General features: G+C 70.1%; 48 protein-coding genes and 2 pseudogenes (2 of these 50 running past the window's edge). 28 read left to right on the top strand and 22 right to left on the bottom strand.

Annotated elements, in window-relative coordinates:
- A protein-coding gene (locus AQJ54_RS34675) for a TauD/TfdA family dioxygenase (RefSeq protein ID WP_062244209.1) crosses the window boundary here: on the bottom strand, positions 1–599 show its 5' portion. It extends 391 nt beyond the left edge of the window; 599 of the gene's 990 nt are visible here — the first part of the coding sequence; its start codon is at positions 597–599; its stop codon lies beyond the left edge, outside the window.
- 311 nt (positions 600–910) lie between these two features.
- On the opposite strand from AQJ54_RS34675, the gene AQJ54_RS34680 reads away from it, so the two are divergent.
- The 4 genes from AQJ54_RS34680 to AQJ54_RS34695 are packed head-to-tail and all read left to right on the top strand — an operon-like array spanning position 911 to position 5,842.
- Complete coding sequence (locus tag AQJ54_RS34680) at positions 911–2,464, top strand: ABC transporter substrate-binding protein (RefSeq protein WP_062244212.1); 1,554 nt, start codon at positions 911–913, stop codon at positions 2,462–2,464.
- Positions 2,449–3,453: an ABC transporter permease gene (locus tag AQJ54_RS34685; RefSeq protein ID WP_062244215.1), complete on the top strand. Its 1,005-nt coding sequence runs from the start codon at positions 2,449–2,451 to the stop codon at positions 3,451–3,453. Before AQJ54_RS34680 ends, AQJ54_RS34685 begins: the two co-directional genes overlap by 16 nt.
- A complete protein-coding gene (locus tag AQJ54_RS34690; protein ID WP_062244218.1) occupies positions 3,450–4,310 on the top strand; it encodes an ABC transporter permease in 861 nt (286 codons plus the stop codon). Before AQJ54_RS34685 ends, AQJ54_RS34690 begins: the two co-directional genes overlap by 4 nt.
- The gene (locus AQJ54_RS34695) at positions 4,307–5,842 is read left to right on the top strand and encodes an ABC transporter ATP-binding protein (RefSeq protein WP_062244221.1); all 1,536 of its coding nucleotides are present in this window, start codon (positions 4,307–4,309) and stop codon (positions 5,840–5,842) included. The genes AQJ54_RS34690 and AQJ54_RS34695 overlap by 4 nt, the downstream gene beginning before the upstream one ends.
- A 69-nt stretch (positions 5,843–5,911) precedes the next feature.
- On the opposite strand, the gene AQJ54_RS34700 is transcribed toward AQJ54_RS34695, so the two are convergent.
- Entirely contained in the window at positions 5,912–6,643 is a 732-nt protein-coding gene (locus tag AQJ54_RS34700) for a YcnI family copper-binding membrane protein (protein ID WP_062244224.1), read from the bottom strand.
- Between the two features lie 40 nt (positions 6,644–6,683).
- Positions 6,684–7,358, bottom strand: coding sequence for a hypothetical protein (locus AQJ54_RS45295; protein WP_169808260.1), 675 nt, complete (start codon positions 7,356–7,358; stop codon positions 6,684–6,686).
- 186 nt (positions 7,359–7,544) lie between these two features.
- On the opposite strand from AQJ54_RS45295, the gene AQJ54_RS34710 reads away from it, so the two are divergent.
- Positions 7,545–8,126, top strand: a complete 582-nt coding sequence (locus tag AQJ54_RS34710) for a PadR family transcriptional regulator (RefSeq protein WP_062030959.1) — start codon at positions 7,545–7,547, stop codon at positions 8,124–8,126.
- Between the two features lie 64 nt (positions 8,127–8,190).
- Positions 8,191–9,915 (top strand): acyl-CoA dehydrogenase family protein, encoded by a 1,725-nt coding sequence (locus tag AQJ54_RS34715; protein WP_062244227.1) that lies wholly within the window; start codon positions 8,191–8,193, stop codon positions 9,913–9,915.
- A gap of 106 nt (positions 9,916–10,021) precedes the next feature.
- Here the strand turns inward: AQJ54_RS34715 and AQJ54_RS34720 are convergent, their stop codons facing one another.
- Both AQJ54_RS34720 and AQJ54_RS34725 read right to left on the bottom strand, forming a co-directional pair.
- Positions 10,022–10,993, bottom strand: a complete 972-nt coding sequence (locus AQJ54_RS34720; protein WP_062244229.1) for a sensor histidine kinase — start codon at positions 10,991–10,993, stop codon at positions 10,022–10,024.
- Entirely contained in the window at positions 10,990–11,772 is a 783-nt protein-coding gene (locus tag AQJ54_RS34725; protein ID WP_062244233.1) for an MEDS domain-containing protein, read from the bottom strand. The genes AQJ54_RS34720 and AQJ54_RS34725 overlap by 4 nt, the downstream gene beginning before the upstream one ends.
- 270 nt (positions 11,773–12,042) lie before the next feature.
- Here AQJ54_RS34725 and AQJ54_RS45830 point away from each other — a divergent pair, with 270 nt between their 5' ends.
- Positions 12,043–12,180 carry a hypothetical protein gene (locus AQJ54_RS45830; RefSeq protein ID WP_159055592.1) on the top strand — a complete coding sequence of 46 codons (138 nt, stop codon included), beginning with the start codon at positions 12,043–12,045 and terminating at the stop codon, positions 12,178–12,180.
- Positions 12,181–12,203: 23 nt separating this feature from the next.
- Here the strand turns inward: AQJ54_RS45830 and AQJ54_RS46980 are convergent.
- Positions 12,204–12,460, bottom strand: a pseudogene (locus AQJ54_RS46980) (ADP-ribosylglycohydrolase family protein); the annotation flags it as partial.
- Positions 12,461–12,665: 205 nt separating this feature from the next.
- Between AQJ54_RS46980 and AQJ54_RS34730 the strand changes: the two are divergent.
- Positions 12,666–13,979, top strand: a complete 1,314-nt coding sequence (locus AQJ54_RS34730) for an alpha/beta hydrolase (RefSeq protein WP_062244236.1) — start codon at positions 12,666–12,668, stop codon at positions 13,977–13,979.
- A 465-nt stretch (positions 13,980–14,444) separates the two neighbouring features.
- Positions 14,445–15,686 (top strand): glucuronoarabinoxylan endo-1,4-beta-xylanase XynC, encoded by a 1,242-nt coding sequence (xynC, locus tag AQJ54_RS34735; RefSeq protein ID WP_248845495.1) that lies wholly within the window; start codon positions 14,445–14,447, stop codon positions 15,684–15,686.
- Positions 15,687–15,766: 80 nt separating this feature from the next.
- Here xynC and AQJ54_RS34740 read toward each other — a convergent pair whose 3' ends face one another.
- Positions 15,767–18,034 carry a M4 family metallopeptidase gene (locus AQJ54_RS34740; protein WP_062244242.1) on the bottom strand — a complete coding sequence of 756 codons (2,268 nt, stop codon included), beginning with the start codon at positions 18,032–18,034 and terminating at the stop codon, positions 15,767–15,769.
- A gap of 471 nt (positions 18,035–18,505) precedes the next feature.
- Here AQJ54_RS34740 and AQJ54_RS34745 point away from each other — a divergent pair, with 471 nt between their 5' ends.
- Both AQJ54_RS34745 and AQJ54_RS34750 read left to right on the top strand, forming a co-directional pair.
- On the top strand, positions 18,506–20,605 hold the full coding sequence (locus tag AQJ54_RS34745) for a sensor histidine kinase (RefSeq protein ID WP_062244245.1): 2,100 nt from the start codon (positions 18,506–18,508) through the stop codon (positions 20,603–20,605).
- 118 nt (positions 20,606–20,723) lie between these two features.
- On the top strand, positions 20,724–21,263 hold the full coding sequence (locus tag AQJ54_RS34750; RefSeq protein ID WP_062244247.1) for a GNAT family N-acetyltransferase: 540 nt from the start codon (positions 20,724–20,726) through the stop codon (positions 21,261–21,263).
- 7 nt (positions 21,264–21,270) lie between these two features.
- On the opposite strand, the gene AQJ54_RS34755 is transcribed toward AQJ54_RS34750, so the two are convergent.
- Positions 21,271–21,855 carry a hypothetical protein gene (locus tag AQJ54_RS34755; RefSeq protein WP_062244250.1) on the bottom strand — a complete coding sequence of 195 codons (585 nt, stop codon included), beginning with the start codon at positions 21,853–21,855 and terminating at the stop codon, positions 21,271–21,273.
- A gap of 172 nt (positions 21,856–22,027) precedes the next feature.
- On the opposite strand from AQJ54_RS34755, the gene AQJ54_RS34760 reads away from it, so the two are divergent.
- The gene (locus AQJ54_RS34760) at positions 22,028–23,680 is read left to right on the top strand and encodes a glycosyltransferase family A protein (protein WP_062244253.1); all 1,653 of its coding nucleotides are present in this window, start codon (positions 22,028–22,030) and stop codon (positions 23,678–23,680) included.
- A 131-nt stretch (positions 23,681–23,811) separates the two neighbouring features.
- Here the strand turns inward: AQJ54_RS34760 and AQJ54_RS34765 are convergent, their stop codons facing one another.
- Positions 23,812–25,875, bottom strand: a complete 2,064-nt coding sequence (locus AQJ54_RS34765) for an alpha-L-fucosidase (protein WP_062244256.1) — start codon at positions 25,873–25,875, stop codon at positions 23,812–23,814.
- Between the two features lie 372 nt (positions 25,876–26,247).
- Positions 26,248–27,042, bottom strand: coding sequence for an alpha/beta fold hydrolase (locus AQJ54_RS34770; protein ID WP_062244260.1), 795 nt, complete (start codon positions 27,040–27,042; stop codon positions 26,248–26,250).
- A 61-nt stretch (positions 27,043–27,103) separates the two neighbouring features.
- Between AQJ54_RS34770 and AQJ54_RS34775 the strand changes: the two genes are divergently transcribed.
- Positions 27,104–27,526 (top strand): MarR family winged helix-turn-helix transcriptional regulator, encoded by a 423-nt coding sequence (locus AQJ54_RS34775; RefSeq protein WP_062244262.1) that lies wholly within the window; start codon positions 27,104–27,106, stop codon positions 27,524–27,526.
- Between the two features lie 137 nt (positions 27,527–27,663).
- Positions 27,664–27,819, top strand: coding sequence for a DUF6131 family protein (locus tag AQJ54_RS46985; RefSeq protein ID WP_165939125.1), 156 nt, complete (start codon positions 27,664–27,666; stop codon positions 27,817–27,819).
- A gap of 100 nt (positions 27,820–27,919) precedes the next feature.
- On the opposite strand, the gene AQJ54_RS34785 is transcribed toward AQJ54_RS46985, so the two are convergent.
- The 5 genes from AQJ54_RS34785 to AQJ54_RS34805 form a co-directional block, all read right to left on the bottom strand.
- Complete coding sequence (locus tag AQJ54_RS34785; protein WP_062244265.1) at positions 27,920–30,400, bottom strand: carbohydrate binding domain-containing protein; 2,481 nt, start codon at positions 30,398–30,400, stop codon at positions 27,920–27,922.
- Between the two features lie 129 nt (positions 30,401–30,529).
- Positions 30,530–31,408: a glycoside hydrolase family 43 protein gene (locus AQJ54_RS34790; protein WP_062244268.1), complete on the bottom strand. Its 879-nt coding sequence runs from the start codon at positions 31,406–31,408 to the stop codon at positions 30,530–30,532.
- Positions 31,409–31,686: 278 nt separating this feature from the next.
- The gene (locus tag AQJ54_RS34795) at positions 31,687–32,601 is read right to left on the bottom strand and encodes a carbohydrate ABC transporter permease (RefSeq protein WP_062030931.1); all 915 of its coding nucleotides are present in this window, start codon (positions 32,599–32,601) and stop codon (positions 31,687–31,689) included.
- A 15-nt stretch (positions 32,602–32,616) separates the two neighbouring features.
- Complete coding sequence (locus AQJ54_RS34800) at positions 32,617–33,489, bottom strand: carbohydrate ABC transporter permease (RefSeq protein ID WP_062244271.1); 873 nt, start codon at positions 33,487–33,489, stop codon at positions 32,617–32,619.
- 104 nt (positions 33,490–33,593) lie between these two features.
- Complete coding sequence (locus tag AQJ54_RS34805) at positions 33,594–34,862, bottom strand: ABC transporter substrate-binding protein (RefSeq protein ID WP_062244274.1); 1,269 nt, start codon at positions 34,860–34,862, stop codon at positions 33,594–33,596.
- 373 nt (positions 34,863–35,235) lie between these two features.
- On the opposite strand from AQJ54_RS34805, the gene AQJ54_RS34810 reads away from it, so the two are divergent.
- Positions 35,236–36,258 (top strand): LacI family DNA-binding transcriptional regulator, encoded by a 1,023-nt coding sequence (locus AQJ54_RS34810; protein WP_063803015.1) that lies wholly within the window; start codon positions 35,236–35,238, stop codon positions 36,256–36,258.
- Between the two features lie 124 nt (positions 36,259–36,382).
- On the opposite strand, the gene AQJ54_RS34815 is transcribed toward AQJ54_RS34810, so the two are convergent.
- Positions 36,383–36,799 (bottom strand): hypothetical protein, encoded by a 417-nt coding sequence (locus AQJ54_RS34815; RefSeq protein WP_062244284.1) that lies wholly within the window; start codon positions 36,797–36,799, stop codon positions 36,383–36,385.
- Positions 36,800–36,938: 139 nt separating this feature from the next.
- On the opposite strand from AQJ54_RS34815, the gene AQJ54_RS34820 reads away from it, so the two are divergent.
- Positions 36,939–37,424 carry a DUF2975 domain-containing protein gene (locus tag AQJ54_RS34820; protein ID WP_062244288.1) on the top strand — a complete coding sequence of 162 codons (486 nt, stop codon included), beginning with the start codon at positions 36,939–36,941 and terminating at the stop codon, positions 37,422–37,424.
- Positions 37,424–37,690 carry a helix-turn-helix domain-containing protein gene (locus AQJ54_RS34825; RefSeq protein ID WP_062030921.1) on the top strand — a complete coding sequence of 89 codons (267 nt, stop codon included), beginning with the start codon at positions 37,424–37,426 and terminating at the stop codon, positions 37,688–37,690. Before AQJ54_RS34820 ends, AQJ54_RS34825 begins: the two co-directional genes overlap by 1 nt.
- A gap of 47 nt (positions 37,691–37,737) precedes the next feature.
- Here AQJ54_RS34825 and AQJ54_RS34830 read toward each other — a convergent pair whose 3' ends face one another.
- Entirely contained in the window at positions 37,738–38,661 is a 924-nt protein-coding gene (locus tag AQJ54_RS34830) for a GNAT family N-acetyltransferase (RefSeq protein ID WP_062244434.1), read from the bottom strand.
- A gap of 418 nt (positions 38,662–39,079) precedes the next feature.
- On the opposite strand from AQJ54_RS34830, the gene AQJ54_RS34835 reads away from it, so the two are divergent.
- Positions 39,080–40,603 carry an RICIN domain-containing protein gene (locus AQJ54_RS34835; protein WP_062244290.1) on the top strand — a complete coding sequence of 508 codons (1,524 nt, stop codon included), beginning with the start codon at positions 39,080–39,082 and terminating at the stop codon, positions 40,601–40,603.
- Between the two features lie 57 nt (positions 40,604–40,660).
- On the opposite strand, the gene AQJ54_RS34840 is transcribed toward AQJ54_RS34835, so the two are convergent.
- Positions 40,661–41,176, bottom strand: coding sequence for a DinB family protein (locus tag AQJ54_RS34840; protein WP_062244293.1), 516 nt, complete (start codon positions 41,174–41,176; stop codon positions 40,661–40,663).
- Positions 41,177–41,274: 98 nt separating this feature from the next.
- Here AQJ54_RS34840 and AQJ54_RS47855 point away from each other — a divergent pair, with 98 nt between their 5' ends.
- The 4 genes and pseudogenes from AQJ54_RS47855 to AQJ54_RS34855 all read left to right on the top strand — a co-directional run.
- Positions 41,275–41,436, top strand: coding sequence for a beta-galactosidase small subunit-related protein (locus AQJ54_RS47855; protein ID WP_079070150.1), 162 nt, complete (start codon positions 41,275–41,277; stop codon positions 41,434–41,436).
- Positions 41,430–43,799 (top strand): glycoside hydrolase family 95 protein, encoded by a 2,370-nt coding sequence (locus AQJ54_RS34845; RefSeq protein WP_062244296.1) that lies wholly within the window; start codon positions 41,430–41,432, stop codon positions 43,797–43,799. Before AQJ54_RS47855 ends, AQJ54_RS34845 begins: the two co-directional genes overlap by 7 nt.
- Before the next feature lie 296 nt (positions 43,800–44,095).
- Positions 44,096–45,004 carry a CE1 family esterase gene (locus AQJ54_RS34850; RefSeq protein ID WP_107121198.1) on the top strand — a complete coding sequence of 303 codons (909 nt, stop codon included), beginning with the start codon at positions 44,096–44,098 and terminating at the stop codon, positions 45,002–45,004.
- A 56-nt stretch (positions 45,005–45,060) separates the two neighbouring features.
- Positions 45,061–46,134 (top strand): annotated as a pseudogene (locus tag AQJ54_RS34855) (arabinofuranosidase catalytic domain-containing protein); the annotation flags it as partial.
- 82 nt (positions 46,135–46,216) lie between these two features.
- Here the strand turns inward: AQJ54_RS34855 and AQJ54_RS34860 are convergent.
- Complete coding sequence (locus tag AQJ54_RS34860; protein WP_062244298.1) at positions 46,217–46,711, bottom strand: MarR family winged helix-turn-helix transcriptional regulator; 495 nt, start codon at positions 46,709–46,711, stop codon at positions 46,217–46,219.
- 129 nt (positions 46,712–46,840) lie between these two features.
- Here AQJ54_RS34860 and AQJ54_RS45835 point away from each other — a divergent pair, with 129 nt between their 5' ends.
- From AQJ54_RS45835 to AQJ54_RS34880, 5 genes are all read left to right on the top strand, one after another.
- The gene (locus AQJ54_RS45835; protein WP_159055595.1) at positions 46,841–47,107 is read left to right on the top strand and encodes a hypothetical protein; all 267 of its coding nucleotides are present in this window, start codon (positions 46,841–46,843) and stop codon (positions 47,105–47,107) included.
- 129 nt (positions 47,108–47,236) lie between these two features.
- A complete protein-coding gene (locus AQJ54_RS34865) occupies positions 47,237–48,547 on the top strand; it encodes an ABC transporter substrate-binding protein (RefSeq protein WP_062030912.1) in 1,311 nt (436 codons plus the stop codon).
- Between the two features lie 57 nt (positions 48,548–48,604).
- On the top strand, positions 48,605–49,561 hold the full coding sequence (locus AQJ54_RS34870) for a carbohydrate ABC transporter permease (protein ID WP_062030910.1): 957 nt from the start codon (positions 48,605–48,607) through the stop codon (positions 49,559–49,561).
- The gene (locus AQJ54_RS34875; protein ID WP_062244301.1) at positions 49,558–50,412 is read left to right on the top strand and encodes a carbohydrate ABC transporter permease; all 855 of its coding nucleotides are present in this window, start codon (positions 49,558–49,560) and stop codon (positions 50,410–50,412) included. The genes AQJ54_RS34870 and AQJ54_RS34875 overlap by 4 nt, the downstream gene beginning before the upstream one ends.
- An 88-nt stretch (positions 50,413–50,500) precedes the next feature.
- Positions 50,501–53,059, top strand: coding sequence for a CBM35 domain-containing protein (locus tag AQJ54_RS34880; RefSeq protein ID WP_211278616.1), 2,559 nt, complete (start codon positions 50,501–50,503; stop codon positions 53,057–53,059).
- Between the two features lie 20 nt (positions 53,060–53,079).
- On the opposite strand, the gene AQJ54_RS34885 is transcribed toward AQJ54_RS34880, so the two are convergent.
- Positions 53,080–53,559 (bottom strand): Rrf2 family transcriptional regulator, encoded by a 480-nt coding sequence (locus AQJ54_RS34885; protein WP_062244305.1) that lies wholly within the window; start codon positions 53,557–53,559, stop codon positions 53,080–53,082.
- A 93-nt stretch (positions 53,560–53,652) separates the two neighbouring features.
- On the opposite strand from AQJ54_RS34885, the gene AQJ54_RS34890 reads away from it, so the two are divergent.
- Positions 53,653–54,297: an NAD(P)-dependent oxidoreductase gene (locus AQJ54_RS34890; protein WP_062244307.1), complete on the top strand. Its 645-nt coding sequence runs from the start codon at positions 53,653–53,655 to the stop codon at positions 54,295–54,297.
- Between the two features lie 46 nt (positions 54,298–54,343).
- Here the strand turns inward: AQJ54_RS34890 and AQJ54_RS34895 are convergent, their stop codons facing one another.
- Both AQJ54_RS34895 and AQJ54_RS34900 read right to left on the bottom strand, forming a co-directional pair.
- Positions 54,344–55,621, bottom strand: a complete 1,278-nt coding sequence (locus AQJ54_RS34895; RefSeq protein WP_428843813.1) for a hypothetical protein — start codon at positions 55,619–55,621, stop codon at positions 54,344–54,346.
- A protein-coding gene (locus AQJ54_RS34900; RefSeq protein WP_248845496.1) for a bifunctional glycosyltransferase family 2/GtrA family protein crosses the window boundary here: on the bottom strand, positions 55,618–56,809 show its 3' portion. Its footprint extends 32 nt past the window's final position; only the last 1,192 of its 1,224 coding nucleotides appear in the window; its start codon lies beyond the right edge, outside the window; it ends in the stop codon at positions 55,618–55,620. The genes AQJ54_RS34895 and AQJ54_RS34900 overlap by 4 nt, the downstream gene beginning before the upstream one ends.

The following is a 56,809-nucleotide window of genomic DNA, read 5'->3' on the forward strand; positions in this document are numbered from 1 at the left end:
AGGATGGGGAGCACCGGGCGGGACAGCAGCGCGATGTCGTCCGCGTCGAGGCGGACCTTGCGGATGCTGGCCGCGGTGGTGGCCACGGCGTCGTGGTTGCGCATGCAGGCGAGCAGCAGCAGGTGGGCCCGGCCGGGGTGGAAGGCGTCCTCGGTGTGCGGGCTGAGCAGGACCGTGCTGCTCGCGCCGGTCTGTTCGTCCTCGTGGCCGGGCGAGGGCACGATGTTGTGCACGAACCGGCCTTCCTGCTGCCCTTCCCAGGCGATCGGGTGGCCCATGACGGTGGCGAGCAGCAGCAGGACCAGGTCCCAGGCCGCTGCGCGGTCGCCCGCGGTGGCCCAGCTGCCCGGTGTGGGGCCGATTCCGCCGTCGTCGACGGGCAGGCCGCGCAGGACGTACAGGCCGTCGTCGGTGTCGACCGGGCGGCATGCGTGGCGGATCGTTTCGCCCAGTCGGGTGGCGGACCTGGCGACCCGGCGGAGCAGTTCCGGCCGGGCGGCCGAACTGCCGAAGTCGGCAAGGATCTTGTGGGCGATTTCGGTCAGCTCGTCGACGGCGGGCGAGTCGAGCTGGCGGACGGGTGCGGCTCCCGTGGGCATGGCGAGACATCCCTTTCGGGGGGCGGGTGGGGGGTGGCGTTCGGGGCGTCGCCCTGTGCGCTTTCTGTGGGCCGGCTGGGCGATCGCTGCGGAAACGTAACAGGCGAAGTTAGGTTAGGCAAGCCTCACCTCTCTCGATCGCTCCCGACGGGCGATCCGTGCCTCACGTGCGCCGTTTCGCGCCCCTGTGCGCCGATGTGACGCATCGTCAGAGATGGGGGAAGTCTTCGCCGGGGACTTGCACCGGCGATCTTCTTAGGGTAGGCACACCTAAGTAATCTGCCGTGTGAGTGGGAACGAGGTCGTACGACGTGAACCTGAACAGACGACAAGTGCTGTGGGCCGGCGGCACAACAGGCGCGGCCATGCTGCTTGCCGCCTGCGGTGGTGGTGGCGAGTCCTCGGCCAAGTCGCCGGCGAAGGGGAACGAGAAGCCCCGGCCCGGCGGCACCCTCCGGGTGGGCGCCCTGGGCCGCGCCTCGGCCATCACCCGCGATCCGCACGGCACCCAGGCCAACGAGAGCGACTACCTGATCATCTCGCTGGTCCACGACACCCTCACCGTGCCCGGCACCAAGCCGAACACCCTCCCCCGCCTCGCCGCGCGATGGCAGGCCTCGGACGACCTCAAGACCTGGCGCTTCACCCTCGCGAAGGGTGCGAAGTTCCACGACGGCACACCGGTCACCGCCGCCGACGTCGTGTGGTCGCTCAAGCGGCTGCGCGCGACCCCCTCCGGTGCCTCCCGGCTGCCCGGCATCAAGGCCGAGAACATCAAGGCGGAGGGCGACGACACCGTGGTCCTGGTGTCCGACTACGCCAACGCCGAACTCCCCCTGCTCACCCGCCTGACGACGTTCGTCCTGAAGAAGGACACCAAGGACGCCGACCTCGGCAAGGCCCCCGGCACCGGCCCCTTCAAACTGGACTGGTTCCGCTCCGGCAACGCCCGCCTGGTCCGCAACGAGGACTGGTACGGCGGCGAGGTGCACCTCGACGCCATCGAGGTGAAGATCTTCGAGAGCCCGCAGGCGATGGCCAACGCCCTGCTGGCCGGGCAGATCGACGTGGCCTCCAACGTCGGCGCGGTCGCGGCCCGTACGGCCGAGGCACGGGACGACATCCAGATCGTGAGGCGCCCCAACGACATGGCGATGCCCATGGTCATGCGAACCGCCGACGGACCGTTCGCGGATGCGAAGGTACGGGAGGCTCTGCGGCTGGCCGTCGACCGCGAGGCCATGGTCAAGCAGGTGCTGTCCGGCTACGGCACCGTCGCCAACGACATCCTCGGCACCGGCGACCCCGCCTACGCCAAGGACATCCCGCAGCGGGCACGCGACCTGGTCAAGGCCAAGCAGCTGCTCAAGGACGCCGGATTCGACACCTCGAAGACCTACCGACTCCTGACCACCGAGGACATAGCGGGCCTCGCCGAATCGGCCACCCTGTTCGCCTCCCAGGTCCGCGAGGCCGGGGTCAAGGTCGAGGTGGTCAAGCAGGAGTCGGCCACCTTCTGGGACAAGACCTGGCTCAAGGGCGACCTGTACACGACCTACTGGGGCACCAACGACTCCGTGGTGTTCTTCGCCAGCAAGACCATGGTGTCCGACTCCGGCCAGAACGAGGCCGGCTGGAAGGACACCGCGTTCGACGCCACGTACAGGAAGGCCATGGGGACCAAGGACGCTGCGGCCCGCACCACGGTCCTCCAGGAGCTCCAGCGGATCGAGTTCGACCGGTCCGGCTATCTGCTGTGGGGCATGGCCGACGGCATCGACCTCGCGGGCGCGGCCGTGCGCGACCTGCCCACCCTGCCCGGTTACGGGCGTGTCCAGCTCGAGCAGGCATGGCTGGCACGCTGACCGGGGGCGAACCGGCCGCGGCCTCGGGGCCCCGGCCGGTTCCGGCTGCCGTCCGTACGGCCCTGTACGCGGCCGGTGTCGTCGCTCGCCGTCTCCTGCTGCTGGCCGTGCTGCTCGCCGCCGTCTTCGCCGCCGTGGAACTGCTGCCGGGCGACGCGGCCACGGCCACCTCCGAACGCGGCGAGACCGCGGCCGACCTCGCCGCGCGACGCCGACTGCTGGGCCTGGACCGACCGGTGGCGGAGCGGTTCTGGGACTGGATGACCGGCCTCCCCACCGGGGACCTGGGCACGTCCGCACGCGGGGAACCGGTCGCCGGCCTGCTGGCCCACCCGTTCCCCAACACCCTGCTGCTCGGCGGGCTCGCGCTGCTGGTGACCCTCGTGGTCTCGGTCGCGCTCGGCTGCTGGGCGGCGGCCAGGCCGGGCGGCGGGATCGACCGTACGGTGTCGGCGAGCGCCACCGGCATCCTCGCACTGCCCGAGTTCGTGGTCGCGGTCGCCCTCGTCCTCGTCTTCGCGCTGTGGACCGACTGGCTGCCCGCCGTCACCCTCACCGACGCCGACGGCTCCCCCGCCTCCTGGCGCATGCTCGTCCTGCCCGTCCTCGCCCTGGCCGTCCCGCAGATCGGCTGGAACACCAGGATCGTCCGGGCCGCACTCGCCGACGAGGCCAAGGCCCCGCACATCGAGACCGCCGTCCTCGACGGGCTGCCCCGGCACCGAATCCTCACCCACCACCTGCTGCCCGGTGCGCTGCCCACCGTCGCGGCCGGCATCGCCACCTCCACCGGCATGCTGCTGGGCGGCGCGGTCGTGGTGGAGACCATCTTCAACTATCCCGGCATCGGCTCGGTCCTGGCCGGAGCGGTCACCGACCGGGACAGCCCCGTGATCGCCGGGGTCGTCGCCGTCACCGGAGCCGTCATCACCGGAGTGCTGCTGCTCGCCGACCTCGTACGCGCCTGGGCCTCGGGAGGCCGGACATGACCGCTCTCACCGCACCCCCGGAAACACCCGCCCGAGCGGCCCTCGGCCCGGCCCGTCTCCGAGTCGCCCTCCGGGTCCTGCCGGCCCTGCTGCTCACCGCCCTCGCCCTGGCCGGACCCTGGCTCGCCCCGCACGCCATCGACGCCCCCGTCGTCGCGCCGTACGCGGAAGCCGGCGGTGAAGCCCCGCTCGGCGGCGACCAGTTGGGGCGGGACGTGCTCAGCCGTGTCCTCGCCGGAGGACGCGAGCTCGTCGTCACCTCGCTCCTGGTCGCCGTGCTGGTCACCGCGATCGCCGCCGTGCTCGGCGCGGTCAGCGCGCTGCGCCCGGCCCTCGGACGGATCGTCGAACGCACAGCCGACGTGCTGATGCTGCTGCCCGCCGTGCTCGGCATCCTGCTGGTCACCCTCTCCTGGCCGGACGGCGGACGACTCGCCGTCGTCACCGCGTCGGTCGTCCTGGGCGTCCCGTACGCGGTGCGCCTGGTCGCCGGGGCCGCCGCGCCCGTGGCCGCCTCCGGGTACGTGGAGGCGGCGGCAGTCGGCGGCGAACGGCTCGGGCACCTGGTGGTGCGGGAGGTGCTGCCCAACCTGCGGGCCACCCTGCTGGCCCTGTTCGGGCTGCGCTTCGTGGCCGCCGTGTACCTCGTCGCCACCGCCGGGTTCCTCCAGGTCGGGCCTCAACCACCGGCCGCCGACTGGGCGTTGATGATCCGGGAGAACTCCGCCGGCATCGTCCTCAACCCCTGGTCCGTCCTCGCCCCCAGCGTCGCCATCGGCCTGCTCGCCCTGAGCGTCAATCTGGCGGCCGCCGCGCTCGTCCCCCCGTCCGGCCGGAAGGCGGTCACCGCACTGTGAACCACATGCCCCACTGGTACTCCGAGGGCCGGACGGCGGACGGGGAGAGCACGGTCCGGGTCACCGGCCTGACCGTGACCGCACCGAACGGCCGACTCCTGCTGGACCGCGCCGGCCTCGAACTGGCCCCGGGACGCATCACCGCGGTCGTCGGCCCCTCCGGCTGCGGGAAGACCACCCTGCTGCGAGCCGTCGCGGGTGCCCTGCCGCCGGGCACCGAACGCACCGCGGGCAGCGTCACCGTCCTCGGCCAGGACCCGCTCGACCTCCCCGCACCGGCCCTGCGCACCCTGCGCCGCCACCGCCTCGCCTACGTCGGCCAGGACCCCGGCTCCGCCCTCAACCCGCGCATGAAGGTGCGGCGCCTGCTCGCCGAAGTCGCCGTGGACAAAAGTCCCGAGGCGATCCGGGCCCAGCTCGCCGAAGTCCGCCTGCCGGTCGACGACGGGTTGCCGGACCGCAGGATCGGTGGCCTCTCCGGCGGCCAGCAGCGCCGGGTCGCGCTCGCCCGCGCCCTGGCCCGCCGCCCCGCGGTCCTCCTCCTCGACGAACCCACGGCCGGACTCGACCCGGCCCTGCGCGACGAGATCGCCGCCCTCCTGCGCCACCTCGCGGAGAACCACCGGATAGCCATCGGCCTGTCGTGCCACGACCCGGAACTGGTGACCAGGCTCGCCGACGACGTCGTGGACCTGACCGGCCCGCGCCCCACGGACCGTCGGTCCCGCCCCGCACCCGCCCCGCGCGAGCAGGCACCCCACGACGAGCCGCCGGCCCTCGTCGCCTCGGGTCTGCACGCCGCGCATCTGCACCGCGGCCGCCGCGTCCCCGTGCTGCACGGCATCGATCTCTCTCTGGCCGCCGGAAACAGCCTCGGCGTCGTCGGCGCCTCCGGTTCCGGCAAGACGACCCTGCTGCGCACCCTCGTCGGCCTGCACCGCGCCACCGCGGGCACCGTCAGCCTGGACGGCACCCGCCTCGCGCCCTCGGCGCACGGCCGCTCCCGCGACCAGCGCCGCCGCCTCCAACTCGTGCCGCAGGACCCGTTGGGCACCCTGAACCCCAGCCGGCCCGTCGGAGCCGCTCTGCGCCGACCGCTCCTGCTGCACCGCCGGGCCGCCCGCGCCGAGGTCGCCGACCGCGTGCTGGAACTCCTGGACCAGGTCGGCCTGCCCGCCGCCTTCGCCGACCGCTACCCCCACGAACTGTCCGGCGGTCAGCGTCAACGCGTGGCGATCGCAAGGGCGTTGGCGGCCGACCCCGATGTGCTGTTCTGCGACGAGGTCACCTCGGCACTCGATGCGGACACCACCGTCGCCGTCATGGACCTGCTCACGGACCTGCGTGACCGGCGTGGCCTGTCCCTGGTCCTGGTCAGCCACGACCTGCGCCTGGTCGCCGACCGGACGGACACCCTCGCCGTGCTGTCCGAGGGCCGGGTCGTGGAGTCAGGCCCCACGACCCGGTTGTTCACCTCGCCGTCCCACCCCGTGACCACGGCACTGGCCACGGGGACACTGCTCGGCGGTTGACGTGACGGGCGACCGGCGTGCAGATCCCGAGCAGGACGCACCCGGTCGGCCCAAGTCGATGCGGGTGCGCTACTCGGGACGCGATCCCACGGAACGTCCGCGGAGGACCGCGAACACCGCCGCCCCCAGCCCCAGCACGCCTACGACCAGTCCGGCGACGCCGATCCCCCGGGCCGTCGAGTCGCTGCTCGACGCGGACGGGGTCCCGCTGACCGCATTCTTCGCGGTGACCGGGACGGAATCGGCCGGGTCGGCGTCCTTGGCGGTGAGCTTCAGGACCGGCGCCGGGTTCTCCGGCTCGTCGTCGCCGGCGGTGGCCTGCTCGATCCAGCGCACGGTCTTGCCGTCGGAGTAGGTCTGCAAGGTCTTGAAGGCGAGTTGCCCGGTGTCGTCGGGCAGCTGCCCGAACGCGACGTCGAAGTCCTCGAACTGCCCGGCCCCGATGCGGCCGCCGGTCCAGGTGATCTCGGAGACGGCGTCGGTGATGGTGCCGTCGTCGGTCTTGACCGGCGTCTTGAGCTTGGTGGTCGTCACCTTGGCGCTCCAGCCGTCCCGCGGGGAGACGAGCACGCCGAGGACGGGATGGTCGGTGGGCAGGTAGACCTGCACCTTCGTGGTGCTCGCGGTGTCCTCCTCGTTGGGCACACGGAAGGTCAGGACACCGTCGGTGGCGCCCTTGGCGTAGCTCTCGGGGTGGACCGTGACATGCGCGGAGGCGACGCCGGCGGCGGCCAGGACGCCTACAGCGGCGAGGGTGGTTGCGGCGCCCGCGCGGCGCAGAGTGGTGCGTGCGGTGGACATGGCTGAGTGGATCTCCGTACGTGCTGCAAGGGATGTCGGGTCAGAGGGCGTACGACATCCCCGTCGGCGGTCCCCGCCGGTGCACGGCGTGACGCAGCCGTACGGGCCGCGGCGACCATGCCTCCCCGACCGCGGGGCGTACGATCCCGGGCGGGGTCGGCCTGCCCCGCCCGTCCCTCACCAAAGACCACCAGGCGACGAGCCCGGGCACGCAGGCCACCGCCCGCCGCAGCAGGGACCACACCGCGGCCTCACCGCGTCTGAGCCACCAGGTCAGTACGACGGCCGCGGCGAGGTGGGCGGCGGTGGCGTGCGGGGTGAGCGCGTGCGCGGCGAGTGCGTGCCCGGTGAGCGTGTGCGGTGGGGCCATCCGCATGCCGGCGTGCGTGGAAGCCGTGCGCATCCCGGAGTGCGCGGCGGTCGCGGCATTCGGCCGCAGGGCGTCGAAGGCGAGATGCAAGCCTCCCTGGGCCGCCACCGTGGCGCCGCCGATGCCGAGGAACGACCGCTCCCGCCCAGCCAGCGCGCAGCCCGCGACGAACACGGGAACGCTTGCGGCGACCTGGCTCCACACCGGTGGGGCCATCCCCGTGGCCAGGGCGTGCCCGCCGGCCGCCAACAGCACGCAGAGCACGGCGAACACGGCCGCGCGGAGACTCCGCACGCCGGCGGACGCGACAGCGCGGTGGGACGACGTGTCTCCTCGCTCGCGCATGCGCATCACCACCTGCGGCCTTCCGTGTTCGACCCGGCGTCCTTGTTACGGGGCGGACGTGCGCATCGTTCAGATCCCGCCGTCCGACACGGGCCTGGGCCTCCGCGGCCGGACTCGGGGTGAGCCATGTCGCATCGGCACCGGTCGGACTTGCTATGCAACGAGTTGCATAGCACGATCGTCGGCATGGCGCTCGAACACGCGATCCTGGTGTCGCTCCTGGAGAAGCCCGGGTCCGGCTATGAGCTGGCCCGGCGTTTCGAGCGGTCCATCGGCTACTTCTGGACCGCGACCCACCAGCAGATCTATCGCGTGCTCAAGCGCATGGAGAACGACGGCTGGGTCGCCGCACGTGACGTCCCGCAGCACGGACGGCCGGACAAGAAGGAGTACTCCGTCGCCGACCTCGGCCGGGCCGCACTGTCCTCGTGGCTGCACGATCCGATCGAGCCCGACAGCGTTCGCCACGACCTGGCGGTGAAGATCCGCGGTGCCGCCTTCGACGACCCCACCGCCCTGATCCAGGAGGTGGAGCGGCACCGGCAGGCACACCGGGACCGGCTCGCGCACTACCTGGCCGGTGAGCAGCGCGACTTCCCCGCGCCCGGGACGAAACCCGCGCCGCCGGACACACCGCTCGACGCGGAGACAGAGCTCCAGCACGTCGTCCTGCGCGGTGGCATCGCCTACGAGCGGATGATGATCGGCTGGCTCGACGACGTGCTCGCCACGCTGGCCCGCTTCGGCCCGGCCGGCCGTGCTCGCTGACGCACCCCAAGTCCCCAGACCTCTCCCTTTGTCCGACGTCCCCATCTCCCTAGGAGTCCTCACCATGGCCGACCAGCTCCTCTTCAACCCCCGCACGTACGACCCCGCGCACTTCGACGCCGAGACGCGCCGCCTGCTGCGGGCCACCGTCGACTGGTTCGAGGAGCGGGGCAAGCGGCAGCTGATCGAGGACTACCGCACGCGCGCGTGGCTCGGTGACTTCCTCGGGTTCGCCGCGAAGGAGAACCTGTTCGCCACCTTCCTGACCCCCTCCTCCGCCGCCGGTGCAGGCGAGGCGGACAAGCGGTGGGACACCGCCAGGATCGCCGCGCTCAACGAGATCCTCGGCTTCTACGGCCTGGACTACTGGTACGCCTGGCAGGTCACCATCCTCGGCCTGGGCCCCGTCTGGCAGAGCGACAACGCCGCCGCCCGCGAGCGCGCCGCCCAACTCCTCGCCCAGGGTGAGGTGTTCGCGTTCGGTCTGTCGGAGAAGACGCACGGCGCCGACATCTACTCCACCGACATGCTGCTGGAGCCCGACGGTGACGGCGGCTTCCGCGCCACCGGCTCCAAGTACTACATAGGCAACGGCAATGCCGCGGGTCTCGTCTCCGTCTTCGGCCGCCGCACCGATGTGGACGGCCCGGACGGCTACGTGTTCTTCGCCGCCGACAGCCGCCACCCGGCGTACCACCTGGTCAAGAACGTCGTCGACTCGTCCAAGTTCGTGAGCGAGTTCCGCCTGGAGGACTATCCCGTACGGGCCGAGGACGTCCTGCACACCGGCCGGACCGCTTTCGACGCGGCGCTCAACACCGTCAACGTCGGCAAGTTCAACCTGTGCACGGCCTCGATCGGCATCTGCGAGCACGCGATGTACGAGGCGGTCACCCACGCCCACAACCGTGTCCTGTACGGCCGTCCCGTCACCGCATTCCCGCATGTGCGCCGCGAGTTGACCGACGCCTACGTGAGGCTCGTCGGGATGAAGCTGTTCAGCGACCGCGCCGTGGACTACTTCCGCAGCGCCGGGCCGGAGGACCGCCGCTACCTGCTCTTCAACCCGATGACGAAGATGAAGGTGACCACGGAGGGCGAGAAGGTCATCGACCTGATGTGGGACGTCATCGCCGCCAAGGGCTTCGAGAAGGACAACTACTTCGCCCAGGCGGCGGTGGAGATCCGCGGGCTGCCGAAGCTGGAGGGCACGGTCCACGTCAACCTGGCGCTGATCCTGAAGTTCATGCGCAGCCACCTGCTCGACCCGGCGTCCTACCCCGACGTGCCGACCCGTCTCGACGCGGCCGACGACTCCTTCCTGTTCCGGCAGGGGCCGGCTCGCGGTCTGGGCTCGGTGCGCTTCCACGACTGGCGTCCGGCCTTCGAGGCGTACGCGCACCTGCCGAACGTGGCCCGGCTGCGCGAACAGGCCGACGCGCTCTGCGAGTTCGTCACCACCGCGGCCCCGGACGAGGAGCAGAGCCGCGACCTCGACCTCCTCCTCGCCGTCGGTCAGCTCTTCGCGCTGGTCGTCCACGCCCAGCTCGTCCTGGAACAGGCCCGCCTCACCCGTCTCGACGAAGACGTGCTCGACGAACTCTTCGCCGTCCTCGTCAGGGACTTCTCCTCCCACGCCGTCGAACTGCACGGCAAGGACTCGGCGACCCCGCAACAGCAGGAGTGGGCGCTGGGCGCGGTCCGGCGGCCGGTCGTAGCGCCCGAACGCACCGAGCGGGTCTGGCAGCGGGTCGAGTCCCTGTCCGGCGCGTACGAGATGGCCCAGTAGGACCCCTGAGCTGTACCCCTAATCGGTCGGACGGCGGAGCCCTGTCGCTCGCCGCCGACCGATCGCCGCACGACCGCGTCGGCGAGGGCGCCGCTTCGCCGACGCCCTACACGGCCCCGTCGGGCGGGAGTTCGGTGTGGAGGCGGATCGTGGTGCCGGTCTTCGGGGTGGAGCGGATCTCGACCATGTCGCACAGTTGGTGCACGAGCCACAGTCCCCGTCCGCCCATCTGTGTGTGGGGCGGCTTGGAGCGGCCCACCAGGGGATCGCTGATGTAGCCGGCGTCCCAGAACTCGCACACCAGGCGGCGGTTCTCGGTCCAGGTGCGCAGGACGCCCTGGCCGCCGCCGTAACGGATGCTGTTCGCGGCCACCTCGGTGGCGGCGAGGTGGAGTTCGCGCAGCCGGTGACCCTGCAGACCCAGCTGTTCGGCGCAGGCGGTGATCTTGTCCCGCAGGGCGGGAAGGTCACCGGTCGAATAGGCGAACTCGTCGTAGGGATCGCAGGGATGGGTCAGCGGGACGAAGTCGAACGGCGCCTGCGGGTCGAAGTCGGTGGAGGGTGTGGTGCGGCCGTCAGCGCGGATCTCCGGGTGGCAGCGCGCCATCTGCTCGACGGCCGCCTGCTCACCGGCCAGGTCGTACGGGCACAGCAGCCACCAGGCCGGGCCGTCGGCGAAGGCCTTGTTCAGCAGCCACTCGTGGTAGCGCAGCTCCTCCACCTCGGAGGGAGAGCGGGCCTCCGCCCAGGGCGACTCACCGATCCCGCGAACGAGCCGCCCCTGCGCCGTGTACTCCCTGATCCATTCCTGCCAGGCCCCGATGAGCCGCCCCGGATGGTGCGCCAGCGGGCTGGTGTCGACGTACTGCACCGCTCCGTCGTCGGGGACCTCGGCGCGCAGCAGGGTGGCCTTGCTCTCGGGGACGGCCACCACCACGGCCTCGCCGCCGTCCAGCGCCTCCTGGATGAAGCCCACGGTGCCCTCGAGGAACTCCTCCCCGGAACGGTACGGGTACAGCTCGTGCCGGTATCCCTCACCCGGGGGCGGAGTGTCGGTACGGGGAGGGGAGGAGGTCACGGCGTCATCACCACCGGAATCGAAGGGTCTGCGAAGCCGGTCAGCTCCCAGGCCAGGCGTACGGTCTTGTTCGTCCCCTCCAGCACCACCTTGCGGTCCGGCAGGCAGCGGGCCGCGTCGGCGAGTGAACTCATTCCGGCGGCGTCGAGGAAGTCCAGGCCGTGGCAGAGCAGGCGTACCGTCGCCGCCTGGGAGAGCAGGGTGCGCAGGATGGCGCCGAAAGCGGGGGCGCCCTCGGCGTCGACGACCCCGGTCAGGGTCCAGCCGTCCTTGCCGGTCCGGTAGACGTGGAAGGCGGGTGACGCCGGACGGCCGCCCAGGTGCTGCGGATGCACGCAGGTCGCCCGCTCGGGCGCGGGCGCGCTCTCCTGACCGCACTGATAGGCGCAGACCACCAGAGCACCGCTGTCCGCGGCGAACTCCTCGAGGTCGAGCTCGCTGCGCAACAGCTGCTCCGCGTCGACCGGGGGCCCGTCGCAGGTCACGTGGTGCAGGACACGCAGCGATCGGTATCCCTCACGCTCCGCGCTCGCGGCCTCGCGCCGCACCGCGGAGATCAGGGAGCCGTTCAGCCGGGCGGGGTCGAGCACGACCGGGGCGAAGGCCGCGGTGGTGCGGGTGAGCGGTCCGACGATCAGTACCTTGTCGCCGAAGAGTTCACCGTCCGAGACGAAGGCCCTGCTGCGGTCCCACACGTCGTCCGCGGGATCCAGCAGCTGCAGGACGTGGTCACCGGAGCCGACCTCGTCGAGTGCCGCCAACGTGCGCGTCGCTCGCACCCCAACCTCCCCTCACCTCATGTTCACCCTACTCAACGGCACGTCTTCCCTCCTGCCCTCCTGCCCGAAGCAACTGGTGGCACACCTGACGGAAAGGGGTCGCAGCTCGATGAGGTCCAGGACGAGCAGAGCGGCCGCGGTGTATCGATCGCCGAATGGGGGCGCCCGGCGCCACTGATCGACAGGAGCAACCGGCGCAGCGTCCGGGCAAGGAGCAAGCGCCGAGGTGAGGGGCCTCGGCGGACCGGGGGTCTGGTGTTGACTGTGCACGTGTCGAAGGACGATGACTACGCCAGGGCCAGCCGGCGACTGACCATGTGGGGCTGCCTTGCCGGGCTAGCTGTAGCGCTGGCCATTCCGGTATTGCTGGTGGTGACCGTGCTGCTTCTCGGGATGCCGCGCCCCTGAGAGCCGTTCCCCTTTTGCGCTGGGGCCGCGTCCGTCGTGGCTCCCCGACCGGCCGCCGCGAAGTGGACCGCGGAGGTCGACGCCCGCATCAAGGAGCCGTCGTGCCGTCCGTGGCCTCGCCGGGGTCCCAGCCGCCGACCCCGCGCACCTACCCGCTGGCACCGGGCGCTGGAAACCGCGGGGAGAACGCGGCCTGCGGACCGAACTCGAAGGGACCGCCCGGAGCGTCATCCACCGCCAACCCGACGAGGGCACCCGCAACCCGCTGAAATTGGTTCACCCGCTCCACCCGCCCCCACGCGCACGTTCCCCCCTTCCACCGCGTGCCTACGCCTCTTCATCGCCGCCCAGCGAACCGTTCCGGCCAGATGGGTGATGTTTGCCTGCAATACGCACACAGAACACCTTCAAGGGAACGCCGACCGCGTTTTGTCCCTCCTTCTGTGCATAGGAACCTTGCACGGCCAGGAAAGTCAGGGACTGACATGGGTTTGACCAGTCGAACGACCGTCTACACGCTGGTGGCGTTGGCCGCCCTGTGTGTCGCGTTGCTGGTCTGGTTGTGGCCTCGCTTCGCGAAACCGGGGCTGTGGCATGTACTGGGGCGGCTCGGAGCCATCGGCGTGACGCAGCTCATGATCGTCGCGGCGTTCGCGTGCGGGGTGAACTCCTCGTATCAGTTCTTCGGCTCCTGGAACGAACTCTTCGGCAACGGCGACACCGCTCCCGTCGGCGTGACGCAGGCGATGGGAGGCGGCGGCGACGCGGTCACCGGCATCAGCGACGTCCACGGCGCCCTCGTACAGCCCTTCCACGACTCGCAGCTCAACCAGGTCAGCGGGCTCCCCGACGGGCCGCCCGCGGTCACCGGACGGGTCGAGTCGGTCAAGATCATCGGGCGTCGCACCGGCGTCGTCGATCCGGCGTTCGTGTATCTGCCCCCGCAGTACTTCCAGCCGGCGTACCACCGCATGCGCTTCCCGGTGATCGTCGCGCTCAGCGGCTATCCGGGCAGCATCTTCAACCTCGCGCAGCATCTGCGTGTCTCGCAGACCGCCGGGGAACTCCAGCACCAGGGCAAGATGCAGCCGACGATCATGGTGATGATCCGGCCCACGATCGCCCCGCCGCGCGACACCGAGTGCGTGAACGTCCCCGGCGGTCCGCAGACCGAGACGTTCCTCGCGAAGGACCTGCCGCAGGCGATCAGGTCCGCCTACCGGGCCGGCCACTACGCCGGCTCCTGGGGCGTCATGGGGTACTCCTCGGGCGGCAGCTGCGCCCTCCAGCTCACCATGCGCAACCCCGGGGTCTACACCACGGCCGCGGCCCTCTCCCCCGACTACCGGGTCAAGGACGACCCCACGACCGGGAACCTGTTCGGCTCCGGCCCGGGCCGGCAGGCCCGCATCGACGGCCACGACCTGATGTGGCGTCTGAAGCACCTGCCCGCTCCCCAGGTCTCGGTCCTGGTCGCCAACAGCAAGCACGGCGAGAAGGGCTACCCGCAGACCCAGGCCTTCATCAAGGCGGTCAAGGCACCGATGCGGGTCGTGTCGATACTGCCCGAGAGCGGCAGCCACAACTTCCCCACCTGGGTGCGGGAGATGCCGGCCGCGCTGACGTGGATGAACGACCAACTCACGTTCCCGCAGGACGTCGTACCCCGGGTCCACCCCAAGCGGACCACCGAGGCGGACGGCACGCCCAAGCCGGGGTCCAAGTCGAAGCACGACCCGCTGCGCGCCGAGGGCACCGAACCGCGGGAGCCCGCCGCCTCGTCGCGCCCGGCCCACTGAGCGGCCCGCGCGCGACGCCGATCAACAGCATTGGCCTGTAGTGGCGGTACGGGAAGCCCCCCGAAGTCTTGACGGCTGCGGGGGGTGACCCTACGGTCCCTACACCACCACACGATCGGTCCGCCGCCCGAAACATTCGCACCCGAGGGAGCGCTCCCACACCCCCGACCGAGCCGCCACGCGCCACACAGCGCTCTCCTCTCCCCCCACGCGCCCCCTGCCCGCTCGACAACCCCTGCTTGGTCCCCTGCCGGGGCGCCGTTCCACGACAACGCGACGAAACTTTCGATCTCTTGCGAGAGATCGTCGCGTCAGCGAGGCGCGGACGAGAAAGCACCCGTCAGAGCCGAGTCAGCAGGAGGAGCAATGTCGTCGCACCGGAGCGGTTCCGGCAGCACAGGGCCACAGATCCCCGCCGGCAGCACAGAGCCACAATCCCCCAGTCGCCGGGCAGTCCTGGCGACCATGGGCGCCCTCCCGGTCCTCGCCGCGACCACGACCCCGGCCGTGGGAGCGCCACGGAGCCCGTCCCTCGCGGCGGCCGCCGTGACCGTCGACCCGTCGGCGACCCGGCAGACGATCCGGGGGTTCGGCGGCATGAACCACCCGCTGTGGATCGGCGACCTGACGGCCGCGCAGCGGGAGACGGCCTTCGGCAACGGCGACGGACAGCTCGGGTTCTCCGTGCTGAGAATCTTCGTCTCGGAGGACCGCGCGAACTGGAGCCGCGAGGTCGCGACGGCGAAGCGGGCGGTCGAGCTCGGCGCCACCGTCTTCGCCTCCCCGTGGAATCCCCCGGCGCAGATGGTCGAGACCTTCACGCACGGCTCGCAGACCAATGCGAAGCGACTGCGCTCCTCCATGTACGGCGCCTACGCGCAGCACCTGAACGACTTCGTCACCTTCATGCGGAACAACGGCGTGAACCTGTACGCCATCTCGGTGCAGAACGAGCCCGACTACGCCCAGGACTGGACGTGGTGGACCCCGGCCGAGATGACCAGGTTCCTGCGGGAGAACGCCGGCTCGATCAGCACGAAGGTCATCGCGCCCGAGTCCTTCCAGTACGTCAAGAGCTTCTCGGACCCGATCCTCAACGACCCGGCGGCCCTGGCCAACATGGACATCCTCGGGGCGCACCTGTACGGCACCTCGTTCCAGAACTTCCCCTACCCCCTCTTCAAGCAGAAGGGGGCGGGCAAGGAGCTGTGGATGACCGAGGTCTACTACCCCAACAGCAGTGACTCGGCCGACCTCTGGCCGCAGGCCCTGGACGTCGGCGAGCACGTACACCGCGCGCTGGTGGACGCCGAGTTCCAGGCGTACGTGTGGTGGTACATCCGGCGCGGCTACGGCCCCATGCGGGAGGACGGGCAGATCAGCAAGCGCGGTGCCGCCATGGCGCACTTCGCCAAGTACGTCCGCCCTGGGCACGTACGGATCGCGGTGACCGCGAACCCGCAGTCCAACGTCTACCTCTCGGCGTACAGGGGAAGCGGCTCGCGCCTGGTCATCGTGGCCGTCAACAAGGGGACCTCGTCGGTGAGTCAGCAGTTCACCCTGGTCAACAACGCCTCGACCGGCGTGTCCTCCTGGCTGACGGACGGGAGCAGGAACCTCGCCGCACAGAGCCGGATCACCGTGTCCAACGGGTCGTTCACCGCGCAACTTCCCGCGCGGAGCCTGACGACGTTCGTGACCGGGTGAGGCATCCCCTGCGCACCCCCGCCGCCCGGGTCCCGAAGGACCCGGGCGGCGGGTGACGTTCTGTGTGTCAGGTACGGCTGTCAGGGCGTCAGCTGCCAGCGTGCGATGTACCCGACGTCGATGGACGCCAGGTCGCGCACCCGCAACTTCCATGTCCCGTTCAGCGGTTGAGCGGAGGCGTTGACCGTGAAGGTCTGGTCCACGTTGTCGGCGGAGCCGCCGCTGCGGTTGAGCAGGGAGTAGACGGTGCCGTTCGGGCCGACGAGGTCGACGGTCAGGTCACCGCGGTAGGTGTGGACGATGTTGACGTAGACCTTGGTGGTCGCGGAGGCGTTGCCCTCGCGGCCGGTGATGGTCACCGGGGACTCCACGGCCGGCCCGTTGTCGGGGATGTCCACGCGGGTGGTGTTGGCGTAGACGTAGGCGATCTGCCAGCTGAAGGTGTCCGTGGCGCTCGCCCCGGTGCCGTCGGTCACCGTGACGGTGACGTCGCTCGTGCCGAGGGTGGTCGGGGTGCCGCTGATCAGACCGCCCGGGCTGACGGTCAGGCCCTCGGGCAGGCCGGTGACCTCGTACGTCAGCGGGGATCCGGTGTTGGTGGTGTAGGCGTCGAGCTGGAGGTTCACCACCTGGTTGACGCCGCTGACCTGGTCGGCGACCGGGGCGAGGTTGACGCCGAGGGCGATGCGGTTGCCCACGTTGATCGCGGCCCAGGAGTCGGCGACGGCGAGGTACGTCGGGCTGTACGCGCCGAACAGGTCGGCCGCGGCGGACAGGGTGGCGGTGCGGGCGCCCGCGTAGTCGGTCGTCGAGGTCATGTACGTCGTCAGCGCGCGGTACCAGATCGCCGCGGCGTTCTCGATGCCGATGCCGGTGACGGGGCGGCCGTCGTAGGTCGGGCTGTCGTAGGAGACGCCGTTGACGGTCTTGGCTCCGCTGCCCTCGGAGAGCAGGTAGAAGAAGTGGTTCGCGGGGCCGGAGGAGTAGTGGACGTCGACACTGCCCAGGGTGGAGCTCCAACTGTCGCGCGAGGAGCCGTCCTTGGAGGGCTTGTCCATGTAACGCAGCGGCGTGCCGTTGCCGTTGATGTCGATCTTCTCGCCGACGAGGTAGTCCCCGGGGTCGGCCGGGAGGTTCTCGTGGAACTCGACCGCCGCGGCGAAGATGTCGGAGGTCGCCTCGTTCAGGCCGCCGGACTCGCCCGAGTAGACCAGGCCCGCGGTGGCGGCGGTGACGCCGTGGCTCATCTCGTGGGCGGCCACGTCCAGGGCGGTCAGCGGGTGGGTGTTGCCCGAGCCGTCGCCGTACGTCATGCAGAAGCAGGAGTCCTGCCAGAAGGCGTTGACGTAGTTGCTGCCGTAGTGGGCACGGCTGTAGGCGGCGACACCGTCGTTGCGTATGCCGTTGCGGCCGTAGGCCTCCTTGTAGAAGTCCCAGGTGGCCGCGGCACCGAAGGCCACGTCGACGCCGGCGGTCTGGCGGTTGGAGGGCAGACCGTTGCCCCAGACATCGTTGTCGTCCGTGAACAGGGTGCCGGTGCCCGAGGTGCCCTGGTTCAGGTCGTAGGTCTTGTGCCCGGCGCGGTCGGGGTCGGTGAGCTGGTACGTCGATCCCGACTGGGTGGTGCCGAGCGGGACCGTGCCGACGTACTGTCCGGTGCCCTCGCCGGTGTGCACCTTCTCGGCGGACAGCAGCTGCTTGCCGGTGTCGGCGTCGGTGACGACCTGGAGCTCGCTGGGCGTGCCGTCCGGCTGGACTCCCTCGACGACGGTCTCCCAGGCCAGCACGGGCTTGCCGCTGCCGGCCCAGACGACCAGGCGGGAGGCGTTCTCCACTGCGGCGCCGGTGACCTTGTCCTGCTTCGATGCGGCGAGGGCCTTGGCGGCGGCGCCCGAGGCCGCGATCCTCGGGCTGAACGAGGGCAGGGTCAGCCGCGCCGCGTTGGCCCGGGTGACGGTCGTACGGCCGGCGTCCTCGTGCACGACGAGGTCGCCGCCGAGGACGGGCAGCCCGGCGAGGGTGCGCTCGTAGCGGGTGTGGGTGGTGCCGTCGGTGTCCTTGACGACGTCCTTGACGACCAGCTTCTCCTGGGCGCCGAGGCCGATGCGCCGGGCCGTGCCGGTCGCCGCCGACTGCGCGCTCCTGATCAGGGCGGCGCGGCGGGTGGGGGTGAGGGCGGTCTGGGTGGCGCCGGTCCGGGGGGTGGCGGTGATCTTCGCGGGGGCCGGCTTCGCGGGGGCCGCGGTGGCCAGGCCGGGGGCCGCCAGGGCGAGGAGTGAGCCTATGGCCGTGAGGGCGAGGCCGGTGGCGCGTCTGCGCCGCGTCAGGGCGCGGTGGTGCTGGGGCAACGGGGCTCCTTCAGTACGACGTCCGGCCCCTGGTGGGGGCCGTTGAGGAGACGGACGGGCGAGGTACGCCGGTCCGGAGCGCTGCACGGCATGCGGGTGGAAGGAGGTGGGGGGTGGGAACACGCGACAGAGCCGCGTGGTGAATCTGTGAGGGAACTGTGAACGACGGGAGTAGAGTGACATCACCACCAGGGCTTTGTCATGCAAGGAACAAATCAACGGCTTGAATTGACCTTGCAGGCCAGGCAAATCGGCACAGGCAGCACCGGTTTTCGGCCGCGCGGGAGCGGCCCGTCGGGATCCGCACCTGTCCGTCGACAGCTCCCAACTGCGCACAGTTTTGGTGAAGTTACGGTCAGAAGTGAAAACGGAGTGCTAGACATCGGACGGACCTTCTTTGGTCAACTCCCTGTGACCGCCCCGTTGAGGAGAGTGTCGAACGCGAGGCGGAACTGAGCGGATAGGACGACCGTGTCGCACTCCCCCACCCCCGCGCGCCGAAGATTCGGTGCCCGCAACCTGCGTGTGGCCCAGAAACTCCAGGCCATCCTCCTGATTCCGGTGTTCGTCGCCCTGGCCCTCGGGGGCGTACGGGTCAAACGCACCGTCGACACCTGGCAGTCGGCCGAGGACGCCGTCCGCGTGGCGGAGCTGGTCCAGGCGGCCAACAAGTACGCCAGTGACGCCATCAACGAACGGGACGTCTCCGTCATCCCGTTGGTCCAGGGCGACCGGGACGCCGCGGCGGTCGTCAAGGCCCGGAAGATCACCGACGAGGACGCCAAGCAGTTCGACGCGGCGGTCGACCACATGCCGAGGACAGCCGGCCTCGAGCGCCGGATCGCGCTCGTGCGGCAAGGCGAGAAGGAACTGCCGCTGGTGCGGTCGAGCGCCTTCACCTCACGGATGGCCGGTGTCCAGACCGAGGAGAGCTACCACGCGGTGCAGCACCCGCTGATGGAGATCTCCAACGAACTCGGCTTCGGCATCACCACCCAGGAGACCTACGGCCGTACCCTCTACGCCGTCTCGCTCACCCAGGCCGCCGAGTCGCTGATCCGGGCCATCGGCACCCACCTCCTGGTCCAGGACCGCAGCAAGCTGGCCAAGGGTGAACTCCAGTCCCAGCTCAGCTCGTTCAGCTCCTACGTCTACCTCGAACAGATCGGGCTCCAGGAATACGCGGGGTTCGCCGGCACCGCCGACGTGGCCCGCTTGCGTGAGGCACTGGAGGGCGCGCGGAAGAAGGGGCAGGAGCTGGTCTCGCAGGCCCGGAGCCAGGCCGAGGCGGCCGGCCAGCCCTTCACACCCCCGCCGGACCTGGAGAAGATGACCCGCGCGATCGCCTCCGGCGCGACCGCGGCGCAGCTCGCCGAGCAGGGCATCACACCGGAGACCTTCTTCGCGGCCTCCACCCTCAGCTTCGACGCCTACCGCAGCGTCGAGGTGTACCTGACCGACACCGCGCTGGCCAAGGCGCACACCATCGCCGACGACGCCCGCAACGACGCGATCCTGAACGCCGCGCTCGTGCTCGCCGCCGTCCTCGCCGCCTTCCTCCTCGCGAACTGGGTCGCCCGCACCATGAGCACCAGCATGCGCCGGCTCAGCGCCTCCGCCCACGAGATCGCCGCCCAGCGGCTGCCCGCCCGATTGACCCAGCTCACCCGTGCCGTTCCCGGCCGGGTCGAGAACGAGGTCGAACCGATCCCGATCACCACCACGGACGAGATCGGCGAGGTCGCCCGCGCCTTCGACCACGTGCACCGCGAGGCCGTACGGCTCGCCGCCGAACAGGCCCTGCTGCGCGCCAACATCAACACGATTTTCAGCAACCTGGCCCGCCGCAGCCAGTCCCTGATCGAGCGTCAGCTTTCCATGATCAGTGAGCTGGAGGGCCGGGAAGCCGATCCCGACCAGCTGGAGAACCTGTTCCAGCTCGACCACCTCGCCACCCGGGTCCGCCGCAACGGCGAGAACCTCCTGGTGCTCAGCGGCGAGGCCCCCGCCCAGCAGTGGGACCAGCCGCTGCCCCTGGTGGACGTCATCCGTGCCGCGGTCTCGGAGGTCGAGCAGTACGAGCGGGTCCATTTCGCCGGTGTCCCGGAGACCGAGATCGACGGGCGGGCCGTGAACGACCTGGTGCACCTGCTCGCCGAACTCCTGGAGAACGCCACCACCTTCTCCTCACCGCACGTGCCCGTGCATGTCACCGCCACACGGTTGCCGGACGGCCGGATCATGGTCGAGATACATGACAAGGGAATCGGGATGCCCCCCGAGGAGCTGGCCGAGATCAACCGGAATCTCGCCGATCCACCCACCGTGGACGCCTCGATCTCCCAGCGCATGGGCCTGTTCGTGGTGGGCCGGCTGGCCGACCGGCACGGCATCCGCACCCAGTTGCGCCCCGCCGACACAGGTCAGGGCACGACGACCCTGGTGATGCTGCCCGACACGATCACCCATCGGCCGACGACCGCGGAACTCGACGCCGACACCATGGCCATGGTCGCGTTCGTGGACAGCCGCTTCACCGATGCCACGACCTGGACCGACGAACCGATCTGAGCCAACCCCCGTGCCCGCGCCGCAGGTTCACCGAGGTGGGATGCGGGGCGGGTACGGCCTGAAGGGGGCTCGGTCAACGGCCCGAAGACCCCGTCAGGCCATCTGTTAGCGTGCGCCGATGGAAGATCTGGGAGACATCACCTGGCCCCCCGAGCCGATCAGGACAGAGCGGCTCGTGCTGCGTGCGCCCGAGGCCCGGGACCGTACGGCGTTCATCGATCTGCTCGCCTCCGCGGAGGTGCACGCCTACCTCGGCGGCCCCCGTGCGCGGGACGAGCTCGAGCGCGGGACGCCTGCGGTGCCGGAGGCGTGGCCCGGCAGTTTCGTCGTCGATCGGGACGGATCGATGATCGGGCAGATCCTGCTCAGGAGAGCGACCGGGCACCGCAGGCCGGCCGCCACAGGGAAGGCCGACCTCGGCTACCTGTTCCTGCCGGGGGCGTGGGGACACGGGTACGCGGCGGAAGCGTGCGCGGCGGCACTTTCCTGGTTCGACGGTGCCGTTCCGGGCGAGCCGGTGGTCCTCACCACCCAGTCCGCCAACGGCCGTTCGATGCGCCTCGCCGCGAAGCTGGGCTTCACCGAGGTGGAGCGGTTCGAGGCGTGGGGGGCCGAGCAGTGGCTCGGTATGAGGACGCCGGTCACGGCCGCGGGTTGAGCCCTTCTCAGCGCTCGGGGATCCGTTCCACGGGCGGCGCCGTACGGCTGTAGCGGGCTCCCTTGGTGCCGTAGTGCGCGAGGTGGAGGGTTTCGCCGTCGAGCTGGATCTCCTGCGGCGGAGGGTTGGGTACGGAGATCCGTAGGTGTGCGTAGGGGTGCCCCTCGATGAAGACGGGCTCCCTGCGCACCTTCCAGCTGTCCGCCCAACTCTGGGCCTGCTCGCGGGTCCACGGATTCTGGAGGGTGCGCGGTGCGGCCGGGTCGTGGTCGTATCCGTTGAGGTTGCGGACCAGGGCCTCGCTGTAGACGCCCTTGACCCGGAAGTTCTCCAGGTCCTCCGCGCGGACGATCATTCTGACGTAGCGGCGGCTGTTGCCGCGGTGCCGGCCCACGGCGGGCCAGCGGCAATGTCCGGGGTCCCAGCGGACGCGCGGGAGCCACAGCAGGGTGCCCGCGCTGAAGTGCTTGGTGCCGTGCTGGACTTCGAGGCGGCCCTCGCCGTGCAGGGTCTCGCGCGCCACGTTGGCCACCAGGCACCAGCCCAGCAGTCCGTCCGGCGTCTCGTCGTCAGGGGTTTCCGTGTCCGTCACGCCAGAATCCTGAGTCACGGAAGGCGACGCCAGCCACCCTTTTTCAACGGAAACGATCCGTTCCGTATAGCAACTATCAAAGACCGTACAACTTCTCCCCAACAACAGGTGTCTGACGTACCGACCGCAGGTGTTTTCTTGGGGGGAAAACTTGATCAAGGTAAGCGTCGTCGTGCCGATCTACAACGCCGGTCCCTATGTGGAGCGTTGTGCGCCGTCACTCGTGAACCAGAGCCTCGGCGCGGACGCGTACGAAGTCGTCTACGTCGACGACGGGTCGACGGACGACTCGGCGGAACGCCTTCGACGACTGGCCGAAGCGCATCCGCACGTCCGGGTCTTCGAGCAGGAGAACTCCGGCTGGCCGGGCAAGCCCCGCAACGTGGGGGTGGACCGGGCCCGGGGGAAGTACATCCAGTTCGTCGACCAGGACGACGAGTTGTCGTACGAGGCGCTGGAGCGGCTGTACGCACTGGCGGAGCGCAACGGTTCGGACATCGTGCTGGGCAAGGTCCACGGCACGATGGCAGGACCCAGCAATGTGTTCAAACGGACGGTCGACCGGTGCACCGCCGCCGACGCACCGCTCATCGAGAGCCTCACGCCGCACAAGATGTTCCGCCGGGACTTCCTGCGCGAGCACGCGATCCGCTTCCCGGAGGGGCGGGTCAGGCTGGAGGACCAGTTGTTCATGGCGCGCACCTACGTGCGGGCCAAAACGGTGTCGATCCTGGGCGACTATCCCTGCTACCAGTGGAACCGGCGTGAGGACGGCGGCAACAACAGCAGCCGTCGGATCACGCCCGACGACTACTACGGCCATCTCGACAAGGTCGTGGAGGCGATCAAGGAGGGCACCGAGCCGGGCGAGCTCCAGAACCGGCTGTTGCGCCGCTCGTTCCGGGTGGAGCTGCTCCGCCCGGTCAGCGAGCCGCGGGTGCTCCAGCGGACCGGGAAGGATCTGGAGGAGTACTACACCACCGTGCGGCGGATGGCCATGACCAGCTATCCGCCGGGGGTGCGCGAGGGGCTCCCGGCGATCAGCTCGCTCCGTGCCGAACTGCTCGTCCAGGACCGGCTGGACTCGCTGATCGAGCTGGCCCGCCGCACCCAGCGCATCAAGGCGCGCGTCGAGGTGGACGACATGCGCTGGCGCAACGGCAAGCTGGTGCTCCGGACCCGGATCGGCATGGTCAAGGCGGACGGCGAGCCGCTGACCGTCGTGGACCGGGGCGGGCGGATGCTGCTCGACCCCGAACTCCTCGACGGCATCCCCGGGGCGGAGGACTGGGAGGTCCGCGACCCCTTCTCGCACGCCTACGGGGAACTCATCGTGCACGACACCGCCGGCAACCACTGGTGGTACCCCGACGGAGAGTTGGCGCCCGCCCTAGAACCCCTCGGCGGCGGCCGTCAACGGGTAGTGGTGGCCGGTGAGACGATCATCGATCCCCTGACCCTCGCCGGAGGCGACCCCCTGGACGGCGGCTCCCACCAGGTCTGGGCCGGCGGCCAGTTGCTGGGTGTGGGCCGCCGCCCCCGGCTGGCCGTGGCACCGGGCCCCACCCGCGTCTCGCTGGGCGCCATCGCCCTGGGCACCCCGCCGCGCCTCGTCTCCCCCGGCTGGGGCGGCCCCGGCGGTCAGCTGCGGCTCACCGTCGGCGGCCCCGGCCGGATCGGTCCCGCCCGCCGTGTCGTGCTGCGCACCGCCGCGGACCACCGACTGCGCCACGGCGTGCGCGAGGTACTGCGCCGCCTCCCGGACGGCATGCGCGCCAACGTCCGCGCGGCAGCACGCCGGGCGGAACGCCGGATGCTGCAGTAACCGTGACCGAGGGGGGACGACGGGGCGTGCGCGGTCCTGCCCGCTGACGTTCCCGGCGACCGCGCGAGGGCCCCGACCGGACGGACCGGTCGGGGCCTTCGGCCACTCATGAGCTGAACGCACCGGGACGGTCAGGAGACGGGCTGGAACGTCCACAGCAGGTTGGTGCTGGTCACCCAGGTCCACTGCTTGGTCACGGACCCGGAGGGGACCTGTCCGCCGCCGTCGAGGACGAGTCCGGTGGCGCGGTTGGCGATCGAGAACTGCCCCTTGCCCCGGTCGGTGATCTGCCACTGCTGGTTGGGGCTGCCGTTCCAGGCCGCCTGCCGGGCGGGGTCTCCGGCATTGGTCGTGCCCCAGCCGTCGGCGACCATGCCGTTGGTGCGGTTGACCAGCCGGTAGTAGCCGGTTCCGAGATCGACGGCCTGCCACTGGAGGTTGGTGCTGTCGACCGGCGTCCACTGCTTGAGGTTCGAGCCGCTCGCGACATTGCCGCCGCTGTCCAGGGCCAGCCCGTCCGTGACGTTGATGAGCCGGAAGTACGAGGACGGGTTGAACGTGACCTTCAGCGAGACGATGGCGTCGTTGTTGCCGGTCACCCGCAGGTCGGAGTTGTCCGAGGTGAAGGTCCAGGCCGTGCCGGTGAAGTTGTCGCCGGAGTAACCGATCACCTGGTAGCCCTGGGGCACCCTGAGCGAGGAGATGGACGAGGACCCCACCCCCTCCGCCGACAGCTGGGAGGAGGTGTAGCTGCCCAGCGTCAGAGCGGCGCTCCCCGCGGCGTAGTTCACGTCCTGGAACACCGTCACCCCGGATCCGGCCGCGGCCGTGGGGAGACCGCTGACCTCGACGCACACCACGGAGTCACTGGCGTCCGGGGCGGTGGTCGGCACGGTGACGTTGATCTGGCCGCCGCTGACGGTGTAACTGAGCGAGGCCGAGGGGTTGTTCATCAGGTAGACGCGGCTGACCGTGTTGGTGAGCGCCGGTATCTGCAGCACACCGTTGGTGGGCCAGGTGAAGACGTGGGCGAACAGCTTGCCGTTCTTCTTGGTGGCCCTCCCCCAGCCGGGGTCGCTGGAGTAGGGGCTGGCCAGGGCGCCGTGCACGCTGTCGCCGTACGTCGCCATCCACGAGGCCAGGCCCTGGAGAATGGTCACGGATCCGGCCGTGACCGAACCGTCGCCCTTGGGGCCGATGTTCAGCAGGAAGTTGCCGTCCCGCGAGACACAGGTGACCAGCTCCTGCACGAAGGTCTTGACGGGCTGGTAGGAGTTCTCCCGGCCCGCGTTGTAGCCCCAGGCGCCGTTCATGGTGTCGCAGCGCTCCCACTGGCGGTCCAGGGGCGCGCTCGGGACTCCGAACTCCGTGACCGTGTAGTCGCCCAGACCGAGGTCGCGCTTGACCCGTTCGTTGACGACCAGGGTGGGCTTGCGGGCGATCAGCCAGTTGTAGAGGTCGATGCCGTCGGACTTGAGCCACCAGTCCTGGAGGGTGGGACTCGCGGGCTCGCCGAACCAGTCGCCGTCGAACCACAGGAGCGCCGGGTCGTAGCGGTCCAGCAGTTCTTGCAGCTGGGCCTTCATGTCCGCGATGTACGCGGTGCGGGCCGCCATGGAGGTCATCGTGGTGACGCCGCCGCTGCGGATGGTCTGGGAGGGGTGGTTCCAGTCCAGGATCGAGTAGTAGAGCCCGAACTTGACGCCTCGCGCCTCGCACTCCTTCTTGAGCGACGCCAGCAGGTCGCCCTGGACACCGGCGTAGTCGTGCATGTTGTAGAGCTTGGTGCCGGTGGTGTCGGTGAAGCTGGGGACGTTGCTGTCCCACATGGCGAAGCCCTCGTGGTGCTTGGCGGTGATCACCAGGTACTTCATGCCGGCGTCGGCCGCGAGCTGGGCGATGTTCGCCGCGTTGAAGGCGGTGGGGTTGAAGTGGGCGGACACCTGGGTCTGGTAGTTGGGCTTGGACCAGCCCTCGGTGGCGAACGCCCACTCGCCGTGGCCGAGGTACGAGTAGGACCCGAAGTGGATGAACATCCCGAACCGGGCCTGGTACCACCAGTCCATCTTGGAGGGGACGGTGTAGGCCTCGGCGGTCGCAGGAAGAAGGACTTGCGGCAGCCCGAAGGCCACGACGCCTCCGGCGAGCGCGGCAGCCTTGATCAGGGATCGTCTGCTCAGGGGGGCGGAGGACATGGTGCGGCTCCTGGATCCTGGGGGGGTGCGCCGGATGGCACGGGGCGCGACATCGGATGAATTTATAGACGCTGCCCACGGGGACGTCCAGAGGGGGCGCAACAACTCGTCAATTCATCCTGTTCGGAGTCCATTTGCGACGGAGAGCATTCCAGCTACCGGTCCGGGATCACCGTTCGAGCCTCGCAATTGCTCGGATCAATAGTCCCTCTCGGGCGCCCATCCAGGTGCTCGACGATCGCGTCCGCCCCAGCGCTCATCCCGGCGCTGTCGGGTGGGTTGGAAGACTCCGACGGCGCCAGAAGATCGCGTCCACGGCCGCCCCGCTCACCAGGCGCCTGTTCCCTTGAGGTGCGGACGGGCGTCGGCAGCTCACGAAGAACGGGACCTGGTGTTCGTCCGGGTCAGGTACGCGTCGAGCAGGGCGTAGGTGGCGTCCGGTCGTTCGATGTGCGGGAGGTGGCCGGCTTCGGGGATGGTCTCCAGCCGGCCGTCGGCGAAGGCGTCGGCGTACGCCGCGCCGTACGCGGGGGTGACGACGCGGTCGCTCTCGCCCCAGAGCAGAAGAGCGGGCACCTCGATACGCCCGAGTCTCGGCAGCAGCTCGGGGTCGTGCATGTAGGGGTCGCCGGCCAGGACGCGCATGGTGGCCATGTTGGCCTGCCTGCGGGCGAGTTCCTCCGACCCGAGGGCGGCCGGGTCGACGTGGTAACGGTCCGGGTCGTGCCAGGAGTGCTCCGCGATGCCGCGAGCGTCGAGGGCGAAGATGTCGGTGATCGGTTCCGGGTCCACCCGGACGCCGACCGCGTCGATGAGGACGAGGCCGGAGATGGTTCCGGCCTCGTCCCGCGCGGCCATGTCGGCGGCGATCCAGCCTCCGAGGGAGGAGCCCACGACGACGACGTCACGCAGCTCGCGTTCCCGGAGGGTGTGAAGGTAGGCGAGGGCCAGGTCGCCCACGCCGGTGAGCCACTCGGGGCGCGGGGTGCCGTCCCAGCCGGGGTGCACGGGCGTGAGTGTATGGGCGGCGCGCGCGAGGTGCCGGGCGAGAGCGGTGACGGTGGCGGGACCTCCGCCGCCGTGCAGGACCAGTACGGGTCTGCCGGTTCCGGCCTCGGAGAGGGTGAGGGACAGGTCGGCATACGTGGGTGCGGTGTCTGAAGGCATGCCCGCACTCTAACTAAACATCTTTATATAAGCTAGCTTGGTCATGCCGTAGACTTGCCGCATGCACGGTGAGCTGCAAGAACTCGGCAGGGCGGTCAAGCAGGTCCAGTACCGCCAGCACAGGGCCCTCGACAGCGCCCTCGCGGCCGTCGGCACGACTCTGGCCCAGTGGGACGCGTTGCGCGCGATCAGCCGCTCCCCCGGAGCGTCCGCTCGCGAACTGGCCACGGCGACGTTCCAGACCGAGCAGGCCTTCGGAACTCTCGCGGGGCGCCTCACGGCCCAGGGTCTCGTGGAGCGCCGACCGGGACACGGCCGCCGCATCGAGCACCATCTGACGGGCGCCGGCGCAGACGTCCTGGCAGCCGGCCACAAGGTCGCCGACGCGGTGCTCGCCGAGTGCTTCGCACCCCTGCCCGCCGCCGAGCGCGCGACGCTGCTCGATCTACTACGGCGCCTCACCACGCACAACGACACCCGCTGACGCCGGTCGCAGGCGTGCTGTCGCTCCCGCAAAAAAATCATGATCTCGCCGGATCGATTCCCGGAAATGTGTGGGCCTCCATTGCCGAATCGGGGGTAATCGAACACCAAGAGCAGTACCCGCTACAGGAGGTCGTGATGATCGCCCTTGGTGTAATCCTTCTGATCGTCGGTTTTCTTACCGGCGTCTCGATCCTGTGGACCATCGGAATCATCCTTCTGGTGATCGGCGCCGTCTTGTGGATCATGGGATCCGCAGGTCACGCGGTTGCCGGTCGACGACACTATTGGTGACGTCGCCCTTGCGCACGCCCCCCGCGACACGCAGAACCCGCACAACCCACGAGGGCGGGCCGGAATGCCCGGCCCGCCCTCGTGACGTGTCAGTAATCGATCAGGGAAGTTTGATCAGCGTGTAGTCGTCGCAGTAGCCGGCGGCCGATCCCGTGTTCTTGTAGCAGTACATGCCGGCGGAGGTCGTCGTGGCGCCCGTCGTGAAGAAGATCGGCTGCTGGGCGTACGACGTGGTCGAGGTGCGGAGATACGTCTCGGTGCCGCCGAAGCTCTTCACGCCCACCGCGACCTCCTCACCGGCCGTGGCCACCTTGGCCCACGCGGCGAGCAGATAGGTGTTGCTCGCGGTCAGACCGCTCACCGTCTGGATCGCCCCGCTCGCACTGGCCGCCGTCTGGAGGGCGTAGGTGCCGGTGCGGGCGTTGGTGGCGGCCACGCTCGACGCCGTGCTGGTGCTCTGGCCCCACGGGGTCAGCGCACCGGTCTCGAAGCCGGGGTTCGTGATCGCGTTGGTCGCCGAGGTCAGCGGCTCCACCGCGAGGTCGTCGCAGTAGCCCGCGCCGCTGCCACCGGAGTTCTTCCAGCAGTAGACGGTCGCCGAGGTGCTCGACGAGCCGGTGGTGAAGAGGACCGCGGCCTGGGTGTACGACGTCGTGGCGACGTTGGTGTACGTCTCGGTGCCGCCGAAGTCCTTCACTCCGATCGCGAGGGTCTCCCCCGCGTTGGCCACCTTGCCCCACCCCGTGAGCAGATAGGTCGTGTTGGGGCTGAGTCCGGTCAGTGCCTGGTTGGCGCCGCTGCCGCTCGCCGCCGTGGTCAGCGCGTAGGTCCCGGTGCGGGCGCCCGAGGACGTGACCGACGAGGAAGCGCCGCTGGCCTGCGTCCAGGGGCTCAACGCGCCTGACTCGAAGCCGGCGTTGGAGAGCAGGTTGCCGCCGGTGCCGTTGTAGGCGCCGATGTTGGGGGCGGCGGTGGCGGAGACCGTGTTGCCGAAGGCGTCCTTGCCGCCGTTGGAGCCGATGACCGCGCCTGCCCGGATCACGGGCGAGGACGGGTGCACCTGGTAGGCGTTCGTGCCGGTGTAGGACGAGGAGCCGTTGGTGTTGCCGGGGTTGCGGAACTGCGGGTCGGCGGTGACCTTCGCGGAGTCGGCGGGCTCCGAGGACGGGTGGTTGCCGTAGAAGAGGTTGTTCGAGTAGACGGACGAGCCGGTGGTGGAGAAGTAGCCGCCGGTGCCGTAGTTGAAGACCGCGTTGTTCTTGAAGGAGAGCGCGCCGGAGATGCTGGAGCCCGCCCGCGAGTACAGGATCGGGGTGTTCAGGCCGCTCTTGTTGACGTAGATGCTGTTGTTGTAGATGAGCGGGACCGCCGCCGAGCTGCCGCTCTGGTTGGGGACGCCGCCGACGAAGTGGAAGACGCCGGTGCCGTGGGTGGGGGTGCCCGAGGTGGGGCAGCCCGCGTTGGAGCCGTCGTTCTCGCTGATGTTGTAGCGGATCACCGTGCCGTCGCTGGGGACGGTCGAGGTGGGCTCGTTGGCGATGCTGAACGGCGGCATGACCAGCATGAAGCCGCCGAGGTTCTGGTGGCTGTAGTTGTACTGGAACGTGGTGTTGTGGTTGCCCCAGTCCACGTCGTAGCCGGTGCCGTCGGCGCCGTTGACGTGGCAGTAGACCTCGTTGTTCTGGACCACGGTGTTGGAGCTGCCGGACATCCAGATGCCGGCCGAGGCGCCGTTGCAGTACTGGCCGGAGGGCGGGCAGGTGTTCTTCGCGCCGCCGTAGCCCGCCTTGTTGCCGTCGATGAGGGCGCCGTCGTTCTTGACCACGAGGATGTCGTCCGCGCCGTCGTAGGTCATCGTGTTGCCGCGGATGACGGTTCCGGTGGTCAGGCCGGTGCCCTGGCCGTCCCCGTCCGGGGTGACGGCGACGGCGATGCGGTCGACGTGGTCGAAGGTGTTGTTCTCGACCACCACGTCGTCCCAGGTGGAGACGGGTGTGGTGTGGTCGGTCTGGACGCCCACGCCGGCGTTGGTGGCGTACCAGCCGCCCGGCCAGCCGCTGATGTTGTGGATGTACATGTCGTGCACCCGGATGTGGTGCAGGACGCCGCCCGAGCTGTTCTCGGCGAGCACACCGGAGCGGTAGGCGGGCGAGGACGCCGAGTTGACCAGCTCCAGGCCGCCTATCTCCCAGTACTGCTGGTTGAGCAGGCGGATGACGGGACCGGTGGCGCCGTTCGCGTTGATGACGGGCTTGGCGCCGCTGCCGTAGGAGCCCATGGTGATCGGGCTGCCCGAGGCGCCGGAGCCGCCTGGGGTGAGCTGGCCCGTGCAGGTGGTTCCGGCGGCGAAGAGGATGCTGTCGCCCGCGCCGAACGTGGTGCTGTTGACGCTGGCGACGGAGTTCCAGGGGCTGGCCTGGGTTCCGCTGCCGTTGGTGGAGGCCGAGCAGTTCACGTAGTAGGTGGTACCGGCCGCCAGTGCCGCGTGGGCCGGGACCAGGAGTGCTCCCGCCAGCATGGCGAAGAGGGCCAGAACGCGGGATGCCCGGCGGGCCGGACGCGCTGTTCTGCGACGCTTCATCGCATCGCTCCTTACTGGGTGATCGAGTCCTCCGTGCCGCGGATCGGGACACGGGGCTTCCTGCGCCGGGCGCGCGGCTCAAGCGGCATGGCGCCCGGGATCCTTGGCCGCCGTACGGCGGCGCCTGGGCTAACGCGCGGCGAGCGCGTCCAGGGCGGACACCTCCAGGACGGAGGCCGACGTCTCCAGGACGGAGGCGTGCCGCATGCCCTCCGGCAGGCCTAGCAAGACCGGCTCCCAGGCGCCGCCGTCCCGGCTGCGGACCGCCCCGTACCGCCCTTCGAGGAAGTGGTCGAAGATCATGATCCAGTCGCCGTCCCTGCGGAACAGCGACGGCCCCTCGGCCAGGGAGGGGGTCACGGGACCGTTGGGCGTCGCGTACGGCCCGCCGGGCACGTCGAACGTCGTGAGGTGGATGTCCTTGTGCGCGGTGGCGATGTCGTTGACCCCGCGCTCGTCCTTGAAGGCCATGAGGAAGCCGCCGCCCGACAGCTCACGGACGGTCGCGTCGATGACCGAGTGACCGGGGTCGAAGAAGATTCCGGGTGCCGAGAAGGTGCGGAAGTCTTCGGTGGTGCAGTGCCAGATGCGGTGGTCCTGGGTGAGGTGCTCGAAGTCCCGGCCCTCGGCCGTGGCACCCGGCTCGACCACGGACGACCAGATGAGGTGGTACAGCCCGGTCGCGCGGTCCAGGAAGAACTCCGGGGCCCAGGCGTTGAGGGCGCCCTGCACCCGGGCCATCACCGGAACCAGTCGCTGTTCGGACCAGCTGACCAGGTCGGCCGAGGTGGCGTGGACGATGTACGGGCTGGTCCAGCCGTCGGTGGCGAGCAGGTGGAACAGGCCGTCGGGGCCGAGGCCGATGAAGGGGTCCCGCAGCCGGCCGGTGCCGACGGTGCCCCGCAGGACCGGCCGTCCGCCGTTCACCGGGGCGAACTCCTCGCCGTCGTGGCTGTAGGCCAGGTGGAGCGCCTCGTCGGCGTCGGTGAAGTAGGAGACCACGTACATCGGTGGGGGGTCCTTCCGGAGGGGCGGGTCGAGAGGGGGCGGCGGCAGCGGGGCGGGGCCGCGCGGGTGGCACTGGGTGGGCGGCCCCGGGCGCGTGTCGGCAGGGCCGGGCGGGATGGCCGTAGAGCCGCAAGAGGGTGAAGGCGTCGCCGGGGCCCTCGATGTCGGGGCCATCCGGGCGCGCCGCTGGGACCCGCCGCGCTGGGACGGCCCTGCGCGGCGGGGCCAAGGGCTGAAGTGTGTTTCTGCGGACCCGGCCGTGAACCGGCGTACCGGGGTCAGGACTTGACGGCACCCGCCGACATGCCGGCGACCACGTGGCGTTGCAGGAAGACGAAGATCAGGAAGAGGGGCAGTACGCCGAGCAGCGCTGCCGGGAAGAGGGTCGTCGGCTGCACGGTGTGCGGGTCGATGAACGAGTACGCGTTGACCATGACCGTGCGCTTGTCGGGGTCCTGGAGGAACACCAGCGGCACGATCAGGTCGTTCCACACCTGGAGTGAGACGAAGGTCAGCAGGGTGCTGGTGATGGGGCGCAGCAGCGGCAGGATGATGGTGAAGAAGGTGCGCAGCGCCCCGCATCCGTCGAGGGCGGCGGCCTCCTCCAGGTCGGTGGGGATGGAGCGGATGAAGCTGGTGTAGAAGAACACCGCGACCGGCAGGAACATCGCCGTGTAGACGAAGACGACGCCCGCGTAGTTGTCCAGCAGGTTCAGGTCCCGCATCAGCAGGTACAGCGGGGCCACGACGACGAAGACCGGTACCGAGGTGCCCACGATGAACAGCCGGTAGACCCAGGTGGACCAGCCCTGGGTGATGCGGGCCAGGGGGTAGCTCGCGAGGGAGCCGAGCACCGTGATGCTCAGACAGGACAGGCCGGTGATCAGCAGGGTGTTCAGGGCGCTGCGGCCGTAGTGGATCTGGGAGAAGGCGTCCGAGAAGTTCTTCAGGGTGAAGGTGTGCGGGATGCCGAGCGGGGACCGTGCCACGTCGGCCGCGGTGCGCAGCGAGGTGAGCACGGTGAAGACGAACGGCAGGACGAACACCAGCACGCCGAGGCAGAGCAGGACGGTGCCGAGGCTCTTGGTGGCGCGGCGCAGGGTGCTTCTGGTCGGGGCCGCGGCGGGGTCGGACGACGGCCGGGGCGTGGTGGGCCGGGTGTCGGCCTCGGGGGAAAGGGTGTGCGAGGTCATGGTCGTGTCCGCCTGTCAGATTCGGCGCTCGCGCAGGCGCAGCAGAGAGGAGGTGGCGCTGGACAGGACGACCACGGTCACCAGGAGGAGTACGGAGATGGCGATGCCGAGGGCGAACTTCCCGCCGCCGAAGACATTGCGGTAGACGAGGGTGGTCAGCGTCTCGGTGGAGCCGGCCGGGCCGCCGTTGGTGAGGACCAACGGGAACTCGAAGACCTTCAGGGAGCCGATGAGGCTGAGGGTCACGTTGACGGTGAGCGCGGGCGCGAGCATGGGCCATTCGATGGAGCGGAAGCGGCGCCAGCCGTTCGCGCCGTCGACCGCGGCGGCGTCGAGGAGTTCGGTGGGCAGGCTCATGTAGCCGGCCAGGAAGATGGCGCAGGAGTAGCCCGCGAACATCCAGATGTTGACGGCGGCCACCGCGTAGAGGGCGGTGGAGGTGTCGCCGAGCCAGACGTGCTCCAGGGAGTCGAGGCCGAGCAGACCGAGGAGGGCGTTGATGCCGCCGTCCGGGGCGAACAGGTACGACCAGATGAACGCGGCCATCACCGGGGAGACCAGGGTCGGAGTGAGCAGGGTGACGCTGAGCGCCTTGCGGACCTTCGGCCGGCGGAACAGCATGCTCGCGAAGAGCAGGCCGAGGCCGTTCTGGGCGATCACGACGACGGCCGCGTACAGGATGGTGTGCCACAGGGCGGCGGTGACGTCGGGGTCGTCGGCCATCGCCCGGTACTGCTCGGTGCCGACGAAGTGGGCGATCGGTCCACCGAGGCTGTCCGTCATGCTCAGGTAGATCCCGCGGCCCAGCGGATAGAGCATGAAGACGGCGTACACGGTGATCGCCGGAAGCAGGAAGGCGGCCATGGTGGCGCGCCGGCGGTGGATCACGGGAGTCCTCCTCTGGCCCGAACGGCCGTGGTGGGGGCGGGGGGGGTGGAGCGGGTCGGTCGGAAGCTGCCGACCGCTCCCACCACGGCTGGTCCGGTGCTGGCTTACTTCGCGGACGCCGCGGTCTGGATGTCCTTGAGCGTCTGCGCGGTGGACTCCTTGCCCAGCAGATAGGCCTGGATCTTCGAGCCGATCTCGGTCTCGGCGGCGGCGCCGTACCAGGAGTTGGAGGGCAGGATCCGGTAACGGCCGTCCTTGAAGGCGTTGGTGAAGGCCGTGGTCTCGGTGCTCTCCGGCGTGCTGCCGCCGGTGAACGGCGACTCGGCGTGCTCGGCGTCGAGGTACTTGGAGAGGTTCTCGCTCTGCGACCAGAACTTCACGTACTCGCGTGCCGCGTCACCCTGCTGCGACTGGGAGTTGACGGCCCACATGGTGCCGGCGAAGAGCATGCCGTTCGGCTTGGTGCCCGCGGCGCCGCCCGGCCAGGGTGCGAACTGGACGGGGAATCCGGCCTTCGCGACGTTGGAGACCTGCCAGGCGCCCTGGTACCAGAACGCGCTCTTGCCCGCGCTGAAGTCCTGCGGGCCCTGCGACCACTCGTCGACACCGAGTTCGTTCTTCCAGTTGACGTACCCCTTGTCCTCCAGGGTCTTCAGCTGGTCAAGGGGGCCCTGCCAGTCCGGTGCGAAGGAGGCCTTGCCGCCCAGGAAGTCGGCGTCCCACTGCTTGTTCTTCTGGTAGACGAGGCTCGAGCCGCTCGCCTGGAAGACCGAGCTGCCCGTCCAACCCGACTTGTCCGGCAGGGAGATGGGGTTGATGCCGGCCTTCTTGAGCTTGCCCAGGTCGGCGAGGAAGGTCGGCCAGTCGGCCGGGACCTCGTCTATGCCCGCCTTCTTCAGGAGGTTCATGTTGGCGTACATGCCGATGCCGATGAGCTCCATCGGCATGGCGAGCGTCTTGCCGTCGGACTGGGCGAAGGGCTTGGCGTCGGGGGCGATGTCGCCCGCCCACGACTCCTTGGAGAGGTCGGCGAGGTAGCCGGAGGCGCCCCACTTCTTCATCTTGTCCGTGTCGACCATGATCACGTCGCCGGCCTTGCCACCGAGCAGTTCGGGCTGGAGCTTCTGGACGTACGTGTCGTTCGCGGTGATGTACTCGAAGTCGATCTTGATCTTCGGGTGGGCCTTCTCGAAGGCCTTGTTGATCTCCGCGACGTTCGCCGGCTCCGCGCCGCCGCCCTTCCACGCCTGGACGTGCAGGGTCACCGTGCCGTCGCTGGAGGCACCGCTCGACCCGCCACCGCACGCGGCCAGCGACACCGCCATGGCGGCGACCGTGGTGGCGATCGCGACACGTCTCCCGGAATGCTTCATTGCACACCTCTCCCGTCGTCGGTACGGACCGACTCGTCATGTGTTGAGGGATTGATTCGGTCGGGCTGGATCCGGGTGGGTTCAGCGCCGATGCGACGAAAAGGGGTCGGTGGACCCGAGTTGCGGCCATGTTGAGCGCCGATGGCCGGGAACTGTAACGCAAAACTTAGCCGACATCTATACGTAACTTTGAGTGGTCGATACGTACGGCTCGTGATCCCTCTTCACCGCTGCTTACAGGGCCTTCCCGTCGCGCGACGCCTGCCTTATCGTTACAGTTTCATGGAAGTTTCCGGTCGCTCGTGATTGAGTGAGCCGGAGCCGGCCAGAGGTCCGGTGCAGCTCAAGTGCCCGGCGAGCAGAAGGAGTTGGCGTGACAGGGCGGGTGACCATCGCGCAGGTGGCCGAGGAGGCCGGCGTCTCCGCGATGACCGTGTCCAACGTCATGAACGGCAAGCCGGGCGCTTCCGAGGAGACCCGTCGCCGCGTCCTGGAGGTCGCGGGCCGCCTCGGGTACCGGCCCAACGTGTCGGCCCGCAACCTCAAGGGTGGCCGCAGCGGACTCATCGGCCTTATCGCCCTCGACCTCACCAGCCAGTACGGACTGGAGATCCTGCGCGGAGTCGCCGACGAACTCGCCGACGCGGAACAGGAGTTGCTCGTCAACGCCTCGTACCATGACGCGGCCAGGGAGAAGGACCGGGTGGAGTTCCTGGGGCGCGGACTGGTCGACGGCGTCCTGATGATCGCGCCGGTCCTGGAGGACGAGACGGTCAAGCTGCTGCGCCGCCAGAACCTGCCGTGCGTCATCATCGACCCCCGGCGCCTGGAGGTGCCGCTCCCCCGCCTGAGCGTCGACAACTACCACGGCATGCGTCAGGGCACCCAGCACCTGATCGACCTGGGCCACACCCGGATCGCCTACATCCGCGGCGAGGAGGACCTCGAGAGCACCTCCGTGCGCTTCCAGGGCTTCGAGGACGCGATGCGGCTGGCCGGCCTGAAGGTGGACCCGCGCATGGTCGCGTCCTGCGACTTCTCGTACGCCAGTGGATTCCGTACGGCCACGCAGCTGATCTCCGAGCACCGGCCGACGGCGATCGTGGCCGGCGCGGACCTCATGGCGCTCGGCGCCGTCGACGCGGCGCGGGCGAGCGGTCTGGACGTGCCGAGCGAGTTCTCGGTCGTCGGCTTCGACGACCTCCCGCAGGCGGCGCAGAGCTTCCCCGGCCTGACCACCGTGCGCCAGCCGCTGCACGACATGGGGCAGAAGGCGGCCCGCGCACTGCTGTCGCTCATCGAGGGGCAGAAGCTGCTCATGGAGCACATGGAGGTGGGCACACAGCTGGTGATCCGCAACTCGACGGCTCCGCCGCGGAGGGGCGCGGAGGGGTGAGCCGCACATCCTGGCGCGGCGGGGGTGTCGAAAGGTGAGCCGCGCATCCTGCCGCAGCGAGGCGCCCAGGGGTGAGCCGCACATCCTGCCGTGCCGAAGTGCCGAGAGGTGAGCCGCGCATCGCTCACGGGCTCGAGCCGGCTCCGTCCAGCAGCGCCGCGACGCGCTCGGCCGTCTTCTGCGCCGCACGCTGCTTGACCAGTCCTTCTTTCGCGACAGCCCGTACGTGCACAGTGGTGGTCCACTCGCCCTTGCGCGTCGCGTCCATGGTCACCACGACCGGGTTCATGCTGAGGTATCCGCCCCCGGTGAGCACGCGGAACGTCACCCGGTCCGCGCCGGCCTCCAACGGCTCCGGGGCCGCGCCATCGGCAAGCTGAACGAGCACGGTACGGACATGCTCGACCGCGGGATCGAACGCCAGCGGCAGTTCGCGGTCGAACTCGGCGACATCGTTCTTGAGGAACCGCGAGGCGAACTTCCCGCCCTTGTTGATACGGCCGAGGGCCTCCGCCAGGAGCTCGTCCTCCGATTGCCGCATCCGGCACCCCCTGCACTCGCCTGCCCGGTCGGCACGGCTGCGCCAAGACTGCGCCCTCGCACCGGGGGTTTCAACAACCCTTGCCTCACCCTATCGTTTCTCGATAGATTTCCATCGTCATTCGATGGAAGGTGGAGGCATGGGAAAACTCGCCGTGCGGGCGCTGCGCGCCGTGCTCGTCGTGGTGCTCACCGGCACCGTGGGCGTACAGGTACTGATGGTGTGGGCGTTGGCCACCGACCCCGAGGACGGGTCCATGCCGCTGACGCTCATGCGCCTGATCACCATCCTGGGCATGGTCTCGGTCCAGGTCACCGGGGTCTGCGTCTGGCGCCTGGTGACGATGGTGCGCCGCGGGACGGTGTTCTCCCACGGCGCCTTCCGGTACGTGGACGGCATCATCGGTGCCATCACCTCCGCCTCCCTCCTGTGGTTCGCGGTCACCGCCGTCAACGCGCCGGGCCAGCGGGACGATCCGGGAGTCAGCGTCATCATGGCCGGCATCGGCCTCGCCATTCTGGGGGTCGCTCTCATCGTGCTCGTCCTGCGGACACTGCTCGCCCAAGCCGTGGCACGCGATGTCGAAGCGGCCCGGATGCAGGCCGAGTTGAACGAGGTGATCTGATGCCGATCACCGTCGACATCGACGTGATGCTGGCCAAGCGCAAGATGTCCGTGGGGGAACTCGCGGAACGGGTGGGGATCACGCCCGCCAACCTCGCGGTCCTCAAGAACGGCCGCGCCAAGGCGGTGCGCTTCACGACGCTCGCCGCGCTCTGCGAGGTGCTCCAGTGCCAGCCGGGGGATCTGCTGCGGTGGGAGACGGACGGCGAGAGCGTGACGTCAAGGACAGGTGCCGACACCGGAGCGTCGGACGCGTCCGCGTCCTGACGGCCGCGCTGAGCGGAGTCCGCGGCGGCCGTCCGAACCGCACTCCGTCACCCCTCGGCCAGCTCCTTGCTGTAGACCGTGGACGAGCGCCGGACCGTCATGCCGAGGCGCTCGTACAGCGACAGCGCGCCGGTGTCCGAGTGGGTCCACAGCGTGCAGCCCCGCTTGCCCTGCCGGTGGAAGGCCAGGAAGGACTCCCGCAGGAGCACGCGCGCTATGCCCCGGTTGCGCTGATCCTTCCGGACCGCGACCCGCTCGACGTACCCCTCGTCGTCGCCCGGGACGTCCAGGGACAGCACCGCGCCCACGAGTTGGTCACCGGCGAAGGCGAGCGGTGACGCCGCAGGGTCGAAGGTGGGCAGTTCGACCGTGTGCCGGGCCCACTCCGGGTAGCTCTTCCGCCGCTGCTGCCACTCGTCGAACGCGTCCTCGGTGAGCTGGTACACGCTCCGCTCGTCACCCGCCTCGAAGGCTCGGACCGTGACGCCGGCCGGAGGCTCGGGCACATCCGGTTCGCACGGCATCGCGAACTCGAGGAGCCACTCGGTGACGAGCGGGGTGTACCCGCCGGACCGCAGGAGTACGACCGCCGCCTGATCGCTGTCGGGGACGGTCTGGGCGAGGCGGTCACCGCCGAACCGGCGGGCCCGGTCCTCGGTCCAGGCGAGCAGGAGTCCGCCCAGGCCCCGGCCGGTGTGCGCGGGATGGACGTGGACCGTGGCGCGTCGGCCTCTCACCCGGGCCCAGCCGGCCAGTCCTCCGGCGGAGTCGTGCAGGAGGACCGACTCGGACGGCGCCTCCGCCGCCGGTGTGCCGAGGTCGGCGGCGACGCTGTCGACGCCCGTGGCGGCACGACCGTGCAGCGCGAGCTCGCACGCGGTGACCAGTCGATGAACCTCGGGAGCGTCTGAGGTTGTTGCCGGTCTGGAGTGGTACCCCACCGGCAGCAGCTGGGAAGAGAGACCGGACATGGGTGCACCCTGGATCATCCGTACGTCCCTGTCACCTGATTTACGGCTCCCGCATCGCATGGAAACGGTTGCCTCACCGCAGGGGACCGGCTCCCGAACCGCAGGGGACCCGCCGCCGACGCGCGGCGACCGGCAGGAGGCGGCCTCAGTCGCCCCGCAATTCGGACCATTCCGAGCGCCATCCCGAATTCACCCCGGCGCTACCGAAGGTAACAGTGGGGAATTCCGAACCCTTTGAACATCGGTCAGCCCAACTCCTTGTTCCTGGTGAGTAGCGTGTGCGAAGGTAAGCCTCGCTTAAGGCGGACCGGTCCTGACCAGCCAACATGGCCGCCTTCAGGTATGTACCAACCAGTCCCCGCTTTCCGACAGAGCGTCAATTCGCATGCCTTCTGCCGTTGGAAAGGAAATTGGCCCTGTGCAGTCCCTCCACCCCCCACGCCCGCCGTACCCGCCCCGCCCAGGGCTGATCCCCGGTGCGACGGACCGCGAACTCAGCTCCAGGCTGAGCGACCGCGGCCCCGGACGGCAGGCCGCGATCGCGGTCCTGCTCGCCCGGCACTGGCCGTCGGCCCGCGACTACGCCCTGCTGTGCCTGGCCTCCGCGACCCCCACCGCTCCCCTCGCGGCCACCAGCGCCTTTCACCAGTTGCTCGACCGACTGGAGGAGGGCGGCCCCGCCGGTGCGCTGCGTCCCCAACTGCTGGTCATGGTCCGCGAGACCATCCGGGCCTGGGCCGCGGACGACGACGTCTGCGCGGCCATGCCCGAACTGCACAAGCCCACCGGAGGCCGGGGACTGCACCTGGCGCAATCCGGGACGGCCGCCCACCGCAAGCTCGCCGAACGCGCCTTCGTGGCCCTGCCCGAAATCGCGCAATGCCTGTTGTGGCATACCGAGGTCGAGGCGGAGGCCATTGACATACCCGCCGGTCTGACGGGGGTCGACAAGACAACAGCCACCGCCTCTCTGGAACAGGCCCGCGAGCAATTCCGGACGGGAATCGTGCGCGCCCACAGGGAACTCGCGCCGTCCTCGGAATGCCGCTTCCACAACCGTCTGATCGATGTCGCGGTGGGCCGGGGAGTGGAACTCCCCCAGGACGTCAGGCACCATCTGACGCAATGCGCGTATTGCCGCGCGGCCGTAGAACAACTCAGTTGTTTCGACGGCGGGTTGGAGGTTCTGCTTGCCGAGGCGGTCCTCGGCTGGGGCGGCCGCCGCTATGCCGCCAGCAGACCCGGACGCAGCGGTCCCGCGGACTGGGCTGCCACGGGGACCGGCGCTGGTCCGGTACCGGGACGGCACCGGAGCGGAGGGGACGGCAGGCAGCGGGCGATGGTGGCCATCGGCGCGGGTCTCACCTCGCTCGCCCTGCTGGCGGGCATCCTCGCCGTGCGCGGTTGGTCCGACGACGGCCCTGGTCACCTCGCCGAACCTGCCTGGGGCGGGGCGACCACCTCAGCCCCGGACCACGGCACCCCGTCGGCTTCTTCGTCTCCGTCCACCGCTTCGGCCGTCGGCTCCGGGGCGGAGACCGACGGCCGCCTGCACAACGCCGCCACCGGGCTCTGCCTGGACGTCGAAGGCGCGCTCGATTCCGGCGCGCATCTCCGACTGGCGCAGTGCTCGTCCTCCCTGTCACAGGAGTGGTCGTACGAGTTCGACGGCTCGCTGCGCAGCGGCGCCGACCCCTCCCTGTGTCTGACGGCCGACGCGGCCGGCGGGACGGTGCGTCTGGCCTCCTGCGACGAGCAGGACGCGGCGACCGCGTACGTCCTGAGCGCCGGCGGGGAGATCCTGCTGGACGAGCACCAGGGCCTCGCCCTGGCCGCGGAGCCCGGCACGGCGCCGCCCCGCGTGGTGGTGACGGAACGCGACGGCTCGCAGGAACAGCGCTGGTCCTTCGATGACGAGGAGGAACCCAGCTCCCGCACGTGAGCGCCCGGGGAGCTGTGTGGGGAGGGGGGCGGATCCAGCGGTCCGCCCCGGGCGGCCCTAGTAGTACCCCTTCGCCCCGTCGAGCAGCTCCCGCACGATGTCCGCGTGGCCCGCGTGCCGGCCCGTCTCCTCGACGAGGTGGATGAGCATCCAGCGGAGGTTGGCCTTGGCGGACTGGTAGTCGGGGTGGCGGCCGACGTCGTCCAGGGATGCCTCGGCCACGATCTCGTTGCTCCGGGCGCACTGGGCCTCGTACTCCGAGAGCAGCTGCTTCAGCGAGATGCCGTCGGTGTGCCACTCCGCGTCCTCGGCCGTCTCGTCGAAGGAGGGGTTCTGCGTCTTGTCGCCGCCCAGGAACAGCACCTCCAGCCAGGTGTGCTCGACCCACCGCATATGGCTGATGAGCCCAGCCATCGTCATCGCCGGCGAGCTCGGGACGACGGAGCGGTGTGCGTCGGCCTCGCTCAGGCCCTCGCACTTCCATCTCAGGATCTGGCGTTGCAGGTCCAGCCAGCCGACGAGCGCGGTGCGTTCGTCGGCCTGGAAAGGGGGACGCTCAAGTGAAAATGACATGCCCGCACGTTAGGGCGCCCGGTCTCCGGACGCCGCCGAATTACGAAGCATGATCAACCGGGCAGACCCCGGGGACGCCGTCAGTCAGGACGTCCAGGCTGCCGCACACCACCTGCCTCACCCCTCGCGATGGGGTGTGTGTCAATCTGGACGTCGCCCAGCACGGTGTCGGCAGCGGTGCCTGCGGTCCCCGCGTCCAGCCCCGGTACGTACGCCACGCCCAGCCCGTCAGTCTCACCCTCGGATTCCGCACATGCTGAAACTCTGGTACCGCCGTCCCGCCGAAGGCTTCGCCCAGTCGCTGCCCCTGGGCAACGGCTCCCTCGGCGCCATGGTGCCGGGCCGCCCGGCCCACGAGCGCGTCGACCTCAACGCCGACACGCTGTGGTCCGGCGGCCCCGTCGCCCCCGCCGACCACGACCCCGCGCAGCACCTGAGCGCACTGCGCCGGGCGGTGCTCGACGACCACGACCACGTGCGCGCCGAGGAGCTCGCGACGCGCATGCAGGGACCCGACACCCAGGCCTACCAGCCCCTGGGCGCCCTGCTCCTGGATCTCGGTCACGGCGACGACGTCAACGAGTACCGCAGGGAGCTGGACCTGGCCGACGCCGTGTGCACGGTGGCCTACACCGCCGACGGGGTCCGACACACCCGCGAGCTGTTCGTCTCCGCGGTCGCCGGCGTCCTCGTGATCCGCCTCGGCTGCGACACACCGGGGGCACTGTCCTTCACCGCCCGTCTGGAGTCGGCCCACCCGGGCTCGGCGCCCGGCCCGGCGGTCTCCGGCCGGGCCCCCGCCCACATCGAGTTCGAGGGCACGGGACCCGACGCGGTCCGCTACACCCCCGACGCGGGAACCGGGTTCGCGGCCGCCCTACGTGTCGTCCCGGACGAGGGCACCGTCGTCGCCGATCCCCTGACCGGCGCCCTGCGACTGACCGGCGCCACCACCGCCACCGTCCTGGTCGCCGCCGCCACCGGCTTCCGCGGGTGGGACGTGCCGCCCGACGGCCCCGAATCCGGCCCCGAGGCCGAGGTCGCCCGGCTGCTCGATGCCGCCGCCGGGATTCCGTACCACCGCCTGCGGGCCGAGCACCTCGCGGACCACCGCGCCCTGCACGACCGGACCGTCCTCAGCCTGGGCCACGACCCGGCGCTGGAGGGGCTGCCCACCGACGAACGGCTCGCCGCCGTGCGCTCCGGCGCGGACGACCCGGGCCTGACCGCGCTCCAGTTCGCGTACGGCCGCTATCTGCTCATCGCCTCCTCCCGCCCCGGCACCCAGCCCGCGAACCTCCAGGGCATCTGGAACACCCAGGTCCAGCCGCCCTGGCAGTGCGACTGGACGACCAACATCAACCTCCAGATGAACTACTGGCACGCCGAGACCACCGGCCTCTCCGCCTGCCACGAGCCGCTGTTCGACCTGATCACCGACCTCGCGACCGCAGGTCGTCGCACCGCGCGGGACTACTACGGCTGCGGAGGCTGGACGGCCCACCACAACGTGGACGTCTGGCGTACCACCCACCCGGTGCAGGGCGAACCCCAGTGGGCCAACTGGCCCTTGGCCGGTGCCTGGTTGAGTGCCCATCTGTGGGAGCACTTCCGGTTCGGCGGTGACCGCGACTTCCTCGCCGAGCGGGCCTGGCCGGTGATGCGCGAGGCCGCCGTCTTCCTGCTGGACTACCTCGTCGAGGACGGCGACGGCCACCTGGTCACCTGCCCGTCCACCTCCCCCGAGCACCGCTTCCAGGTGCCGACGCCGGGCGGGACGGCGTTCGCCGCCACCACCGCCGCCGTCACCATGGACCTGTGGCTCGTCGAGGAACTGTTCTCCAACTGCCTGGCGGCGATGAAGGAGTTGGGCCTGAGCGACCCGATCGCCGACGCCCTCGACCAGGCCCGGCGACGGCTGCCCCCGCTGCCGTACTCCCCCGGGCAGCCGCTGGCCGAGTGGCGCCACGACGCGGTGCCCGAGGATCCGGGCCACCGCCACCTGTCCCACCTGTACGGGCTGTATCCCGGCGACCGGGTCGACGCGGAGCGCACTCCGGAACTGTTCGCCGCCACCCGGGCCGCCCTCGATCTCAGGCTGGCCCACGGTGGCGGCGGCACCGGCTGGAGCCTTGCCTGGGTGGTCACGCTCGCCGCGCGCCTGGGCGACAGCGCCCTGGCCCACGAGAGCCTGCGCCGACTGCTGGCCGAGTCCACGTCCGACAACCTCTTCGACCTGCACCCGCCGGAACTCTTCCAGATCGACGGCAACTTCGGCGCCACGGCGGGCGTGGCGGAGATGCTGCTCCAGAGCCACACCGGCGAACTGCGGCTGCTCCCCGCGCTGCCGGACGCCTGGCGGCAGGGCACCGTACGCGGACTGCGGGCCCGCGGCGGCGTCACCGTCGACCTCGACTGGCGGGACGGTGGCCTGGTGCACGCCGGTCTGCACCTCCCCCACCCGGGCCGCTACCGGCTTCTGCTGCCGACGCCGGGCCCGCACCCGGACGTCACGGACGACCAGCACGGGGACGTCGAGACCAGGTGGACCAACCCGGCGGCCGGGTTCACCCGCGGTGAGTTCACGGCGACACGGGCGGGCCTGCATCACGTGCGGTTCTGAACGTGCCGTCCTGAACGGAGCGTTCTGAACGGGGCGTTCCGAACGGGGCTTTCCGAACCTACGCTTCCGAACGGCCGCATTCGTCAACCCGCCAGACAAAATCCTGCGACGGCCATTGACGATTGCCCCCGGCTTCCTATCATCCGAAGTGCCCGAAACCCCGATACGCGTTCGGGATCTCGGACCGGCACCCACACGCTCGCAACCCTCGGCGCGCAGGCAAAACCATTGCCTACGCCGGGAGTTCGGCGTGCCTCCGTACCTGTCATGCACATGCTCATCCAAGGAGTGATGTGATGCAGAAAGCCAAGTTATGGCCCCTCGTGATCGCGACCCTTCTCGCCATGGTCGCGACCTCCGGCGCCACGGTCGCCCACGACACCGGCCCCGCGGCCGTCCGCACCGGCGCGGCGACCGCCGGCTGCGGCAAGGCCCCCGGTCTCGCGAGCGGCACCCACACCCTGACGGTCAACGGCAAGAGCCGGAGCTACATCCTCAGGGTCCCCGACACCTACGACCAAAACCATGCCTACCGGTTGGTGTTCGGCTTCCACTGGCTGGGCGGCAGCGCGACCGACGTGTCGACGGGCCGCACGGTCGAGAACGGCACCTGGGCCTACTACGGACTCCAACGCCTGGCGAACAACAGCACGATCTTCGTCGCACCCCAGGGACTCAACAACGGCTGGGCCAACTCCGGCGGCGAGGACGTGGCCCTCACCGACGCGATCATCAGCCGCCTCGACAACGCCCTGTGCGTCGACACCGCCCGCCGCTTCTCCGTCGGCTTCAGCTACGGCGCCGCCATGAGCTACGCGCTGGCCTGCGCACGGCCCACGGTCTTCCGGGCGGTCGCCGTCCAGTCGGGTGGTCAGCTCAGCGGGTGCGCCGGCGGCACCCAGCCCGTCGCCTACCTCGGTGTGCACGGCATCCGCGACTCGGTCCTCGGCATCTCGGGCGGGCGGACCCTGCGCGACCGGTTCGTCCGCAACAACGGCTGCGCGGCCCAGAACCCGCCCGAGCCGGCGCAGGGCAGTCGCACCCACCGCGTCACCGCGTACACCGGCTGCTCCGCCGGGCACCCCGTCGTCTGGGCCGCGTTCGACGAGGGCCACATCGCCGCGCCCCAGGACGGCGCGGCCGGCGACAGCGGATCCCGGACCTGGGTGCCGGGCGAGATCTGGAAGTTCTTCAGCCAGTTCTGAGCTCCGACCCGCGGCTCCGGCCGCGCACCACCCCCCACCCGCAAAGGAGTTCACCCATGGCCCTACGACCACGGTCCCGCACCGTCCGGCAGGCGCTGCTCGCCACCGGAGCCACCGCCGCGCTGAGCGTCGGCCTGCTCACCGGAACGGCACCGGCCGCCCCGGCCGCACCCGCCGCCGGCTCACTGCCGTGCGACCTGTACGCCGCCGGCGGCACCCCCTGCGTGGCGGCCCACAGCACCACGCGCGCGTTGTACTCCTCCTACAACGGCCCGCTGTACCAGGTGCGCCGCGCCCGGGACAACGCCACCCGTGACATCGGCGTCCTCAGCCAGGGCGGGGTCGCCAACGCCGCCGCCCAGGACTCGTTCTGTTCCGGCACGACCTGCCTGATCACCGTGATCTACGACCAGTCCGGGCGCAACAACCGCCTCACCCAGGCGCCCCCCGGCGGATTCTCGGGCCCGGCGGCCGGCGGCTACGACAACCTCGCCAACGCGACCGCAGCACCCATCACGGTCGCCGGTCACAAGGCCTACGGCGTCTTCGTCGCGCCCGGCACCGGTTACCGCAACAACAGCACCAACGGGGTCGCGAAGGGCGACCAGCCGGAGGGCATGTACGCCGTCCTGGACGGCAAGCACTACAACGGCGGCTGCTGCTTCGACTACGGCAACGCGGAGACCAACAGCCGGGACAACGGCAACGGCACCATGGAGGCCATCTACTTCGGCAACATCAAGGTCTGGGGCTACGGCAGCGGCAACGGTCCCTGGATCATGGCCGACCTGGAGAACGGCCTGTTCTCGGGGTACAACCAGCGCTACAACGCGGGTGACCCCTCGATCAGCCACCGCTACCTCACCGCCGTCGTCAAGGGCGGCCCCAACCGCTGGGCCATCCGCGGCGGCAACGCCCAGAGCGGCTCGTTGTCCACCTTCTACAACGGGGTCCGCCCGAACGTGCCGGGCTACAACCCGATGAAGAAGGAGGGCGCCATCATCCTCGGCATCGGCGGCGACAACAGCCACGGCGCCGCGGGCACGTTCTACGAGGGCGTCATGACCTCCGGCTACCCGTCGGACGCCACCGAGAACTCCGTGCAGGCCAACATCACCGCGGCCGGATACGGGCGGTAGGCAGCACCCGGGGGCCGTACAACACCCCTACGACCGCGGCCCGTTCGGGAACGAGCCGCGGTCCTGCACACGGTCAGCGGCGCCACGGCAGGTCGGCGGGCAGGGGCGGACGGTCGGGGCCGGTGAGTCCGGCGCGAATGATCTCGCAGACCTCGCCGAACACACGTGTCTGCTCGGGCGTGAGGCGGTCGAAGACCGTGGCACGCACGGTGGCGACATAACTGGGCGCGATGCGCTCCAGCGTCCGCATCCCCTCGCCGGTCAGTACCGTGAGCTGACTGCGTCCGTCGTCCGGGGAGTCCTCGCGTCGCACCCAGCCCAGCTCCTCCATCCGGCCGACCGCGTAGCTGAGCCGGGTGCGGGGGATCTTCAGCTGGGCGGCGAGATCCGTCATCCGCAGCCGCCGGTCGGGGGCCTCGGAGAGGACGCCCATCACGGAGTAGTACAGGTGGGAGACACCTTCCGTCTGCCGCAGCCGCTGATCGAGGGCGTCCTCCAGCAGATGGGTCACATCGCGGTAGGCACGCCAGGCGCGTTGTTCTTCGTCGGTGAGCCAGCGAGGTTCCATACCGTCGACCGTCACTGACCGCCCTGGCGGGTGCCGCGGCCCTGATGGTGCCCGCATCAAGGCCGGGCCGGGTAAGGCCACGGTGACAACCCTCTTGACGGCCGTGTTGTGACCGCTCACAATCCTCCCATGCATGTGACCGGTCACGGAAGCCCGGGCCCTCCTCGGCGCACCCCGGGCACCCCGCCCTCCAGGGCATCCCGGGTGCTGACGCCGAAGGACGATCTGAGCCGTACGGTCGCCACCGCCACCGCGGTCGGCGGTGGGATCGTCGTCATCGGGTTCGACCGGCTCAAAGCGGCGGCCCTCGCTCGCGTACCAGCCGACGGGCCCTGCGCCTCGGCCGTGGAAGCACCGCCGCCCGGCCCGGCACCCGAGGGACGAAGAACCGCCTGACCCCGTGCCGCCCCCACGCCCCGCTCCGATCCGGCCGTCCCCCATGTTCCGCAGCAAAACCGGGTTCCCCAGCACAGCCATGTTCCACAGCACAGCTCCGCCCGCCCTCGCGTGCCTAAGGACAGATCCATGAAGAGAGTCGCCTCCGCCCTCGCCGTCGCGTGCGCGCTCGGCCTGACCGCCACCGCATGCAGTGACAGCACCGCAGGCGGCACCGGCGCCGCCCCCACCGGGTCGGTCGACGCCACGGCCGATCTGAAGGGCGTCCACCTGACCATGTGGGTGGCGCAGAACAGCGTCGCCGAGCCGAAGCAGGTCATCGACGCCTTCCAGAAGGCGACCGGGGCCACCGTGACGACCCAGGTGATCCCGGACCCCTACGAGTCGAACGTCCCGACCAAGCTCGCCTCCGGCGACAAGCCCGACCTGATGTTCTGGCAGCCCACGGGCAGCACGCTGCCGTTCGTCCAGCCGGAGAAGAACCTGCTCCAGCTGGACAAGGAGGACTGGGTCGGCAAGCTCGGCAAGACCGAGCAGGGCCTCGGCCAGGTCGGCGGCCACCGCTACGCGGCGATCGTCACCAGCCCGGCGACCCTCGGCGTCTACTACAACAAGGACGTCTTCAAGAAGGCCGGCGTCACCAGGATGCCCACGAGCTACGACGAGCTCCTCGCCACCGCCAAGACCATCAAGGCCAAGGCGGGCGTCGCACCCTTCTTCGAGGTCGGCGGCGACAAGTGGCCTCTTCAGTGGCAGGTCCAGCTCCAGATGACCGACCTGCCGCAGAGCTTCTGGGACAGGCTCAACAAGAACCAGGCCAAGTGGACCGACCCGGTGATCGTGAACGCGATCAAGAAGTACAAGTCGCAGGTACTGGACGGGGGCCTCGCGCAGAAGAACTACAAGACCGCGACCTTCGTGGACCAGGGCAAGGCGCTCCTGGACGGCAGCGCCGCGATGGCCGTCAACGTCACCTCGTTGCAGAGCGAGATCCAGGCCACCTCCTCCACCGCGGAGATGGACCGGAAGCTGGGCTGGTTCCCCGTCTCCAACAGCTCCGACCAGGCGCTGTACTCCCCCGACCAGACCAACGGCGTGGTCGCCTTCAACACCGGTGACGCCAAACGGCAGAACGCCGCCCGGCAGTTCCTGTCCTTCTGGCTCGGCGAGGACTACCCGGCCTACATCAAGGCGAACAAGGTCGTCTCGGTGGAGCCGGCCGTGCCCAACCCGGACGGTCTGCCGCAGACCGCCCTCGCCCAGGCCAAGGCCCTGTCCTCCGCGACCGGCGTGTTCCAGGTCAAGGCCCTCACCGCGCCCGACATGCACCTCGCGCTGGCCGACATGATCTACGGCAAGAAGACGCCGGAGCAGGTCGCCCAGGCCGCCGAGGACCAGTTCACCCAGGTCCTCAAGGCGCGCGGCGTCGCCGGGTTCTGACCGCTCGTCCCGGGCCGCTCACAGGGACCGGCCCGGGCCCCTCACCGGAGGTGAGACGTGGCGGACACAGCCACCGTCGGCGTCACCGATGCCAACTCCCGCAAGCAGGCGCACGGTTCCACCCCGCACACCCCGCGTCGCCGGCCGCGGACCAGGTCCGACCAGCCGTGGTGGTTCGCCCTGCCCGCGCTCGCCGTCTTCGGCGTGTTCTTCCTGCTGCCGAACCTGCTGAACTTCGTCTACCCGTTCACCAACTGGTCGGCGTTCCACTCGGACATCAGGTTCGCGGGCCTGTCCAACATCCGCAGCATCCTCCAGGACGGCTCGATGCTGCGGGACATCCGCATCACCGTGGAGTACGCGGTCCTGGTCGCGCTCTTCCAGAACGGCTTTGGGCTCGCCCTGGCCCTGCTGCTGGAACGCGACACCCGGTTCAACCGGTTCTTCCGGGCGGTGTTCTTCCTCCCGGTGCTGATCTCGGCGCTCGCGGTCGGCTACATCTTCCGCGCCCTTCTCGCCCAGGACGGGGCGCTCAACAGCGTGCTGTCCTCGCTGGCGGGCCATCAGGTGGACACGCCCTGGCTGGGCTCCACCACCTGGACCCTGGTCGTGGTGACCCTCGTCCACGGCTGGAAGTGGATGGGCCTGGCCATGCTGATCTACCTGGCTGGGCTGAAGAGCATGCCGGGTGACGTGCTGGAGGCGGCCCGCATCGACGGCGCCGGCGGCTGGCGCACCTTCTGGTCGATCCGCTTCCCGCTGCTGGCACCGGCGGTCACGTTCAACGTGACGACCGCCCTGATCGGCTCGATGAACACCTTCGACATCGTGCAGGCCACCACCGCGGGCGGACCGGGCAGCGAGACCGAGGTCTTCAACATCTACATGTTCCGGGTCTTCGGACAGGGCCTGTACGCGCAGGCCTCGGCGATGAGCCTGGTGCTGTTCCTCATCGTCGTCGTCCTCGCCGTACCGGTCATCGTCGGTCTGCGCCGCAGGGAGAACAACCAGTGACCGCACTTCCCGTACCCGCTCCGGCGCGGCCCGGCCCGCTGCGCTGGGTGCGGCCCGCCGCCGTGCTGGTCATCGCGGCCGTCACCATCGGCATCCCGCTCTGGCTCGTCGCGGTGACCTCCGTGAAGCCGCAGGCGGAGGCGATCAAGCCGAACCTGTCGCTGCCGCACCACGTGCAGGCCGCCGAGAACTACCAACAGTCCTTCGACCAGGGCAAGATGATCCAGGGCTTCGTCAACAGCCTGCTGGTCGTCGTCCCCTCCGTGGTCCTGGTGCTGCTGCTGGGGGCGGGCGCCGCCTGGGTGTTCGCCCGCCGCAAGGGACGTCTGGTCGGCGCGCTGTACGCGCTGAGCATCAGCGGCCTGCTGCTGCCGCCCGCCGTGATCACCATCGTGATGGAGCTGCGGCAACTCGGCCTCGCGGGAACCCAGTGGGGAATGATCGCGGTCTACACCGGGATGTACCTGTCCACGTCGATCTTCTTCATGACGGGCTTCATCCGGAACCTCCCCGAGGAGTTGGAGGAGGCCGCCCGCATGGACGGGGCCGGTCCGGCGAGGGTCTTCTTCCAGGTCATCCTGCCGCTGCTGCGGCCGGTCGTCGCCACCGCGACGATCATGGTGATGCTCTTCGCCTGGAGCGACATCTTCTACGCCTTCTTCGTGCTCGGCGGCGGGGACAAGGCCACGCTGCCGCTCAATCTGTACCAGGTGGCCAACGCCCAGCTGTACCTCAACAACTGGCACCTCATCTTCGCCTACGTCGTGATGATGAGCCTGCCGATGGTGGCCGTCTTCGTCGTCGCCCAGCGACGCGTCGTCTCCGGCATCACCAGCGGGGCCGTCAAATAGCCCCGCCGCTCCCCCTCATCCGCCGTACACCCCACCCGCGTTTCCATCCACGATCCTCCCGCAACGACGCGGGAGGCGGAGGCCTCTCATGCGCAGAACCGAACGCAGTCCACGACCCGCGCGGCGCCTGGTCGCGGTGTCCGCCGTCGCCGCCGCCCTGGCCGGCATGGCGCTGACCGCCCCGGCCGCCGAGGCGGCGACGCCTCGACTCACCGTCGATCTGGGGCAGACGAGCGGCCCGGTGATGCACGGCGCGAACGGCACCCTCTACGGTCTCAGCGACGATGGCGTCCCTGGCGCCAACCTGCTCGACCCCCTGCACATGACGACCATCGTGCAGAAGGCCCCCGACGGCCTCCAGCACCCCAACGGGGACGCCCTGACGGTCAAGCCGGCCTACGACCGCAGCGGCGGCGGCGACGTGTACATCTACATGCAGGACTACTACGCCCAGTGGCCCTACGAGAACCTCGGCCTGGACGACTACCTGGCCAAGGTCGACACCATGGTCCGCAAGGTCGCCGCCCGTCCCGACGCCGACGACTTCGTGTGGGTGCCGTTCAACGAGCCCGACGGGAACTGGTACGGGGGCCTGGGCAGTTCCGACACCGCGACCTACACCAAGGCCCGCGACCGCTTCGAGAGCGACTGGGCGACCGTCTACAGGAAGATCCGGTCGATCATCCCCGGCGCCAGGATCGCCGGACCCAACGAGACGCACTACGACACGCGCCTCATGAACGACTTCTACCCCTGGGCCAAGGCCAACGAAGTGCTGCCGGACATCACCACCTGGCACGAGCTCGACCCCGGGTCGCTGTCCAGCTTCGAGAACACCCTCGCCGCCTACCGGACCCTGGAGAAGAACACCGGCATCCCCGAACTCCCGGTCAGCATCAACGAGTTCGCCAACCGGCGCGACCAGTCCGTGCCGGGCCAGATGGTGCAGTGGCTGTCCCTGTTCGAGCGGAACAAGGTCTACGCCGACCAGGCGTACTGGAACATCGCGGGCAACCTCAACGACAACGCGGTGCAGACCAACATCCCCAACGGCACCTGGTGGCTGCTGCGTTGGTACGCGGGCCTGACCGGACAGACCGTCCGGGTGACCCCGCCGCAGGCCAACACCACCGACACCCTCCAGGGCATCGGGTCCCTGGACACCGGTCGCAAGCAGGCCCAGGTCCTGCTGGGCGGCACCTCCGGGAACGTCGACACCGTGCTCCAGCACATACCGTCCTCCTTCGGCCGCAGGGTCAACGTGACCGTGGAGCGCGTCGGTTGGAGCGGTTACGAGGGCGCGGCCGCCGCGCCCGGCGTGGTCGCACGCACCAGCGCCACGGTCTCCCCGGGCGGCGCGGTGACGGTGCCGCTCACCGGACTCGACCCGATGGCCGCCTACCGCGTCACCGTCAACCCGGCCGGGAAGGGCACGCCCGCCGCGGCGAGTCTGCCCTGGTCGGCGTCGTACGAGGCGGAGAACGCGGCGATCACCGCGGGCACGGTGTACTCGCAGGGCTCGCGCTCCAACCCGTACGGCTTCGCCACCTCAGGCACCAAGGACGTCGGCAGCCTCAACCAGCCGACCAGCAAGGTCGCCTTCACGGTCGACGTCCCGAAGACGGGCACGTACGACCTGGACGTCTTCTACGGCAACCAGTCCGGCACGCCCTCCACACAGACCCTCACGGTGGACGGAGGCTCGCCGGTCACCCTCACCTACGGGTCCACGCTCAACTGGACGTACCGTTCGACCGTGCGGACCCCGGTCACCCTGACCGCGGGCACCCACACCCTGACCCTGGCCAAGGGCACCAGCGAGGTGACCCTCGACAAGATCGACCTCACCGCGTCGGTCACCCCGCAGGCCGTGTACCCGGCGACGTACGCCGACATCAGCGGCACACCGTCGTACGACTACCGCGACTCGGGCAGCAGTGGCGGCGGCGCGCTGGTGCTGGGCAAGGGCGACAAGGCCGTCTTCGACGTCGACGTCCCGGCGGACGGCTACTACTCGGTGCGCGCGGACTACACGTCGACCGGCAGCGCGACCCTGAGCCTGGACGGCGCCACCGCCGGCACGCTGCCTCCGGCGCAGGGGCAGGCGTCCGGCACCACACTGCGCCTGTACCTCACGGCCGGCAACAACCGCGTGACCGCGGCGGTCCCGGGAACCGGCAAACTCGGCATCAGCGACCTGAAGGTGACGGGCGCGCCCAGCATCGACGGTGTGACCGCCTACGAGGCGGAGGACGGCACCCTCGCCGGAGCCGCGGCCGTCGCCTCCAACGCCTGGACCTCGGGCGGCAAGTACGTCGGGAACATCGGCAACGGGCCCGGCAACACCCTGACCCTTCAGGTGAAGGCCGCGAAGGCCGGGCGGTACGTGATGAGCGTCCGCTACGCCAACAACCAGCTCGCCGGATCCGGGAACTACAACACCAACGTCGTCTCCCGGGCAGCCGACATCACGGTCGGGAACAGCACCCAGCGGGTCATGTTCCGCAACAGCTACAGCTGGTCCAACTTCTGGTACCTGCCGGTTCCGGTCACCCTTGAGGCCGGCACCAACACCGTCACGTTCGCCAACGCCTCCGCCTACGCACCGGACATCGACCGGGTCACGGTGGCACCGCTCAACGGCTGACACTGCGGGGCCGGGGCCCGTCACGGGTCCCGGCCCCGGTCAAGCGGTCCGTGCGTGGGGGGGCAGGTGCCGGAGGCGACCGCGGCGGTCTCCTCGTGCAGGACCTCGGCCACGGTGGTGCGGGCGAGTTCGGCCAGCAGCGCCTTGCGCGCCCGGCGGTCCAGCTCGATGAGGTTGCGGTACACCCGCTGGCCGACCCCGCAGTCGGGCTGCGGGACGTGCACGCCGAGGACCGGGTCCTCACCGTTGAGCGCGAGCCAGACCGTGCCGAGGTCGATCGCGGCGGCGTCCCGGTCGAGCATCCAGCCCCCGCGCGGTCCCGGGTGGGAACGGACCAGCCCGGCTTCGCGCAGCTGGCCGAGGATGCGGCGGGCGTGCGCGGCGTTGGTCGCGGGACTCCGGGCGAGGGACTGCGAGTCCCGCCACTGGCCGGGGGTGCCCGCCAGCAGGGTCAGCAGGTGGACCCCGACCGCGAACTGGGTGTTCGTGGGCTGTGCCATGACTTCATGGTAAGGCCTTTGCCGTAATTCGCTACTGCGGCTGTTACAGTTCGATTCGTAAGTGTCGCAGCAACGAATGCTTGGAGTCCCCCCATGGCGATCATCACCGTCTTCGGTGCCACCGGTTACGCCGGCGGGCACATCACCGACGAGGCCCTGCGTCGCGGCCACGAGGTCATCGCGGTCAACCGCACCGGCTCCGCCGAGGCCCGCGCCGGTGTCACCCCCCTCGCGGGTTCCGTCGACGACGAGTCCCTGGTGCGCGAGCTGGCCGCCAAGTCCGATGTGCTGGTGATCGCGGTCCACGGCAGCGCGGACGGCGAGCCCTTCCTGCTGCCGCTCGTCCCCTCGCTGCTCAAGGCGGCCGCCGAGGGCGGTGCCCGGATCGGCGTGGTCGGCGGCGCGGGCAGCCTGCACGTGGCCGAGGGCGGGCCGCGCCTGGTCGACACCCCTGACTTCCCGGACGCCTACAAGCCCGAGGCGTCCACCCACGCCGACGTACTGGAGGCGCTGCGGGCCGCCGACATCGACGTGGACTGGTTCTACGTCAGCCCCGCCGCCGAGTTCGGCGCCTGGGCCCCCGGCGAGCGCACCGGCTCGTTCCGCCTCGGCGGTGACGTGCTGGTCGCGGACGCCGACGGCAAGTCGTCCATATCCGGCGCCGACTACGCCATCGCCTTCGTCGACGAGATCGACACGCCGGCCCACCGCAAGGCGCGGTTCACCGTCGCGTACTGAGCCCTGCCCGGCCCTGCCCTCTGGACCGTTCGTCCGCGAAGTCCCCCTACGGCACTCCCAGTTCGAAGAGGGCGTAGCCCGCGTACGACCCGGAGGCCAGGGCCGCCGTGGCAAGCAGCGCGAACCGGTGGACCGGGCCGAGGCGGCGCAGCGCAAGAGCCGGCGGGATGAACAGGGGGAACAGCGGGAGCAGATAGCGCGAGACGTTCCCGAAGATCTGCTGGCTGCCCAGGACGAGCACGAGGGTCAGGACGGTGTGGACCGTCAGGACCACCGGAGGACGGTTCCGGAACAGCAGCGGGAGCAGGGCGAACGCGAGCAGGACGACCCCGACGCCGATCATGTCCGCGAAGGGCCAGGGAAAGAGGTAGTCGGAGCGGCCCACCGGGACCGAGGTCAGGACGTCCAGGGTCTGCCGGCCAAAGTCCCATTCATGCGCCCAGGCGCCGGACTGGAGCCGGAAGTAACCTCCGTAGTCGCCCATCCGGTGGCCGACCCAGCCGAGGTAGGCGAGCAGGCCGAGCGGGGCGAGGAGCATCGCGGCGAGCGGGCCCCGGATGCCGTCCTCGCGGCGGTGCAGTGCGAGCAGGGCCGCGAGGGCGACCGCCGCGATCAGTGCCGCGGCGGTGGGTCTGTTGAGCCCGGCCGCGCAGGTCAGCAGCCCGGCGGTGAGCCATCGGCGGCTCATGACGGCATGACAGGCCCAGACGGCCAGGGCGACGTAGAGGGAGTCGGAGTAGACCGCCCACTCCACTCCGGAACCGGGCCAGACGGCCCAGAGACCGGCCGCGGCCAGCCCGGCCCCCCGGCCGCCGAAGCGCTCGGTCACGGCGTAGATCCCGAGGGCGGCGACGAAGGACGCGACGATCGAGACCAGCAGGCCGGCGCCGTACGAGCCGAGACCGGTGAGTGCGGAGACGGTCCGCATGAGGGCCGGGTAGAGCGGGAAGAACGCCGCCGAGTTCCCTTCGAGGGTGATCATGCCCGTGGCTCCGGGGACCGGGACGAGCGCAGGGTGGTAGCCGTGCTCGGCGATCTGCTGGTACCACCAGCCGTCCCAGGTGGCCAGGACGTCCCAGGGACGGGCGCCTCCGCCGAAGCGCGGGTTCTTCCTCTGGTAGTCGCCGGTGGAGTGCAGCAGGTACATGAAGGCGCCGAAGCCAATGAGCTTCAACGTGCCGTACATGAGCAGGACGGGTCCGTGGTGCTCGGCCGCACGGCGCAGCCGGTGCAAGGGGTCTGAGGTGCGGGGCCGGTCGGGCGCGGTCGGCGGCGAGAGTCTCGCGTTCCAAGGGCGCGGGCGGGTGACGGTGGTGTGGTTCATCCGCGGAAGACCCATGTCCGGAACAGCAGGAACCGCAGCAGGGTCGCGCCCAGGTTGGCGGCGAGGAGGACGACGAGTTCGGTGCGGTGCGTGGCCGTGGGCGCCGCGTGGTGCAGCACGGCGAGGGATCCGGCGGTCAGGGCCAGCCCGATCAGGAAGACCACCAGGCCCCGGCCCTGGTGTCGTACGGCGTGGCCGCGGCCCGAGAGTCCGAAGGTGAAACGCCGGTTGGCGGCCGTGTTGGCGACGGCACACAGCAGCAGCGCGAGGGCGTTCGCCGACTGGGGCCCGGTGAGGGGGCGCAACGCTGTGTAGAGCAGCAGGTTCGCGAGGGTGCTGACCGCTCCCACGGCGGCGAAGCGCACGAGTTGGCGCGCCGGGCCGTGGGTCGCCTCGGTCGTGGCCCGCCCCAGGACGGCCGCCGGCCGGAAGGCGCCGCGCCGCAGCGCTCCGCCGATCCTGACGATGCCGCGCAGATCGGCCAGCGCGGTGGCGAGGAGGTCGACCCGGCTGTCGGGGTCGTCGACCCAGTCGACCGGCACCTCGTGGATGCGCAGCCCGGCCCGCTCGGCGATGACCAGCAGCTCGGTGTCGAAGAACCACCCGGAGTCCTGCACCAGCGGCAGCAGCCGTTCGGCCACGTCACGGCGTACCGCCTTGAATCCGCACTGGGCGTCGGAGAAGCCCACGGAGAGGGTGGAGCGCAGGAGGGCGTTGTAGCAGCGGGAGGTGATCTCCCTCTTGGGGCCGCGCACCACCCGGGAGCCCGGCGCCAGGCGGGTGCCGATGGCGATGTCGGAGTGCCCCGAGATCAGCGGGGCGACCAGCGGCAGCAGCGCCGTCAGGTCGGTGGACAGATCCACGTCCATGTACGCGAGGACGGGTGCCGTCGACAGCGACCAGGCGTGGCTCAGGGCCCGGCCGCGGCCCTTGTCGGCCAGTCTCAGCCATGCGACTTCGGGAAACTCCTCCGCCAGCCGGGCCGCGGTCTGCGGGGTGCGGTCGGTGCTGGCGTTGTCGGCGACCGTGATGCGGAAGGCGTAGGGGAACGTCTCGCTGAGATGCGCGTGGAGCCTTCGCACGCTCGGTTCCAGGTCCGTCTCCTCGTTGAACACCGGGACGACCACGTCCAGGACCGGCTCCGGATGGTGTGTCGGCACCGGTGTGCGGTACGGGAGACGGCTCTGT

The sequence above is a fragment of the Streptomyces griseorubiginosus genome (genome assembly GCF_001514195.1).
In the GTDB taxonomy this organism is placed as follows: domain Bacteria; phylum Actinomycetota; class Actinomycetes; order Streptomycetales; family Streptomycetaceae; genus Streptomyces; species Streptomyces griseorubiginosus.

Excerpts from the sequence above, each read along its gene's own strand:
- AQJ54_RS34685 (WP_062244215.1), top strand. The coding sequence starts at position 2,449 with ATGGCTGGCACGCTGACCGGGGGCGAACCGGCCGCGGCCTCGGGGCCC.
- AQJ54_RS34690 (WP_062244218.1), top strand. The coding sequence starts at position 3,450 with ATGACCGCTCTCACCGCACCCCCGGAAACACCCGCCCGAGCGGCCCTC.
- AQJ54_RS34700 (WP_062244224.1), bottom strand. The coding sequence starts at position 6,643 with ATGTCCACCGCACGCACCACTCTGCGCCGCGCGGGCGCCGCAACCACC.
- AQJ54_RS45295 (WP_169808260.1), bottom strand. The coding sequence starts at position 7,358 with ATGCGCGAGCGAGGAGACACGTCGTCCCACCGCGCTGTCGCGTCCGCC.
- AQJ54_RS34710 (WP_062030959.1), top strand. The coding sequence starts at position 7,545 with ATGGCGCTCGAACACGCGATCCTGGTGTCGCTCCTGGAGAAGCCCGGG.
- AQJ54_RS34715 (WP_062244227.1), top strand. The coding sequence starts at position 8,191 with ATGGCCGACCAGCTCCTCTTCAACCCCCGCACGTACGACCCCGCGCAC.
- AQJ54_RS34730 (WP_062244236.1), top strand. The coding sequence starts at position 12,666 with ATGGGTTTGACCAGTCGAACGACCGTCTACACGCTGGTGGCGTTGGCC.
- xynC (WP_248845495.1), top strand. The coding sequence starts at position 14,445 with ATGGGCGCCCTCCCGGTCCTCGCCGCGACCACGACCCCGGCCGTGGGA.
- AQJ54_RS34750 (WP_062244247.1), top strand. The coding sequence starts at position 20,724 with ATGGAAGATCTGGGAGACATCACCTGGCCCCCCGAGCCGATCAGGACA.
- AQJ54_RS34765 (WP_062244256.1), bottom strand. The coding sequence starts at position 25,875 with ATGTCCTCCGCCCCCCTGAGCAGACGATCCCTGATCAAGGCTGCCGCG.
- AQJ54_RS34770 (WP_062244260.1), bottom strand. The coding sequence starts at position 27,042 with ATGCCTTCAGACACCGCACCCACGTATGCCGACCTGTCCCTCACCCTC.
- AQJ54_RS34775 (WP_062244262.1), top strand. The coding sequence starts at position 27,104 with ATGCACGGTGAGCTGCAAGAACTCGGCAGGGCGGTCAAGCAGGTCCAG.
- AQJ54_RS46985 (WP_165939125.1), top strand. The coding sequence starts at position 27,664 with ATGATCGCCCTTGGTGTAATCCTTCTGATCGTCGGTTTTCTTACCGGC.
- AQJ54_RS34785 (WP_062244265.1), bottom strand. The coding sequence starts at position 30,400 with ATGAAGCGTCGCAGAACAGCGCGTCCGGCCCGCCGGGCATCCCGCGTT.
- AQJ54_RS34790 (WP_062244268.1), bottom strand. The coding sequence starts at position 31,408 with ATGTACGTGGTCTCCTACTTCACCGACGCCGACGAGGCGCTCCACCTG.
- AQJ54_RS34795 (WP_062030931.1), bottom strand. The coding sequence starts at position 32,601 with ATGACCTCGCACACCCTTTCCCCCGAGGCCGACACCCGGCCCACCACG.
- AQJ54_RS34805 (WP_062244274.1), bottom strand. The coding sequence starts at position 34,862 with ATGAAGCATTCCGGGAGACGTGTCGCGATCGCCACCACGGTCGCCGCC.
- AQJ54_RS34815 (WP_062244284.1), bottom strand. The coding sequence starts at position 36,799 with ATGCGGCAATCGGAGGACGAGCTCCTGGCGGAGGCCCTCGGCCGTATC.
- AQJ54_RS34820 (WP_062244288.1), top strand. The coding sequence starts at position 36,939 with ATGGGAAAACTCGCCGTGCGGGCGCTGCGCGCCGTGCTCGTCGTGGTG.
- AQJ54_RS34825 (WP_062030921.1), top strand. The coding sequence starts at position 37,424 with ATGCCGATCACCGTCGACATCGACGTGATGCTGGCCAAGCGCAAGATG.
- AQJ54_RS34830 (WP_062244434.1), bottom strand. The coding sequence starts at position 38,661 with ATGTCCGGTCTCTCTTCCCAGCTGCTGCCGGTGGGGTACCACTCCAGA.
- AQJ54_RS34840 (WP_062244293.1), bottom strand. The coding sequence starts at position 41,176 with ATGTCATTTTCACTTGAGCGTCCCCCTTTCCAGGCCGACGAACGCACC.
- AQJ54_RS34845 (WP_062244296.1), top strand. The coding sequence starts at position 41,430 with ATGCTGAAACTCTGGTACCGCCGTCCCGCCGAAGGCTTCGCCCAGTCG.
- AQJ54_RS34850 (WP_107121198.1), top strand. The coding sequence starts at position 44,096 with ATGCAGAAAGCCAAGTTATGGCCCCTCGTGATCGCGACCCTTCTCGCC.
- AQJ54_RS34860 (WP_062244298.1), bottom strand. The coding sequence starts at position 46,711 with ATGGAACCTCGCTGGCTCACCGACGAAGAACAACGCGCCTGGCGTGCC.
- AQJ54_RS45835 (WP_159055595.1), top strand. The coding sequence starts at position 46,841 with ATGCATGTGACCGGTCACGGAAGCCCGGGCCCTCCTCGGCGCACCCCG.
- AQJ54_RS34865 (WP_062030912.1), top strand. The coding sequence starts at position 47,237 with ATGAAGAGAGTCGCCTCCGCCCTCGCCGTCGCGTGCGCGCTCGGCCTG.
- AQJ54_RS34880 (WP_211278616.1), top strand. The coding sequence starts at position 50,501 with ATGCGCAGAACCGAACGCAGTCCACGACCCGCGCGGCGCCTGGTCGCG.
- AQJ54_RS34885 (WP_062244305.1), bottom strand. The coding sequence starts at position 53,559 with ATGGCACAGCCCACGAACACCCAGTTCGCGGTCGGGGTCCACCTGCTG.
- AQJ54_RS34890 (WP_062244307.1), top strand. The coding sequence starts at position 53,653 with ATGGCGATCATCACCGTCTTCGGTGCCACCGGTTACGCCGGCGGGCAC.
- AQJ54_RS34895 (WP_428843813.1), bottom strand. The coding sequence starts at position 55,621 with ATGAACCACACCACCGTCACCCGCCCGCGCCCTTGGAACGCGAGACTC.